53 protein-coding genes, 1 pseudogene and 1 riboswitch (1 of these 55 running past the window's edge) are annotated in these 57,671 nt (G+C 28.9%); of the genes and pseudogenes, 6 read left to right on the plus strand and 48 right to left on the minus strand.

What is annotated here, in order from left to right; genetic code table 11:
* Window positions 1–321 precede the first annotated feature (321 nt).
* The 22 genes from B2W91_RS16790 to B2W91_RS16895 form a co-directional block, all read right to left on the minus strand.
* Complete coding sequence (locus B2W91_RS16790) at window positions 322–1,419, minus strand: helix-turn-helix transcriptional regulator (protein ID WP_291583017.1); 1,098 nt, start codon at window positions 1,417–1,419, stop codon at window positions 322–324.
* A gap of 483 nt (window positions 1,420–1,902) precedes the next feature.
* On the minus strand, window positions 1,903–2,793 hold the full coding sequence (locus tag B2W91_RS16795) for an SPL family radical SAM protein (protein ID WP_291583019.1): 891 nt from the start codon (window positions 2,791–2,793) through the stop codon (window positions 1,903–1,905).
* Window positions 2,794–3,114: 321 nt separating this feature from the next.
* Complete coding sequence (locus B2W91_RS16800; protein WP_291583021.1) at window positions 3,115–3,969, minus strand: AraC family transcriptional regulator; 855 nt, start codon at window positions 3,967–3,969, stop codon at window positions 3,115–3,117.
* 184 nt (window positions 3,970–4,153) lie between these two features.
* Complete coding sequence (locus B2W91_RS16805; RefSeq protein WP_291583023.1) at window positions 4,154–4,819, minus strand: suppressor of fused domain protein; 666 nt, start codon at window positions 4,817–4,819, stop codon at window positions 4,154–4,156.
* An 82-nt stretch (window positions 4,820–4,901) separates the two neighbouring features.
* Window positions 4,902–5,525: an SMI1/KNR4 family protein gene (locus tag B2W91_RS16810; protein ID WP_291583026.1), complete on the minus strand. Its 624-nt coding sequence runs from the start codon at window positions 5,523–5,525 to the stop codon at window positions 4,902–4,904.
* 97 nt (window positions 5,526–5,622) lie between these two features.
* Window positions 5,623–6,009, minus strand: a complete 387-nt coding sequence (locus B2W91_RS16815) for a hypothetical protein (RefSeq protein ID WP_291583027.1) — start codon at window positions 6,007–6,009, stop codon at window positions 5,623–5,625.
* 219 nt (window positions 6,010–6,228) lie between these two features.
* The gene (locus tag B2W91_RS16820) at window positions 6,229–6,588 is read right to left on the minus strand and encodes a zinc-ribbon domain-containing protein (RefSeq protein WP_291583029.1); all 360 of its coding nucleotides are present in this window, start codon (window positions 6,586–6,588) and stop codon (window positions 6,229–6,231) included.
* 196 nt (window positions 6,589–6,784) lie between these two features.
* Window positions 6,785–7,858, minus strand: coding sequence for a tetratricopeptide repeat protein (locus tag B2W91_RS16825; RefSeq protein ID WP_291583031.1), 1,074 nt, complete (start codon window positions 7,856–7,858; stop codon window positions 6,785–6,787).
* A gap of 167 nt (window positions 7,859–8,025) precedes the next feature.
* On the minus strand, window positions 8,026–8,934 hold the full coding sequence (locus B2W91_RS16830) for a D-isomer specific 2-hydroxyacid dehydrogenase family protein (protein ID WP_291583033.1): 909 nt from the start codon (window positions 8,932–8,934) through the stop codon (window positions 8,026–8,028).
* Window positions 8,935–8,959: 25 nt separating this feature from the next.
* A complete protein-coding gene (locus B2W91_RS16835) occupies window positions 8,960–9,406 on the minus strand; it encodes an Lrp/AsnC family transcriptional regulator (RefSeq protein ID WP_291583035.1) in 447 nt (148 codons plus the stop codon).
* A 511-nt stretch (window positions 9,407–9,917) separates the two neighbouring features.
* Window positions 9,918–11,237, minus strand: a complete 1,320-nt coding sequence (locus tag B2W91_RS16840) for a serine hydrolase domain-containing protein (protein WP_291583037.1) — start codon at window positions 11,235–11,237, stop codon at window positions 9,918–9,920.
* Window positions 11,238–11,335: 98 nt separating this feature from the next.
* The gene (locus B2W91_RS16845; RefSeq protein WP_291583039.1) at window positions 11,336–11,953 is read right to left on the minus strand and encodes a hypothetical protein; all 618 of its coding nucleotides are present in this window, start codon (window positions 11,951–11,953) and stop codon (window positions 11,336–11,338) included.
* A 236-nt stretch (window positions 11,954–12,189) separates the two neighbouring features.
* Window positions 12,190–13,341: a hypothetical protein gene (locus B2W91_RS16850; protein ID WP_291583041.1), complete on the minus strand. Its 1,152-nt coding sequence runs from the start codon at window positions 13,339–13,341 to the stop codon at window positions 12,190–12,192.
* A gap of 204 nt (window positions 13,342–13,545) precedes the next feature.
* A complete protein-coding gene (locus B2W91_RS16855; protein ID WP_291583043.1) occupies window positions 13,546–14,748 on the minus strand; it encodes a hypothetical protein in 1,203 nt (400 codons plus the stop codon).
* 11 nt (window positions 14,749–14,759) lie between these two features.
* Window positions 14,760–15,341 (minus strand): hypothetical protein, encoded by a 582-nt coding sequence (locus B2W91_RS16860; protein ID WP_291583046.1) that lies wholly within the window; start codon window positions 15,339–15,341, stop codon window positions 14,760–14,762.
* An 83-nt stretch (window positions 15,342–15,424) separates the two neighbouring features.
* On the minus strand, window positions 15,425–16,282 hold the full coding sequence (locus tag B2W91_RS16865; protein WP_291583047.1) for an ABC transporter ATP-binding protein: 858 nt from the start codon (window positions 16,280–16,282) through the stop codon (window positions 15,425–15,427).
* Window positions 16,283–16,333: 51 nt separating this feature from the next.
* Window positions 16,334–16,822, minus strand: a complete 489-nt coding sequence (locus tag B2W91_RS16870) for a D-alanyl-D-alanine carboxypeptidase family protein (RefSeq protein WP_291583049.1) — start codon at window positions 16,820–16,822, stop codon at window positions 16,334–16,336.
* Between the two features lie 81 nt (window positions 16,823–16,903).
* On the minus strand, window positions 16,904–17,254 hold the full coding sequence (locus B2W91_RS16875) for a hypothetical protein (RefSeq protein WP_291583050.1): 351 nt from the start codon (window positions 17,252–17,254) through the stop codon (window positions 16,904–16,906).
* Window positions 17,255–17,374: 120 nt separating this feature from the next.
* Entirely contained in the window at window positions 17,375–18,529 is a 1,155-nt protein-coding gene (locus B2W91_RS16880) for a sensor histidine kinase (protein WP_414633133.1), read from the minus strand.
* Window positions 18,486–19,181, minus strand: a complete 696-nt coding sequence (gene vanR, locus B2W91_RS16885) for a VanR-ABDEGLN family response regulator transcription factor (protein ID WP_291583054.1) — start codon at window positions 19,179–19,181, stop codon at window positions 18,486–18,488. The genes B2W91_RS16880 and vanR overlap by 44 nt, the downstream gene beginning before the upstream one ends.
* A 267-nt stretch (window positions 19,182–19,448) precedes the next feature.
* A complete protein-coding gene (locus B2W91_RS16890; protein ID WP_291583056.1) occupies window positions 19,449–20,732 on the minus strand; it encodes a B12-binding domain-containing radical SAM protein in 1,284 nt (427 codons plus the stop codon).
* A gap of 233 nt (window positions 20,733–20,965) precedes the next feature.
* Entirely contained in the window at window positions 20,966–22,129 is a 1,164-nt protein-coding gene (locus tag B2W91_RS16895; RefSeq protein WP_291583058.1) for a MerR family transcriptional regulator, read from the minus strand.
* Window positions 22,130–22,420: 291 nt separating this feature from the next.
* On the opposite strand from B2W91_RS16895, the gene B2W91_RS16900 reads away from it, so the two are divergent.
* Window positions 22,421–23,020 carry a hypothetical protein gene (locus B2W91_RS16900; RefSeq protein ID WP_291583060.1) on the plus strand — a complete coding sequence of 200 codons (600 nt, stop codon included), beginning with the start codon at window positions 22,421–22,423 and terminating at the stop codon, window positions 23,018–23,020.
* Window positions 23,021–23,504: 484 nt separating this feature from the next.
* Here the strand turns inward: B2W91_RS16900 and B2W91_RS16905 are convergent, their stop codons facing one another.
* From B2W91_RS16905 to B2W91_RS16925, 5 genes are all read right to left on the minus strand, one after another.
* On the minus strand, window positions 23,505–25,589 hold the full coding sequence (locus B2W91_RS16905; protein WP_291583062.1) for an ABC transporter permease: 2,085 nt from the start codon (window positions 25,587–25,589) through the stop codon (window positions 23,505–23,507).
* Window positions 25,589–26,344: an ABC transporter ATP-binding protein gene (locus B2W91_RS16910; RefSeq protein WP_291583064.1), complete on the minus strand. Its 756-nt coding sequence runs from the start codon at window positions 26,342–26,344 to the stop codon at window positions 25,589–25,591. Before B2W91_RS16910 ends, B2W91_RS16905 begins: the two co-directional genes overlap by 1 nt.
* A 141-nt stretch (window positions 26,345–26,485) precedes the next feature.
* Window positions 26,486–27,502: a sensor histidine kinase gene (locus B2W91_RS16915; RefSeq protein ID WP_291583066.1), complete on the minus strand. Its 1,017-nt coding sequence runs from the start codon at window positions 27,500–27,502 to the stop codon at window positions 26,486–26,488.
* Window positions 27,477–28,175, minus strand: coding sequence for a response regulator transcription factor (locus B2W91_RS16920; protein ID WP_291583068.1), 699 nt, complete (start codon window positions 28,173–28,175; stop codon window positions 27,477–27,479). Before B2W91_RS16920 ends, B2W91_RS16915 begins: the two co-directional genes overlap by 26 nt.
* A gap of 486 nt (window positions 28,176–28,661) precedes the next feature.
* Window positions 28,662–30,128 (minus strand): methyl-accepting chemotaxis protein, encoded by a 1,467-nt coding sequence (locus B2W91_RS16925; RefSeq protein WP_291583070.1) that lies wholly within the window; start codon window positions 30,126–30,128, stop codon window positions 28,662–28,664.
* Between the two features lie 157 nt (window positions 30,129–30,285).
* On the opposite strand from B2W91_RS16925, the gene B2W91_RS16930 reads away from it, so the two are divergent.
* Window positions 30,286–31,284: a ketoacyl-ACP synthase III gene (locus B2W91_RS16930; protein ID WP_291583072.1), complete on the plus strand. Its 999-nt coding sequence runs from the start codon at window positions 30,286–30,288 to the stop codon at window positions 31,282–31,284.
* 114 nt (window positions 31,285–31,398) lie between these two features.
* Here B2W91_RS16930 and B2W91_RS16935 read toward each other — a convergent pair whose 3' ends face one another.
* From B2W91_RS16935 to B2W91_RS20950, 11 genes and pseudogenes are all read right to left on the minus strand, one after another.
* Window positions 31,399–32,676 carry a radical SAM/SPASM domain-containing protein gene (locus B2W91_RS16935; RefSeq protein ID WP_291583074.1) on the minus strand — a complete coding sequence of 426 codons (1,278 nt, stop codon included), beginning with the start codon at window positions 32,674–32,676 and terminating at the stop codon, window positions 31,399–31,401.
* Window positions 32,677–32,682: 6 nt separating this feature from the next.
* Window positions 32,683–33,546 carry a class I SAM-dependent methyltransferase gene (locus B2W91_RS16940; protein ID WP_291583077.1) on the minus strand — a complete coding sequence of 288 codons (864 nt, stop codon included), beginning with the start codon at window positions 33,544–33,546 and terminating at the stop codon, window positions 32,683–32,685.
* On the minus strand, window positions 33,543–34,118 hold the full coding sequence (locus B2W91_RS16945) for a class I SAM-dependent methyltransferase (RefSeq protein ID WP_291583078.1): 576 nt from the start codon (window positions 34,116–34,118) through the stop codon (window positions 33,543–33,545). The genes B2W91_RS16940 and B2W91_RS16945 overlap by 4 nt, the downstream gene beginning before the upstream one ends.
* Before the next feature lie 439 nt (window positions 34,119–34,557).
* The gene (locus tag B2W91_RS16950) at window positions 34,558–35,175 is read right to left on the minus strand and encodes an L-2-amino-thiazoline-4-carboxylic acid hydrolase (RefSeq protein WP_291583079.1); all 618 of its coding nucleotides are present in this window, start codon (window positions 35,173–35,175) and stop codon (window positions 34,558–34,560) included.
* A 162-nt stretch (window positions 35,176–35,337) separates the two neighbouring features.
* Window positions 35,338–36,330, minus strand: a complete 993-nt coding sequence (locus tag B2W91_RS16955; RefSeq protein ID WP_291583080.1) for a class I SAM-dependent methyltransferase — start codon at window positions 36,328–36,330, stop codon at window positions 35,338–35,340.
* A 229-nt stretch (window positions 36,331–36,559) separates the two neighbouring features.
* Window positions 36,560–37,063, minus strand: a complete 504-nt coding sequence (locus B2W91_RS16965) for a kinase (protein WP_291583083.1) — start codon at window positions 37,061–37,063, stop codon at window positions 36,560–36,562.
* Window positions 37,064–37,433: 370 nt separating this feature from the next.
* Window positions 37,434–38,705 carry a sensor histidine kinase gene (locus B2W91_RS16970; protein ID WP_291583085.1) on the minus strand — a complete coding sequence of 424 codons (1,272 nt, stop codon included), beginning with the start codon at window positions 38,703–38,705 and terminating at the stop codon, window positions 37,434–37,436.
* The gene (locus tag B2W91_RS16975; protein WP_291583087.1) at window positions 38,692–39,372 is read right to left on the minus strand and encodes a response regulator transcription factor; all 681 of its coding nucleotides are present in this window, start codon (window positions 39,370–39,372) and stop codon (window positions 38,692–38,694) included. Before B2W91_RS16975 ends, B2W91_RS16970 begins: the two co-directional genes overlap by 14 nt.
* Before the next feature lies 1 nt (window position 39,373).
* Window positions 39,374–40,135 carry an ABC transporter ATP-binding protein gene (locus B2W91_RS16980; protein ID WP_291583089.1) on the minus strand — a complete coding sequence of 254 codons (762 nt, stop codon included), beginning with the start codon at window positions 40,133–40,135 and terminating at the stop codon, window positions 39,374–39,376.
* Window positions 40,136–40,149: 14 nt separating this feature from the next.
* On the minus strand, window positions 40,150–42,522 hold the full coding sequence (locus tag B2W91_RS16985) for an ABC transporter permease (protein ID WP_291583091.1): 2,373 nt from the start codon (window positions 42,520–42,522) through the stop codon (window positions 40,150–40,152).
* 145 nt (window positions 42,523–42,667) lie between these two features.
* Window positions 42,668–42,861 (minus strand): annotated as a pseudogene (locus B2W91_RS20950) (23S rRNA (pseudouridine(1915)-N(3))-methyltransferase RlmH); the annotation flags it as partial.
* Window positions 42,862–43,293: 432 nt separating this feature from the next.
* Here B2W91_RS20950 and rsgA point away from each other — a divergent pair.
* The 3 genes from rsgA to B2W91_RS17000 all read left to right on the plus strand — a co-directional run bounded on the left by rsgA (window position 43,294) and on the right by B2W91_RS17000 (window position 46,541).
* The gene (gene rsgA, locus B2W91_RS16990) at window positions 43,294–44,373 is read left to right on the plus strand and encodes a ribosome small subunit-dependent GTPase A (RefSeq protein WP_291583093.1); all 1,080 of its coding nucleotides are present in this window, start codon (window positions 43,294–43,296) and stop codon (window positions 44,371–44,373) included.
* Window positions 44,374–44,378: 5 nt separating this feature from the next.
* On the plus strand, window positions 44,379–45,362 hold the full coding sequence (locus tag B2W91_RS16995; RefSeq protein WP_291583095.1) for a phosphotransferase enzyme family protein: 984 nt from the start codon (window positions 44,379–44,381) through the stop codon (window positions 45,360–45,362).
* A gap of 129 nt (window positions 45,363–45,491) precedes the next feature.
* The gene (locus B2W91_RS17000) at window positions 45,492–46,541 is read left to right on the plus strand and encodes a GNAT family N-acetyltransferase (protein ID WP_291583098.1); all 1,050 of its coding nucleotides are present in this window, start codon (window positions 45,492–45,494) and stop codon (window positions 46,539–46,541) included.
* A 290-nt stretch (window positions 46,542–46,831) separates the two neighbouring features.
* Here B2W91_RS17000 and B2W91_RS17005 read toward each other — a convergent pair whose 3' ends face one another.
* From B2W91_RS17005 to B2W91_RS17015, 3 genes are read right to left on the minus strand one after another with little or no spacing between them, the layout of a single operon-like run.
* Entirely contained in the window at window positions 46,832–47,611 is a 780-nt protein-coding gene (locus B2W91_RS17005) for an SDR family NAD(P)-dependent oxidoreductase (RefSeq protein WP_291583100.1), read from the minus strand.
* Between the two features lie 52 nt (window positions 47,612–47,663).
* Complete coding sequence (locus B2W91_RS17010) at window positions 47,664–49,025, minus strand: aldehyde dehydrogenase family protein (protein ID WP_291583102.1); 1,362 nt, start codon at window positions 49,023–49,025, stop codon at window positions 47,664–47,666.
* Window positions 49,025–50,158 (minus strand): acyl-protein synthetase, encoded by a 1,134-nt coding sequence (locus tag B2W91_RS17015; RefSeq protein ID WP_291583104.1) that lies wholly within the window; start codon window positions 50,156–50,158, stop codon window positions 49,025–49,027. The genes B2W91_RS17010 and B2W91_RS17015 overlap by 1 nt, the downstream gene beginning before the upstream one ends.
* A 338-nt stretch (window positions 50,159–50,496) precedes the next feature.
* On the opposite strand from B2W91_RS17015, the gene B2W91_RS17020 reads away from it, so the two are divergent.
* Window positions 50,497–50,919: a GNAT family N-acetyltransferase gene (locus B2W91_RS17020; RefSeq protein ID WP_291583106.1), complete on the plus strand. Its 423-nt coding sequence runs from the start codon at window positions 50,497–50,499 to the stop codon at window positions 50,917–50,919.
* Window positions 50,920–51,089: 170 nt separating this feature from the next.
* On the opposite strand, the gene B2W91_RS17025 is transcribed toward B2W91_RS17020, so the two are convergent.
* From B2W91_RS17025 to B2W91_RS17055, 7 genes are all read right to left on the minus strand, one after another.
* Window positions 51,090–51,293, minus strand: coding sequence for a DUF4177 domain-containing protein (locus B2W91_RS17025; RefSeq protein WP_291583108.1), 204 nt, complete (start codon window positions 51,291–51,293; stop codon window positions 51,090–51,092).
* A gap of 149 nt (window positions 51,294–51,442) precedes the next feature.
* Window positions 51,443–51,922: a 23S rRNA (pseudouridine(1915)-N(3))-methyltransferase RlmH gene (rlmH, locus tag B2W91_RS17030; protein WP_291583110.1), complete on the minus strand. Its 480-nt coding sequence runs from the start codon at window positions 51,920–51,922 to the stop codon at window positions 51,443–51,445.
* A gap of 311 nt (window positions 51,923–52,233) precedes the next feature.
* On the minus strand, window positions 52,234–54,759 hold the full coding sequence (locus B2W91_RS17035) for an HAD-IC family P-type ATPase (protein ID WP_291583112.1): 2,526 nt from the start codon (window positions 54,757–54,759) through the stop codon (window positions 52,234–52,236).
* 130 nt (window positions 54,760–54,889) lie between these two features.
* Window positions 54,890–54,981, minus strand: a riboswitch (NiCo riboswitch).
* Between the two features lie 216 nt (window positions 54,982–55,197).
* Complete coding sequence (locus B2W91_RS17040) at window positions 55,198–55,833, minus strand: hypothetical protein (RefSeq protein WP_291583114.1); 636 nt, start codon at window positions 55,831–55,833, stop codon at window positions 55,198–55,200.
* A gap of 228 nt (window positions 55,834–56,061) precedes the next feature.
* Window positions 56,062–56,337: a hypothetical protein gene (locus B2W91_RS17045; protein WP_291583116.1), complete on the minus strand. Its 276-nt coding sequence runs from the start codon at window positions 56,335–56,337 to the stop codon at window positions 56,062–56,064.
* Window positions 56,338–57,001: 664 nt separating this feature from the next.
* On the minus strand, window positions 57,002–57,499 hold the full coding sequence (locus B2W91_RS17050) for an SEC-C metal-binding domain-containing protein (RefSeq protein WP_291583118.1): 498 nt from the start codon (window positions 57,497–57,499) through the stop codon (window positions 57,002–57,004).
* A gap of 95 nt (window positions 57,500–57,594) precedes the next feature.
* Window positions 57,595–57,671, minus strand: partial view of a GerMN domain-containing protein gene (locus tag B2W91_RS17055; protein WP_291583120.1) — the 3' portion only. Its footprint extends 493 nt past the window's final position; the window shows 77 of its 570 coding nt (coding positions 494–570); the start codon falls outside the window, past its right edge; the stop codon is at window positions 57,595–57,597.

Genomic DNA, 57,671 nt, shown 5'->3' on the forward strand with positions numbered 1-57,671 from the left:
AGAATTTTTGTTATGGAAATTAAAATTATGTATAAGTTAAATTTTTATTGTGGAGCCATATACATTTACTAGATTATTTCAAAACAATAAAATAATAAAAATAGAATTTAATTATAGGGTTAAGCATAGATTTAGATCAATGAAATTTTATGCTTATCCCTATTTAAGTCTTTTACTAAACTAACAATAGTTTTATTTTAAGCTGATTTTTACATTGTAGGAGCGAACAGTGTTTGCCGGTTCTTTTTAATACGTCTTATAGCTTAACACTTATTTAATAATATATGGCGAACACTGTTCGCCGCTACGGTTTATCAATTCTCATATAGTCCTTTCCTTCTTTATTTCTTCAATCATCCACTGATATTGTAAATCTCCAAGTCCGTACTGCGAAAACAGTGTGAGTAGTTCTCTTACGAGATTTTCCTTATTAAGATTGTTTTTGATATAACGTATGATATCACTGTTTTCTTCTCGGTAGCCAAGATATAAATCCATTGCCTGATAAGTGACAGGCAGCATTTTTTTATCACATTTTTTTCTATCACAAAGTATGGTTTTATAGATATAGTTATAGCCCTCTGTATCAATTTCCACAGCATCAGGTAACATTTCATCGTTTTGCTCTTGTGCCATGCAAAAAAGTACATCACCATCAAAATGAATTTGCTCCAAATACGAAAGAATCGTAATAAAATTCATCTGGCAGAACATATCGTCACCAAACCATAAAACGATAATGTCGAACTGTTCGTCAAACAGTGGCTTTAACGGTTCTATTACAATTTTTCTATATTCTTCAGGTGTTGAACTTAAGGAATGTGCTCTTTTTTCAATAAATTCCGGCGAGAAAATTTTTTCGTCCGTTTCACCCCAGCACATAGCTTCATTAAATGGAATATAGACAGCGTTTTCATTCATCAAGTTATCTCTTTGAAAAGAATCAAGCATACACAAACCATTTAAAATATGCAATGTTTTTAAAGGATAGTCTCTTTCAATTTGACTTTGTACATTCTTAATAGTTTCATTTTTCATTGCTGCATTCTCCTTATTTTGAAATATTGGAGAACTATTTTTCTGATAAACAGCAAGTGGCAGTGGATTTTCGCGAAACCTTTTCGGCGGCATTCCAATCATAGCAGAAAATGCTCTTGAAAATGCCTCCTGCGACGAATAGCCATATTTTATTGCGATATCAATAATTCTGTTATTAGTGTTTTTAAGCTCACTTGCAGCACAAATCAAACGTCGCTTTTGCATATAGCTTTTCATGGTTTCACCAAAATACTGATGAAAAATAACAGAACAATAATAGGGTGAAAAATTGCACTGTCTTGCCAATTCACTTAGGGAAAAATCCTCTGCTAAATTTTTCTCGACAAAATCAAGTATTCTTTTCATATTGGTGTCTATCATCAAACATTCCTCCTTTTTAAAGATAGTAACACATATTGAATATTTTATTTTGATATTAATTGTGATAGTGAATATTTTATGGGCTCCATATCTAACAATAGAAAATTGGAAGCAATGATACCTTTATCTTTCAGTTTAATCTTACCTTTATAAATTTCATCATGATTTCATAAGTTTAACGGTCATATCACAAAAAATAGTGGATAAAAGCTTAAAAAACTATTCAATAAATGTGATAAAAAATAAAAAGATATTAGTAAAAAAGATAACGATAAAATAACCGATTAAGTCAATTGGTATTGGAAAACATAGGAACCCTTCTGGATTAAAATTAGAATTGTAATTTAAAATAAGAATTACCGTGGAAATGGTATAGGTTATACCACTTTAAAGATGTGAATTGATGAGATCTTCTTCCATATTAAGCCAAGTGACAGTCACTTGGCTTAGTGCAATGTATTTCTCTGCCTATAATATAAGAGATTATAAAAAAGATAACTGCTCATTAGTAGATTTATTTAATTTATCTTTCATTGGCTTTGAATAACTACCAGAAAGATTGTATTTATCTTTTAATTCATTAACCATAATGTATAGCTTATCCTTATACTCCTTGTTGGCACCACCTGTTTTATATAAGGTTTGTAATGGGTCATACAAATGACTAAAATCCTTTTTTATAAAATTAAAGAATACTGAACGAGTCTTTCCTCTTAGATAGAGTACTCCAGGTAGTACATAACTAACTCTACAATCAGCAGCATTAGAATATAGAGCATCAACATTATCTCTTCCATCTGTTATATATGGAATGATTGGCATAAAGTGAAGTCCTGTGGATGCCTTTGTCTTTGAGAACTCCTTTAACATAGCAAATCTTTTAAGGGATTCCACGCCATTTGGCTCTATTTTTCTACGAATATTTTCATCCATACAAGTAATGGTTGCTGCAACATTTACATAAGTAATAGAACTAAGTTCCTCAATTAAATCATAGTCTCGCAAAATCAAATCTGACTTTGTGGAAATGATGCAAGGGGTTTTATATTTTATCATTAACCTTAGAATATCTGGCATTATTTTGTACTGTGCTTCTGCTTGTTGATAGCTATCGGTTACGCCACCAATATTAACAACTTCCCTTTTCCAAGTAGGACTGCTAAGTTGTTCTTCCAATCGTTCAACAATATTAGTTTTAACATATATATCCTCAAAATATTGCTCAGAACCCATATATTGATGTGAGTACATAGCATAACAGTATTTACAGCCATGCTCGCACCCCCTATATATATTTAAATCCCAAGCAAATGGTATTTTTCTTTTTAATTTATTACATGCTGTAGTACAAGTTATCTCTTTGTAGCTTGCCATATAAATTCATCCACCCCAATATATTTATGTAATTGAGAATTGACGATTGACAATGGACAATTATGGATACTTCTCTTTTATAAGAGAAGTTTTCAATTGATTTCTTTTCATGTGACACAGTCACTTGTATTAAAAAGTCTGTTAAAAAGATCTATCATAATTCTCAATTGCCTATTCTCAATTCTCCATTAATTAAATTTGTAAATTAAAATATTTAAAGATAGCCAAATTTAGCTATATATTATTTTTTAAAGTAGTTTATCTATATTAAAATAAGTTTTAAATTTAATACTAATAATTCTTAGTTTCTTCTCTCAACTTTTATTGATTTTTTCTAATTGGTATCCAAACCTCGAACTTTGAATTAGCTGGATCTTGATTTAAGTATAACTCAATATCTGGTGCATCTGCATATTCATATCCTGACGTTGGTAACCACTCTGTAATTATTCTTTTTTCAACTTCTTGAATTGCTGTCGGCATAGCACCCTGTCCTGGAAAAACTGCCCAAGTGCCTGCGGGTATTACATATTCATACATACCCTCTGGTACTTCTTTATCAGTTTCCACAGCTATATAATACTCCCATTTCTCCAAGCTATCCATACAAGCACTAACCCCTAATACACCCTTAGAATCTTCATTCATAAGAGATACTATCTGATTAATTGTTCCATTTTGTGCTGATTCTTGCCATAACTTAGGTACAGATTTAAAATTTTTCTCAATATTCTTTTCTAATAGTGTCTTTACTCCCACCATTCTAATTTCTTCTTTTTTAACTATACTATACTCCATTTCTCCTACTCCTTTTATTGTTATTTTAAAACTAATAGGAGGATATGCTTTTAGGAAGGTTCCCTCTTTTTGCGCTACTGAAGGTGATACATGATGTATTTTTTGAAATGCCCTATTAAAAGCAGTTGGAGATTCATAACCATAGCGTAAGGCTACATCAATTACCTTATCTCCACTTTGTAAATCAAGTGCAGCTTTTGTTAATCTCCTATTTCTTATATACTCTGATAGTGGCACTCCTGCTATATATGAGAACATTCGTTGAAAATGATAAGTTGTACAACATGCTATCTTTGCTGCTTTTTCATACTCAATTTCTCCATCTAAGTTTGCTTCAATATATCCTAGTGCTTCATTTAATTTTTCTAACCATTCCATTAAGCTATCCCCTTACAAATAATAGTATAGTGAATCATAAATTTAAAAACCTCTCATCTAATGCACAAATATGAGAGGCTGCTATTTACTTATTAATTAACTTTTACTCTATATTCAAATTGTACCATATTTTGTTTATCTATTTAAACAATACATAATTATAATATAATATCTTAATTAGTAATTAAAACAAGCTCTCACGTGTATAGTCTGTATATTCTGAACCGAGTCTTTCAAATAATTTCTTAACCCTTAATTTCTTATCAATAATTGCTTTCAATTCTGCATCTGTTGCTCCAATAAGTTCTACAAACTGCACCTTTCCATTTGGAGTTTCAATTTCACCAAGCTTATCTAATTGAGTAATAAATCCTGTAATTAATGATTTTCCATTTGGATCCATACCAGTAGTTTGTCCTGTATATATGTATTCATCTGGTTGAAAAATCTCACCCTCATTATAAGTTAATTTGGCTATTGCTTGTAAAATTCCGCACATTCCCCTAATTCCCACTTCTTCATCTTCCAATCCGTCCTTTTTCAGCTTTACAGTTAGTTCAAATCCATATCCACTATATTCTTTATTTTCATTTTCTTTCTCATAAAGTTCTGATAAGCCAAATGTAACAAAGTGATAATATTCCCCGCCATCATAAATGCTAATGCCATCCAAAGGATCATTACCTCCAAGACTCCATGGAATAATTGTTCCATAATGTTTAGGATTGGTCTGTCCTGGATACATCTTTAAACATGCATCTTCAATGGCCTTCCAGCCATCAATTACTACTTGGTCATCCTTAGTATCTTTCTTTTCTATTTTTTTCTTTAATTTATCTAAGAACCCCATCTTTATCTTCCTTTCAAATCACTATTTATCTAGTATTTACAAGTTATGCTCTTAATTATTTCATCTCTCCTATTTAATACAACTATACAAGATATTCTATCTGCTTAGGTTTGCCCATACTTTCGATAATTGATTTTATTTTTTCTTCATCTCCACTTTGAAAAAGTTTTTTATATTCATCCTCTAAAAACCTTGCATGGGCCTGTATAGACTCATCATTAATATTATCTCCCCAATCTACTACAGATGTTCCTAGTTGAATAAATAAGAATTCATCAAAATCATTTGCCCAAAGGTCCATATCTCCTGTATCATGTCCGTATACAGTTACTTTTGGTTCTTGCTTGTTCTCTTCATACCAAAAACAATACAAATCTCCTGAACCCATTTGTGCAAAAGGAATAAACCTATATTTAGGATTAATTTTTACCTTTCCAAGTTTATAATCATCATCATACTCTAGCATTTCCTTAAAGTAATTTATTGTTTCTTGTATTTCTGAGAAAACAACTGGTTCACAATCACCTCCAACCCTATAAAAAAATGATTCTATATTCGTTTCAACTACCTTTCTATTTTCATTAAGCCAATCATATGAATGCTTTAACCATTCCATTGCCCCTGAACTATAAATTTCATGAAAAGTCCTTGGAAATTTTACATTAAGTATATTTTCTAATTCTTCTAGAGTAACAATAATATCCATGCATATCCCCCTTAATATTATTTTCTACTATTTTAATAACTGCTTAAAACCTACCATTTTAATATCAAATTCTTGTTTTCTAACTTTTTAGGTACTATTATTTATCTTTTTCATATATGTCTAATCTTGCAATATCGAAAAACATATATTCACCTATTAACTGTTCATCTCTTGAAAAGTACCCTAAATCAAATTCTGCAATACCACAATCAACTATAACAGGGTTAATTGATAATATTTCTCCATATGCAGAGTAAGACCATGTACTATTTGGTTTAACAATTAAATCCTTCACTTTATCTTTATTCTCACTAAACATAATTTCCCATTGAATATCTATCCCCTCTAAAAAATCAAACTCAACCCTATAAGAGGTTCCAACCTCAAAACTTACAGGAAATCCAAACGCTCGATATTCTTTATTATTAATTTCAAACGTTACAATTGCTTCATTCGCTTCTTTTGAAAGCCATTCCATCTTCACTATCTTTACTTCTATATCATCTTTTATTTTAATCACCTTCTAAAAGTATTTAACCTTTAATAGTCCTTACTCTCAATCCTATACTAAACTTTCACAGTCAAGTTATTATTCATGGTGGGCATATTACTAATATAAAAGTCCCTAACAAAAATGTTAAGGACTTTTATATTAATAATTATAATTCTATAATAACATCACTAAAATATAGGTAACTATTTTCTAGTTAGCCTCATCTTTATACTCCTCCATCTGTTTTAAATAGTTAATTTGAGTTTCTGTCTTTCCTCTATATTTTAAATCATCGCTAACAGAATCTTGATTAATATTATTAGATTGAGAGTTTATAGAAAGCTTCATTTCTTGAAATTCCTCTTCTGTAAGATCTCTGTAACTATAACATTTTGGACAAGTAATACAATATTGCTTTCTATATGGTATTACTGGAATGAAAAACAGAGTAAACCACGTTCTTACAACACATAAATTCCAAACTTCAGTACTATTACAGTAGCCACATGTACGCTCAAATACTGGGCCAACAATCTTTCTAGTCACTTTCCCCCATCCCCAAATTATCATTTTATCACCTCATATCAATAATCTTTCCTAATTGTACCATTTTCCAATATTTATCTCAATATACAACACAAATATCCATAGTTCTACATATAAATTATTTCATTACTTACAATAAGATTTTTCACACCATCAGACTTTATCTTTATAATTCATCTAATGACCTTAAAACAAAATAAATGTTCTAAATTTAAAATATTTACTCTACATAATGACGGGGACAATTTATGTAATAACATTTATAAAATATATCGTAATCTACTTCTACAAAAGGCTTAATGCCATTAATAACCTGTCTATAACATTCTTTAATGCTATTTAATCTAGCCTTTTCTCCATCAATATATTCTTTACAATCCTCTTCACTATCCCAATCTGCATAATTAGTTTCTTCTTCATAAATATTCTTCACTATTTCTTCTTCAATTTCATTCATCTTTTTCTCTGATGCGTCTATACCATATGACTCTTTTAGTGCATAAAAATACTGACCAATCCAACTTTCATCTTTATAAAGGTTATCTTCATCATATAATTCTATACATTTATGATAATCACCAAGTATATACATACATTCTGCTAATTCACTGGCTCCAACCTCTAAGCTTTCATAACTACGCTCTAATAATAATTGAATTATTTTTTTACCCTCTTCTAGTTCTCCATTCAATGCTAATTCTCTTCCAAGAAGTAAAGCAATTCTTCCATCTATCTCTTCATATTCATATGGGTATGTGTAAATTGATTTTAACTGAAGAATTCCTTCTTCCTTATCATCTGAAGCAATTAAACTAACAGCTTCATTATATTTATATACCTTGTGAGGAGAAATTTCAAAAGCCTTATTAAATAATTTTATTGCTTCCCTATAATTCTTTTCCTTAAAAAATAATTTTCCTAAGGCAAAATATGTATTATCATATTTTGATTCATATTCTATTGCTTTTGTAAGTAATTCAATTGATTTATCAACCTCTTCGTATTCTTCACTTAACAAATAGGCCATATTAGTGGCCCAAAAAGAATACTCGTCCTTTGACATATTATTTTTATTTTTGTTATAACAATCTTCTAAAATATCAGTTGAAATTTTTGTATCATTTCTCAGCTCCAAATTCATCATTGCCATAAGTGAAAACGCTTGAACATTAGACGGGTTCTTATTAACCTCTATTTCTAACCGCTCTTTACATTCATGAAAAACTTTAGCTCTTTCATCAAACTCCAAATTCATAACACTCTGCAATTCTTTTACCATTTTGCTTATATTCATTTATATCACTTCCTCAACACCTTGTACGTTAATTATATAAATACTCCATTTAGTTGTATATATTTTAAATAAAAAAAATAGCCTTAGCTAAGTTATACCAATAGCTAAGGCTAGGTCTCTCAATTATTTATGATACGGTTTGCCCTTTGTTGCCGAATACATGACTATTAAGCATGAGTTTCATTTAAAAATTCCTCAATATTTTGTAGAACTTTATTGGATAATCTTTGCCTTGCTTCTTTTGTCCAGCCCGCTACTTTTTTAGATGAAATTATATTAGGATATTTCTCAAACTCTTTTTTGTAACTTCCTACGCCATCTTCATCATATATTGCAAAGTTCCCTTTTCTTTGTATCCATTCCAAAAATGCAGGTACTTGAAATGGGGTACCTAAAGAAGTGTTAATCAATATTTTGCCATCACCAAACAATGAAAATTCATCTTTTCCAAGTATCATTGTATTTTTAGGCAAATGAATTGATACAATTTCTGTTCTTTTCAACAACTCATTAAGTTGAAGATATTCTATCCCTTCATTCTCGATATCCAATTTTCTATTTCTACTGAAATAATAAACTTTCATTCCGAAGGCAGATGCTATTTTTGCCAACATTCTCCCCGTTGTTCCCATTCCAATTATTCCAATTTTCCTTTGCATTAACTCTACAGGTTCATTTCTCCACTGATATTCTCCTAAACCTTTCAGTAATCTTATTAATTCACTAATGATGAATTCAACTACTCCTTCATCCCCGTAGTCTCTAACTCCTCGAACTTCAATATTATTTACTCTTGCAGTTTTAATATCAACATTTGCTGAATCTTCATTATAAAGGCTACAGCACATTCCAATATATTTGATCTGGCTACATCTTTCAATTACCTCTTTACTTATTTGTGTATTCCAAGACACAAGCACACAATCAGCACCTTTTATTCTTTGTATAATTTCACTATCATTTTGTGGATAATCATCAAATACCTCAATCGTTTTTTTAGAATACTTCTTTAATTCTTCAATTGCCCAAGGTTCCAATCCTGTCTTATCAATACATACTATTTTATTAAACTTCATCCATTCTCACCCTTTAATTCAATTATTATCTTATATCATCTTCTATTATTGTTGATAAAATAAATGTAGTGGATGTGTCTATAGTAGACTTCACTTTCCATACTTCGTCAATGAAATTTGTAATATCTGATGTAGACTTTGCCCTAACCTTAATTACTATACACCAATCACCATGAATCCTTTGACATTCTTCTATAAATACATTAGGTATATCGATATTAATATATTGTTGTATATCTTCTTTATAATCTAACATATTTACTTTTACATAAATATATGCTTTAGTACCTTCACCCAATTTAGTCCAATCAATGATACTTTTATAACCTTTTATTACTCCACTTTCTTCTAATTTTTTTATTCTTTGATGAATTGCTTGTCTTGAGATATGAAGAATTCTACTTATTTCTTCATGAGATACTCTTGCATTATTACTAATAATATTTATAATTTTAATATCCAAATCGTCCATATCCCAGCCCTCCCTACTATATGTACTGTATTTTATCATTTAAAAAACATTAAGTCATCATAAAGAGTGAATTAACTTCTAATAGTAATTTTAATTGCTTCACAAACAATTATTTTCATATTTTAGGCTTCTTTTTAAGTGAAATTTACTTAAAATAATTACTATATGAAATTATTTTAAAAATAATGATAAATTACAATAACAAATTGAACTATATTTTGTTTGTATATTTAAACAATAAAAAACCTCCCTTGTATATATCTTAAATAAAAAAACAACCTTAACCAAGTAATATCAATGGCTAAGGCTAGTCTCTTAACTTATCTATGATACTATTCTCCGAATCACCTTTAAGTGAGGTTTTTATAGTCTAGGTTAAACATTAAAAGACTGAAGATAAAAAAAGTTATACTAGAGCTCACTTGCATATTATAAGGCTCTCCTAAATAATCTAACTAAACTAAATTTTGCTTATAAGAACATATTCTACAAACCATAATTTCAACTATACTTACATAAGCTTCGTTGCATGGGTAACTTCCCCATATGGATTAATATGAGTTAATTTATATTGATGTTTACTTGTAATTTCTATTACCACTCTGTCCTCTATAAACTTAGATATAAATTCAATTTTCGAATCTTCTATATTGATAGGTAGCAATTCATACATATACAATACTCCATACCTTTTAGCTATTGTTATAAATACCTTATCTTTGTCATTTATTATATCGATTTTATTATCTTTACCATCTATTAAGTATGAACCTATATACTTATTTAAGGTTCTATTGTCTACCCTTATGACACTACAGCTTTGATTAATGATTATATCTTCTCCTAATATAATGGCTGCAATATCCTTTGATATTTGCTCTACAGGAGTAAGATTAAAATTACTTAATACTATTATTGTAAGGTCATCTTCAATGTATCTACAAAAATAATTTACATATCCATTCACATCCCCAAAGTGATAGAATTTATTTCTTTGTATATCATCTATTATATCTTTATCTAAGAACCAACCATATCCACAAACATTATTATACATATTAAACATTTTTCCAAGTTGATTTTTGCTTACTAATTTCTCAGTATTTAGAGCTTTACTCCATAGATGCAAATCTTTGATATTTGAGTACATATCATATGCACCCTTAGCGTTCGTCATATCCACAAACTCTGGATTAATGATTTCCTTCCATATGGTATATCCACTAGACAAATCCTTTATAATCTTCCGTCCATCATCAAATCCTGTGGATTCCATACCTAATGGTTTTAAGATATTATCTTCAATATATTTTTCATATGTCATTCCGGAAATTCTCTCTATAATATATGCTAAAATAGTATATTCTGTATTTGAATATCTAAACTCTGTTCCAGGATCAAAATTCAATGGTTTATCTTTAAATTCATTGATAGTATCTTCCAATGTTGTAAATAACCTCATTCGGGTCGGCCAATAGTTTATGTCACTAGCAAAATCTTGAATGCCGCTACTATGGCTAAGTAAATGATGTATAGTAATTTTATGTCCTTCTATCATATCTTCAATATAGCCGCCTAATGTTTCTTCTAAATTAATTAGCCCACTTTGTTCCAATTGTAGTATTGCCATTGCTATAAAAGCTTTTGTTAGCGAACCTATACGGAATTTAGTTTCCTCTGTGTTTTTGATATTTAGTTGATGATTCGCTATCCCATATCCCTTACAATGAATTATTTCATCCTGATAAGATACTAAAATAGCGCCATTAAAATATTCTCTCCTATTCAAGCTTTCTAAATAATCTTCTAGTAGTTGATTAATATTTTTCATAATATTATTTCCCCACCTTTTGCATATTGAATTTTTTGTAATTGCAAGTTATATATATCATTAATTTCTAATGTACTGATGGCTAAAGTTTCACCCTTTTATTCCCTCTCACCAAAAAAATCATCACAAAACTTATTCCACTTTATCTTATATTCTTCATGGGATATTAATTCAAGGTCATATGGCGAATAAATATTTCTTCTCCTTGCTTCTTCTACAAAATCCTCTAGATAGTCACCTGGTTCTGTAAAATATCCTTTTACTTTAGAATATCCCTTACTTACTGCATAATAAAGTCTAGTATGTCCATCCAAAGATACAAAAGAGTCCTTTATTTTTGCTAGAGAAATGACGATGTCTTCTTCACTTTTTATGAAAGATTCTATAGCTTTAACTTTGTCCATATCCACGAAAAACTGTGAAGGCTGAATATCCTTAATAGTTATATGAAATATATTAATAGGTGGAAAAGCTTTTATTAATTCCATATCTTCGTCATAGAAATTAATAATGTGCCCAGAATAGAATCTAAATTCATCTATCAATTGGAACACATCAACTTCCTTATCAAAAAGTACAATGGCAGAATCTTTATTTATTATTTTAAAACTACATTTATACTTTTCATCAGCAATAAAGGCACCATGCTGATTTAAAATATCTTTATCAAATCTATCATCCTCATAACTGTTAATTCTTTGTATTTTATGATTCATTTTCTCACTACCTATCTATGATTATATTAAGCATTTTATTTTTAAAATTTATAGACATGAATCCTAATTATGAAATTTCAATTTAAGAATTCACTAATGATATTTTTCACATTTATTTATGATACAGTTCTCCGTAACTATTCTAAATGAAGTTTTGCATTTTGTTTTTTGTATATATTCTACATAATTATGGCATGCTTTAATAGTCTAAAACTCAAACCAATCTATCTATTCGATTACTTTAACTTACTAGATAGCTTTATATTTGATATAACCATAGTGCAAACAGTAAATATTGTAAAAGCTAACAAAGATATCAAAATAACTAGTACATATGTAGGTATAATTTTACCTGATATATTGTAAATCTCAGGATGAATATAATAATTATTGAAATTGATCATGTGGTACGGTAAGAAGGTTTTAAAATAATGATTAATTTCAAAATTATTATTAGGCATCATAGTCATTATTGCACAAAAAAATGTTACAAATATTGCTCCTGATAAAATCTGATCTACTATCACTGTAAATAAAAGCGTTGCAGATACCATAACTAACATTGCCATAAATCCTATTGTTACATTTAATAAATACTGCTGTAAGTAAGTTATATTGTAAGGGCAAAACAAATAATTTATACTACTTTGAATAGGTAAACTAGCCCCCTTAAATCCAAGTATCGCTAATTTTGAAAGTGAAAATATTAATACAGCTGTAATATAAATCATACCACCTACTTCAAATCCTGTTATTATTTTAATTTTAGCTAAAGTTTTCTTGCCATGTTTAGTTGTAATGTACAGTTGTCTCATTTTTGTCTTTGGGTCTTTTGCAAATACAGGTAAAATAATAAATGGTATAATAAATATAATGATTGTAAGAAAATCTATCATATCATTATTTAAATTTTTCCACCCCTCTGCATATCCTAGCGGCAAAGGTGTATTAAGCTTTTCCCCCTCCGAGGCTAGCTTGTCTATATTTTCTACCATAGCTGCTCCACCTATATTTTTTTTAACATTTACTATTCTCTGATTGTAAAAGTTTTTTATATCATCATTGGTAAGTTCTTCTACTTTTTTTTCATAGTTTGAAGCAACCAATATAGCTAAATTTGAATTATATAAGTACTTACTTTTATCGTTGCTCTCTACAACATCTTTTATAGCCTTTTCATCTAATAGTCTCTTATGTTTATCTAGTTTTGATTCTTTTAAATTGTCTTTACTAGATATAATAATACTTCCTTGTGAATCATAGACATTGTAATTATTTAGAGACATTATACTACTAAATATAGAGAATATTAGAACAATTGCAGAGAGTATAAGAAAGTTTCTTAGGTTTAATATTCTTTTTCTTTCAACTCTTATAATTTCTTTCATTTAATTTAACCACCTAATTTTTATTTTAAATATGCCGTTACTATAGGGTTCCAAGCTGACTTTTAAATTTATCCATTTCAGAACTTGGATACCCAGAAGAGTGAGACATGCTCAGAAATTAGTTAAATTCAATAAGGATCTTTGAATAAAATCATTTTTGAAATTGATATATAAATTTAAATCTGAGCTTGTTTCCCTATATATCTAATTTAACTTATATTTCTTATATTGACTTACTGTTAAAATTCTAATTACTAACATGTAAATAAATGCTATTACTATAAATGCTAATGAATATGGTATCACTATATTTCCTATAAAATAATAAATATCAAGACTAAGATGTGTAGCAAAATAAGTAGGATTAAGTTGTAATTGTAGTGAATTAGTTGTATATCTTAATCTTATAAGTGTCCATATGCTAAGCAAAGATATAAGCGTTGTTAATTTTGAATATTTAACTTTTAATGATATTAACATAACTAAATTTGCAACTATTAATATTCCTAAGAGCCCCTGAAAAATCATAATTAGTATACCTGTACCTGTACTTATATTATATATGCAAGTGTACCACATAGTTTGTGCAGACGTACCCCATCCATTCAAAGAAGCTACAACTCCAATTTCTATTAAAAGTGTTCCTATAAATATAGCATAAACTACTGCTGCAAATATATTTCCAGCTATGATTCTTGCATTCATATTTTTCTTTCTTCCGAACTTAGAAGATAGTGTAAGCTCATCTATTCCATTATTGCTATTCTTTGAAAACAGTGAGCTTAAAGCAAATCCTATTACTATAAGAACAAGATAATATTGTGCTCCATATTGCCACACAAAATAAGTTAAGCCTTCATAATAATCTACCTTGAAAGGAGTTTTTAACTTATCTATTTTTTCATTTATCTTATTCATTTGATCATCTGTGTATTTAAACCAATTACTACGCTGATTTTTGTCTTTTATAGTATCACTTACAGATTTTTTATACTGATTATAAAACTCTTTTTCCGATTTTATAAAATCAAAGTCTAATCCCATCCTATTGCTAAGCATATCAGGACCATAGTTAGCAAAATTTATAATATGGTTTGGATACTCATATTTCGTAAGATAAAATCCAAGACGTTCTTCAAACTCTTGTTTTTCTTTACTTAAATTGAATTTTTCAACTAAATTATCTAAATACTCTTGATTCATTACTCCTTTTATATCTTTTGATTCATTTTTAATGGCTCTAAAAGATTTTGATCCATAAACTTCTTTACCTTCACTAGTAATAGCCTCAGAATTAAATAACACTATAAAGATATTTATTGTAGAGATTACAATAAGCAGCACTACAGCTACTATAGTGAGCTGAGTCCATATCTTCCTAAATTCATATTTTACTAATTCTTTCATAATCTTAACACCTACTCTTTATAACTGTTTCCATGATGTATTACTTCCCATGGGCTATCTTTTGACTCTCTTACTGAAATTAAATAACTATATACATCGTCTTTTTCTGTCTCATATTCTTCAATACGTATATTTTCATTATCATAGCCACTAGCTACTCCTTTATCTTCATCATCGTAAATTGCATTCATTCTTGGATCAATACATGATGTTGCATCGTGTCCATATACTGGTCTTTCAGGAATCTTTAATTCATTTTCAATATAACCACGTATAAAACGTATATATTCTACCTCTTTTTCGTAGCCTTCCTTGGTGAAATTAGGTATATTTTTACTTTGACCTGGTATATTAGCACCGTTCTCTGCTACTACGAACGTCCCTCCATCCATCTCTTTAACACTTTCTTTTCTTGCCGTTCTTATCCTTGCAAGCTCCTTATTTAGTTCATTATCTTTTTGATCTTCTGGGAGTCTATCTATAGCATCTCCATCTACACTATTTACACCGATACTTCGTGAACTACAGCCTACAGAAAATGTCAAACTCATTAGTATAGCTCCAATTATCATTAAACTTTTTCTTTTTTTCATCTTAATTCTCCTTCACTTTGTTAAATTTTTAACCAATATAGTTATTATAATGATTTAAAACATTTAAATTATTATAAGTCTATCTAAAGACATGTAGATACATAATAATCCTCTAAGCTCGGTTCTAATGATTTATTTGTAACACCTTCATATTCATCCCCTGCATATCTTACACGAATGCTTTGTTTCTCTTGTTTTCTATGAATCACTTTTCTTTCTTGGCTTATCTTATTAAATATATCTTGATCAACCACAGTTTCCCAAACTTTCCCTCTTACCTTTTCTACTAAGTTATCAATATTATCAGCTTCTACTAATTCCCCTTTTCTTATTATTATCAAATCATTTGCAATTGCTTCTATATCGGATAAAATATGTGTTGATAATATAACTATCTTATCTTTCGACATTGCACTTATTATATTTGAAAATCTTATCCTTTCTTTAGGATCAAGTCCTGCTGTTGGCTCATCAAATATTAATATCTTAGGGTCATTAAGTATTGCTTGTGCTATACCTACTCTTCTTTTCATACCACCTGAAAAAGACTTCACTTTTTTATCTGCTACATGATCTAAGTTTACAAATTCCAAAACCTCTGGAATCTTTTTATCTAACTCAGATTTTGGAATACCTTTTAATGCACCCATATATTCTAAAAAGTCTTTTGCCGTAAAACTTGGAAATACATTATAATCTTGTGGCATATACCCTATAATATTTCTGTACTTTTCATCTAGATTTATTATATCCTCCCCATCAAAGGTTACCTTTCCTTTAGTTTGAAAATCAACAGTGGTTAGAATTCTCATAAGAGTACTTTTACCTGCTCCATTTTCTCCAAGTAACCCATAAGTACCTGACTCCATTGTAATGTTTATATTTTTTAATGCTTCCTTATTTCTATATGCTTTATATAGATTTTCAATTTTTAATTCCATTTTTAACCTCCATTTTTAAAACTTTTCATATTATTTATAATGTGATTTTAATCATTGAATTTGGCTGAAAAAATTTAAAGAATCAATCCATCTACCGTTATCAGAACTTCCCATAACAACGCATATAAACCTTTTGCCATCAACCTCTATTGCAGAAACTAAACAACTTCCAGCTTTATCACTTTTACCAGTTTTTAATCCTATTACATTCTCATTATAATAAGGACTACCAGAATTAATTAGCTCATTAGTGTTATAGTAAGTTACCTCTTGTCCACTTAACCATGTATCGGAAATAATATAACTACTCATAATCTTCAAAAGCTCATTTTTAGCTAAGCAAGCCTTAGCAATATATGCGATATCCTGCGCTGTTGTGTACTGCCCTTTTGTATCATATCCATCAGGTGTCTTGAAGTTAGAATCTACAGCTCCAAGACTAACAGCTTTTTGATTCATATAATCAATAAATACTTGAATAGATTCTTTTATAGATACTGTTTCATTATCAGCAATTGTTCTAGCAGTATATACAGCCAATGCATATGCTGCATCATTACCTTATGGAAGTAAAAGTGCCACGAGTAATTGCTGAACTGTCAATTTTGCTCCTGGATATAATCAGGCTCTTGAAGAATCTTTTGCAATGACTTCTACTTCTTCCCCTACATTAACAACATCATTTAATTTACAATAATCCAAAACAGTAAGTGCAGTAAGAATCTTCGTAATACTAGCTGGAGCTATTTTTTCTTCAGCATTCTTTTCATATAAAATTAAATCTCTATTCACATCTAATAGATAAACATTTGATGTCTCAACATTTACTGATTTGGTTGCTTTACTTTTATCCTCAATTTTATCTTCGGTATTTATCCTAATTTCAAATGCCATGAAAATTATCGTACATATTATAGCCATAAATAATAAATAGCCTTTAATGCGCTTAATATATTCCCTAAAAATTCTCAAAAAATAATCTCCTCCTTTGATAAATCCATTTTATCAAAGGAGGAGATTCAATATTTTAATATAAAGTTGATTATTTATTGAGATTTTATGTAGAAATGATATAAATTATAATATTATATACTAGTTGTTAGGAATCATAACTGTAAAGATAGTATGATTTTGCTGACAAACTACAGTAATCGTTCCACCATGCAATGTCACAATATCTTTAGCAATAGCAAGACCTAATCCTGCACCACCTGTTGATGTTTGTCTAGCTGCATCAATTCTATGGAATTTATCAAATATGTAATCCAACTTATCTTGGGGTATAGCTCCTAGGCTTTTAAAACTTATAAAACTTTTGCTCTTTTTTGAATATCCACATATTTCAATTGTGCTATTAGAATCGCTATATGATATTGCATTTTTCAAAATATTATTAAAAACTCTTGCCATTTTTTCTGAATCTGCATATATTTTTAAATCCTCGAATATGTTCATAGATACCTTTTTATCCTTCTCTACAAGTTGAGGATATGCTTCATCTACAATTTGAACCATCATATAATACAGATCAATGCTTTGTTTATTTAATGGAACTGACTGTAAATTATATCTTGTAATTTCAAAAAACTCATCAATCAAATTTTCAAGGCGATATGCCTTTTCTAATGTTATATTTACATATTTACTTTTTTGTTCTATAGGCATATTTGGTGTTTCATCTAATAGATTTAAATAACCTATTACAGATGTCAATGGTGTCTTGATATCATGAGCCAAATAAATAATTAGATCATTTTTTCTTTTTTCCAGCTCTCTTTCTGCTTCTGCACTTCTTTCCAATTCTAATCTAATTTGATTGAGTTTCTCTTCCATAAATCCAAGTTCCGATGACATGGAGATTTTTTCTTCTCTATTAACAAGCCCATTAATCCCTGCAATCATTTCATCAAAATATTTGGTAAACCATGATAAAAGTGCTCTATAAAACAACGAAAACATCAAGATAATCGTACCAATTATAATAAAATCAAAATACTTTCTTACATTATAAAAATATAAATACCTTGCTATCTCCCAATCTACTCCTGCTGATCTACTAATTATTTCAGTAATAAAGTTTCCAATTTTTCCTTGACCTGCAGAGCGAATAAAAAAAACTATACTAATAGCAATAATCATTAGACCAAGTGTTTGAAAGAATATTTTATTAATGAGCTTTTTATATGGTTTTTTATTAAATTTATCACTTTTCAATTTTATAACCGACTCCCCATACCGTTTTAATATATTTAGGCTTCTCTACAGAATCACCTATTTTTTCACGCAGATGTCTAATATGGGTTGTAATAGTATTGTTGCTTTTATCAAAATACTCATCACCCCAAATTTTATGAAAAAGCTGTTCTGAGCTAACAACGTTTCCTTTTTCTTCACATAAAATCTTCAAAATCAAAAATTCCGTTGGAGTGAGTGAAAGTATATTTCCATCCAATCTACACTCATGACTATTAATATCAATTGTTAATCCCCTATGAATTAACACATTATCAGGCTGTGTATAATCAAAATTATACTTTTTATATCTTCTAAGCTGAGCTTTTACTCTGGCTATTACTTCTAATGGTCTAAATGGCTTTGTCATATAATCATCTGCTCCAAAAGTTAAGCCACTAATTTTATCATGCTCCTCACCTTTTGCTGTTAGCATTATAATAGGAAATAAATGTTTTTCTCTTATCTCTTTACACATTAATAACCCATCACCATCTGGCAGCATTACGTCAAGAATTGCAAGATCAATTTTATATTCATTAATACATTCCATTACATTTATAGCCGAATAGAACTTAAAAACTGTATAATTTTCATTTGTTAGATATATTTCAAGTAAATCAGCTATTTCTTTTTCATCTTCTACAATCAATATGTTTGTACTCACTACATAACCTCCAAAAAATAATTTAATATCCTCATATAATAATTCTATAAGCTTTTCAATTATCTTATATGATTTAAATCTTAAAACTTTATTGAGAATTTATTAAGATTTAATATATACCTTAAACTTAAAACTAAATTACCTTGTAAATTATAAATCATAATTAATTCTTATATCAAGTTTATCCGTTGCATCCCTAAAGGATAGTGTTTTCAATCTATATTCCAAGCTTCTTTAGCTTATCATACCTTATTGTACTTACATTAGTTATACTGTTTTTCCTATTGAAATCTTGTATCCTAGGTTAATTATTAAATTATATAAAATGTTGACTTTTGATTTTCTTAATCGAGTAGTTATTGATTTTAGTGAATAAAAATTTCTTCTAAACCACATATATCCATCAAATAATTCTCCTGCACTCATATTTTTAGGTTTAAATGCTACTCTAGTTTTTCCATTATAATATGACCAATCATCAGTTAATAATCGTCCTTCTTCCTTTAACTGATAATACAATGGTGTTTTTGGTAGTGGCGTTAGTATACTAACTGTAACTCCATCAATGCCTAAGTAATTGCACATATCTAGAGTTGTTTTAAATACTTTCTTTGTATCAGTATCAAATCCAAATATTATTCCTGCTTGTACACAAATTCCATATTTATGAACAGAATCTATTAACTCCTTATATTTATCTACATTATTTACTCCCTTGTTTACACTCTGTAAAGTTTCTTTTGAAAAAGATTCTAATCCAACAAAGAAATAAATACATCCTGATTTTCGTGCTAAACTCAGCAATTCTTCATCTTTACATCTTTCTAAAGTAACCTGTGCTGCCCACTTTTTATTTAATTTGCTAAGTTCTTTTAATAATTCTTTTGCATATTCAATATCTCCAAAAAAATTATCATCCCAAAAAACAAAAAACTTACTTTTGCTATTTTTAATATCCTCTATTACTTCATTTATTGGCCTTTTCCTAAAGGAATCTTTATATATCTGCTTTAGATTACAATAAGCACAACTATAAGGGCATCCCCTCGTTGCAAATACTGCACCTTTAGTAAACCATCTTCTTTTTATTAAATCCCTCCTTGGTATTGGAATTCCCTCTAACGTTGGAGTATTTAAACATCTATATTCATTGTGATAATTTCCATAATAAAACTCTTCTAAAAATCTTGGCCAACTGTCCTCAGCTTCCCCCATAATTACTACATCACAGTGTTCTCTTACTTCCTCTGGCAAAAGAGTTGCATGAGGGCCTCCAAAAACAACTTTACTACCTTTACTTCTAAATGTTTTTGAAAGATTATAGCAATGAGGTGCATTTGCAGTATTAACTGTAATTACAACTAAGTCATAATACTTTTCAAAAGGTATTTTTTGATTATATTCATCTATTAATGTGATTTCATATTTATTTTCATCAATAAATGCTGCTAAATACGGCATTGTTATTTGTATAAAGTTATTTATCTGCCTTTTTCTAAATCTATTAATCTCCTTATTTTCAGGAGTTATCATTAATATGCTCTTTCTCATATACCCTCCAAATAATACTTTATTACCTATGTATTTTTATAAAGTCACTTTTTTAGTCTACTCATAACATCACATATCTTATGATAACACTTTTAATATAACCATTAGTATCATTAAGAAAAATCCCATAATTTCTTTCTTAAAATTACGGGATTTTTCATTTCTAACTATTTAATTGCAGTTGATTTATGACTTTAGTTTCCCGCGTCAAATAACTCATAGTTTTTAATTCACTACTTATTATTTTCAGCATAAAATTTAAAAGCTTCTCCAATAAATTTAGATGCACCATGGCCATATTTCTTATCAATTGCTTCTATAAAGCTAGGATTTGATAGATAGAGTTCTGCCATATATCCCAAATAATTATTTCCCTCATCTGCTTTGTAAAATTCATGACTTTTTTTAGTTTCATATGATATTTCTTCAACAACTTGTTGAATTTCCTTTGAAGTGGGATCTTTACTTAGGTCTGCCGCAAGCTTTTCATATAATTCTTCTAATTTAGGCTGCTTATTTCCCAAGTAATTTTTTAGAGCTTCTCCTATAAAATTAGACGCACCATGACCATACTTTTTATCAACTGCTTCTATCCATTCAGGGTGCACCAAATAAATTTTCACCATATAGTACCAATGATCATCCCCATTTTCCATTTTGAAAATTTCATAATCTTTCTTTGCTGTATTTGTTATTTCTCCAGCAATTTGTTGAATCTCCTTTGAAGAAGGATCTTTATTTAGGTCAGATACAAGCTTTTTATATAGTTCTTTCAATTTAGGATGCTTATCTTCTAAACAATCTTTTTTGAACTTATCATATTGTTCTGCCATAGTAATTAACATATCATTATTAAGACTTTTCTTTATAGCTTTAGCATATCTTTCAATACTTCCATATTGTTTTATAGCCCCTTTAGCAATTTTATATTCCTTAGATTTAATTTTTTCAATTAAATCATTATATTTATCTACACTACCGTAAATTTTAATTACCTTATCCTCATGTTCTGTTTTAAATTCTTCTAATACATTAAAATACTCACTCATATCAAATTCTTTAAAATTCATCATGCTTTCTCCTTTTAATGTTTTATTTATAAGCTCTATTAAACCATTCAATCTTTTGCGTTTTAATATAAGCAGCTTTTTCTGATTTTTTAGAGCTTGCATTTTATCAAAATATGGACTCATCATTATATCTTTAATTTCTTTTAAAGGTATATCAAGTTCTTTAAAAAATAAAATTTGCTGCAAAGTTTTAAGGGCTTCATCATCATAAAGCCTATAGCCTGCCTCTGTAATTTCACTTGGTTTTAACAGTCCTATTTCATCATAATAATGTAGTGCGCGCACACTTATTCCTGTCAAATCTGAAACTTGTTTCACTGTTCTCATTGCTACACCTCTAAATTTAATTTTAAAGCTATTAATACTATCTAACACTCCGTCGACTATGAGTTTCTGTTAATATATTCGAGCTCATTTTTATATTACACTATGACGTTGTGTTAGAGTCAACACCATTTTATATTAGCTGCCTATATCTATAATAAAAAATAAGAAGCTTTCCTACCATTAGATCATTCTCCTTGTTATTGTTAATATTTAATTCTATTTTTGCATATGGTATAATTTATTTATTATTTCAATTACTAGCAAATAAATCATATAAGGATGTGTTAATCTATGGGAGGTATTATAGTTTTAGTTATAATTTCTTTATTCTTATGCTTTGGTATACATGAATCGAGAAAGATTCGTACGCAAAAAAATAATATGTATAAAGTATTGGGTATTAACAAACGTGATGTTAAATGTAATCATAAATTTTTAGTTGCATATGGTATAAATAGCGACATAAATACAAAATGCACTTTAATACTTCATACAGATTATGTATTTATTATTTTACCAACAATCAATTATAGAATTTCAAAAGAACAATTAATAGGTGCTTCTTTATTTACTAATGATGAACTTGTACAAAGGAAAAATACTGAATCATCATTGGAGCATCGGATAGGTGTCTCTACTTATGGAAGACAAACAGAGGCAATTCTCGATGCACTTCGTCCAGCTACTAAGACGGTTAAAATTAAAATGAACTATATGCTTATTAGCTTTAATTCAAATGAAGGCCAAGAAGAGTCAATTATTTTAGCTCCAGAAACCGATAGTGATAATAATTTTATTAGACTAACCGTTGGAGCATTTAATGCAGTTTATAAAACAAAGCCAAAACCTATAAACTCGGAAGCTATCAGTTCAGAAACTGTTGATTTATAAGGCAAAAACCCTTGACATACGTCGAGGGTTTTAATGGTTGAGGGGAAACGTGACTTTTCAAATACTTCAACTACCCTTTGATACTTTAACAATTTTATTTATGCGGATCCTAGCTACCAACTGTATCTCAAAGTTTTTAAAACCTTCTGAAAATAGATCAGGTGTTGGTATTCGGTCATATAAGTTAATAGCATTATTAATATTTATAGCCTTACTTATAGAAAAAAGCTCAAAAAATAGCAGCCCCATCTCGCAATTGGAAAGCTACTATTTTTATAAACTAAAACTTAGTGATACCATCTGCCTAATCAACTACAATTGTAAAAAAGTAGAGTGCCCTAGCACTCTACTTTTTTATTTTTCTGTGTACCATTTTACTTAAATGAAAAACATAAAAATATAAAGACAAGATTCTTTGATTATTTCTATGGGGCACTGTGGTCAATAAGCTATAGAACTATAACTTTATGTATTGTTTTTTAATTTATCTGCATGTAACTTCTCTTATATATTTTCTTCTACTAATTAAATATAATACTATTTGAATTACAGTCCCTATTAAAAGTACTATTACAGATTTCCTAATTAGTAATTCTGTCATTCCAGAGTTAGATACTATTACGTATAAAAAATACATGCCTAGACTTCCCCCAACAATTATTGGTGCAAAGAAAGTTATAGATAATTCTTTACTGATTATTGTTCTTACTTCACTTTGTAAAATTCCTATTCTATCTAATGATATAATTCTTTCCTTTTCATCCTTTATATCATTAAATACTTTATAATATAATACTACTCCATTAGCAATAACAAAAAGTAGACCTATAAATATCATAGTAAATAACGTTATACCATTATTGTCGAATTGCATTTTAATAAGTTCTTCTCTATAAATTGGTCTATATGCTTCTATTGTTCCTCTTTCGTCATCTGTTATTTTTCCTCCAAATAAATTACCTTCATTCCAGTATGAGTTGTCTAAATTATTAACTTTCTTTAGATACCCTATTAGTTCATTAAATGCTACATCCTTATTTTTAACGTTCATTAAATGTAATTTTTTAACTGATTTTTCTGCAAAATTATTTTTTAATACTTCATAATCTTTATCATCAATAATTAATGCAGTCCCTGAGCTATATTCTCCTCCATGTCTATAATTTGTAAACTTAACGTTTTTCTCTTCTTTAATATTACTTTCTTTTATTTCCCAAGAAAAAGCTTCTCCAATGATACTATCCAGTACTTCTCTACTTAAGGTATAATTATGATCTTCCGATGCTCTAACCTCATCTCGTTTTTCTTCTGTAAGATTAGTTAAAATTGCCGTAGGATGTTCATATTCTAACCTTTCATTAAATACTGTTATATATAAAGCCTCATTAGTCTTAATATCTAAATTACTCTCCATATGCTTGTTGTAGTTTGATTCACTAATTACAGCTTCTGCACCATTCCAGAAGCTTAATACATCACCTTTTTCCCCAAATACAGGTACTTCCATATATTCTAATACATCGTAATTTTCTATTTCTCCATTAGCTTTATTTATTGCTTCTTCAAGATTTTCTTTATCTACTTTATTATACTTATCGCTTTCTACAAACATAATTTCAAATGGATTATCATTAGTTACATATTCCCTAGTTGATGCATAAATTGAATAGCTATATCCAACAAAGAACATGGCCCCAGCTACTAGTAATGAAAGTATATATAAAATGTTTTTGTATCCTAAAAATCTATGAGATAAATTTGATAATACTAATAAATTTTTATTATATATCTTAGGAAACTTACTAAACACTTCCTTAACTATAGCAATAAATGAACCCATTATTAAATATGGACAACTCATTATTATTACTACAAAAACTCCAATCATAAAAGGCTGCTCTTTAAATATTTCTTTTAATAATGTTTTAGGTAAACAATATAACGCTATTATTAATAATACTAATGATATTGCTCCAAGCAATACATTTGATTTACCAACTTCTTTTTTCTTATCTGCCTTTATAGCATCAATAATTGATACTTTTCTTATATAAATTGCATTAAAAATAAAATTGCATATAAATATTAATACAAATATTCCTCCACTTAATAAAAAACTTTTATAATTTAATTCATAAGGAATACTTATATCTGTTAATATTTCATTTAATCCCATGTAAAATAATCTACCAAATAAAGCTCCACTTAAAATACCTGTAACTAAAGAAGCTACCATTATACCTAAATTCTCAACAAATATTAACTTAGTTAAATCCTTTGTAGTCATTCCTAAAGTTAAATACACACCAAATTCTTTCCCTCTATTCTTAAGAAAAGATGTATTAGTATATGTAATAAATACTATTGAAAATATTATTACTCCTAATAAAGCTATATTAACTGTATCATGCAAAGAAGTCTTTCCTATATCCTCTAATATTGCTGGATTAAATATTAAACTACCATACATAAAAAGCATGGCAATAATTAGAGAGTTTACAAAATAAAATGATATATACTTATTAAAATTATGAGTAAAATTCTTGCGTACTATAGAAGAAAAAGTCATTAGTTTTCCCCTCCTATAACACTTTGAACTTCAAGTATTTTATCAAAAAATTTCTTTCTATCTCCATCTGATGTTATTTCCATTTTTATTTTACCATCTTTAATAAATATAATTCTTTTACAGAAAGAAGCTGCAAAAGGGTCGTGTGTTACCATTAGTACAGTACTATTTATTTCATTATTCATTTTACTTATTGTACTCATTATGCCATTTGCTGATTTTGAATCTAAATTTCCGGTTGGTTCATCGGCAAAAATAATATCTGGCTCATTAACTAATGCTCTAGCTGCTGCTACTCTTTGCTTTTGACCTCCTGAAATATGATAAGGATACTTTTTCTTTAAATCTAAAATGCTAAAAAAACTCATTAAGTTATTTACACTCTTTTCAATTTCTTTAGGATTTTTTTTATCTAAAATCAATGGTAAAGAAATGTTTTCTTCAAGCGTTAAGCTATCTAAAAGATTAAAGTCTTGAAATATATATCCTATATTTTTTCTTCTAAATAAAGCTAATTCATCCTTTTTCATCCTAATAATATCTTTATTACTTATAATAACCTGACCTGATGTGCTTTTATCTACTCCAGAAAGAATATTAAGTAAAGTAGTCTTGCCACTTCCACTAGGTCCCATTATTCCAACAAACTCACCTCTATTAATAATTAAATTTACTCCACCTAAAGCTGTAACTTCCTTTGATCCCTTGAAAGAATTATATACCTTAGTTAAATTTTCAACTTTTAAAGCTTCCATCTGCTTCTACCTCGCTTATATTATTATAGTGTGTTTATCTCCTACACATCTTATAATATAAGTATAAAGGAGAATCCAAGTTTCTTTAATGGATTCTCCTTACATAACCTTACACTTTTGAAAGGTTTCTATTTTGCTACATTAATAACCAACATTATCGTTTCTAAATATTATCTTAAACTCTGTTCCTATTCCTACTTGTGAATCTAAACTAATACCATGTCCTAATTTTTTAGATATTATCTTAACCATATAAAGTCCTATACCTGTTGAGCTTCTTTCTTTTCTCCCATTATTTCCTGTAAAAAATGGTTCAAATACTCTTAGTAAATCTTCTTTAGCAATGCCAATTCCCTCATCCTTAATTAAAAGCTCAATTTCTTCATTATTTTCAACTGCTGATATTTTTATTTTATTATCTCTTTTACTTTGAGAATATTTTATAGCATTGGATATTATCTGTTCTAGCATATATATACACCATTTTCTATCAGTATAGACATTTATACCATCATCTATATTCACAGTTGGAAATACCCCTTTATATATAAAATCTCTCTTTTTTGAGTTAACTACACTATTTATTATTTCCTTTAAATTACACGATGTAGTTATATAATCTCTTGAAAAATCATCTAATCTCAATACATTTAAGCACTCTTCTAAATTTTTTTTAAGAGTATTATTTTCTTCTTTTATATCTTGAATATACTTGTTACTTCCATTAACTAATTCATCTTGCTCACAAGCTAAATCTATTACAGTTATAGATGTTTTCATATTATGAATCCATTGAGAAAATAACTGCTCTCTTTCATTTATTTCCTGGCTTAATATATCACTTCTATTTAAATATTCTTTATGAATATTGCTAATTATATTTAAAATCTCCTCTTCATTAGAGCTTAAATTAGCATTATGATAATTAGGACTAACCTCACTATCTCTTAATTTTTCTTGAAAAACCTTATACTTAACAACCTCACCAATAAAATAAATAATGATTATAAAGGCACTTAGCATTAATGGGTATATACTTTCACTGTTTTCAAATAATAGATAATAAAACGTGATTATTATTAAAGTATTTATTATGAGTGTAATTAATTCTCTACTCTTAATCTTGACTACTTTAATTATCAATTCCATTAAATACATAACCCACTCCTCTTTTAGTTGCAATTACATTTTGAATGCCTAAATCATTTAATTTTTTCTTAACTCTAGTCATGTTTACAGTTAATGTATTATCATCTACAAAAATTGTATCATCCCATAACGCTTCAAGCATCTCTTCTCTCATTACTATTTTACCAGTATTACTTAACAGAATATTAAGTATTCTATATTCATTTTTGGTAAGCTCAATAATTTTGTCTTTATATTTTAATTTCATGCTTTCATGAATTAAATTTAGAGCACATTTATCTTTACTATTACCTTGCTGATTACTATCATATATATCTACATACTCATTCGTTCTTCGTAATAATGCATTTATCTTTGCAAGCAATATTCCAATTACAAAAGGTTTTGTTACATAATCATCTGCTCCTAGTTCCATTCCTCTTATTTGTTCTCCTTCATCACTTCTTGCAGATAATATAATCACTGGTGTTTTATATTTTTTTCTGATAACTCTTAAATAATAGAATCCATCAAACTTTGGTAGATTTATATCTAATATTATTAGGTTAGGATTAACTTCCTCAACTGTATTCATCACATTATTAAAATCCTCTATTATTGTGACCTTAAAATCATAAGCCTCTAAATATTGACTAATATACTCTTTTAATTTTATATCATCTTCAATTAATAAAATCTTCATATGTACCTCTCTATTCCACTTTATTGCCCTATTAATAATACTATATATAATTCTATTTTGGCTAAAGTATTTCATAAATCATCTAAATAAAAATTCCTCAACCACATTAAAGCTTATGATTGAGGAACTTTATACTCTACACATTATCTCTTATTTAATTATCCAAATTTAGTAAAAACCTTATTTATTTATGGCACGCTAAATCTGCACCAGTAAATCCATCTTTGATATCTACAAGCCATTTTATAGTACTTTCTGATAACTTCATACTAATATTGATCTTGGCATTCCATTACCCCCTATTATTGATTATAACTATAAATTAATTCATTTCCTCATTTGTATTATGCTAAATTATTAGTTTTCCTTTTCATTTTATTGTATCATTTTGTAACTTTTCCTAGAATTAAATTTATTAATAACTATGCTATACCAAAAAGATGGTCACTGCTAATTTGCAATAACCATCTTTTTATATTATCTACTTTATTCACTTATAGAATTTAATTCATTACATATACCATCTATTTCGTCATAACTACTTGTTATATCTATTATGCTATTATTAAGCTCGTCAATAGCTGCAAAAATTTCTTCCATAGCACTTGCAGTCGATTCTACAGCTTCACTAATATTATTTACTGAACTTAATGTATTTTTCATTGTACTTTCAAGCAATGCAGATTGTGATCCAACATTTCCTGAATAACTTAATACATTAGAGGTATTCCTATTAACATCTTTAAATAATTCTTTAACATCATTTGTATGCTCATTACATAACTCAATTGACTTTTCTTCTCTTAATATTTCTTCTGCAACTGTCTTTGTTTTATTAGATATATTATTCAATATTAATTCTATTTTATGTGTAGATATTTTTGAATCCTCAGCAAGTTTTCTTACTTCTTCTGCAACCACAGCAAAACCTCTTCCATGCTCTCCAGCTCTAGCTGCTTCTATTGATGCATTAAGAGCTAATAGATTCGTTTGCTCTGATACTTTTGTAATGCTATTGATAATATTAACTATTTCTTTATTTTCATCACTTAATTCATTTATCATGGACACTACACTTAGAATATTTGTATTTACCTTATTCATTTCTGAAGATAATATATCTACTTTGCTATTACCTTCTAATACAACATTTTCAGTTGACTTAGATAATTCCTCCATAGTTTTAATAGCATTCGTAACTTCTTCTACTTTTTCTACTCCACCCTCTATTGAAGATTTCATTCCAATCATTATATCCACTTCTTTGGCTGCACTATTAGCAACGTCGCTTGTAGAACTAGTTATTTCTTCTGCTATTTGTCCTGCCACAGAAATTCCACTTTTTATTTTCTCATTAGTTGATGTTAAAACTTTTATAGCACTATATATTTTTTCTAGCAACAACTCTGCTCTAGATTTAGCTTCTTCAGTAGCCTTATGAGTTTCTTCTAAGTCTCTATAAATACTTTTAGTGGTAATTGCATTAATTGATAATATAGCTGATCCTGCTATTATGTACCCTATATAAAATACTAATTCATAGTATTCTACGGAAGCAAACAGGGTTGTCTTATAGCCTGTGAAGAAATACACTACAAGTGCTACAGACAAAATTGCTTCAATAATTAATATCCTTAAATCTTGATATACACTCATTAATATAACGCCATAATATATCAAAATAAAATTAGCCCAATTTGGGTCTGATATAAACATTATACATATAACAACAGTGTACATCATTACCGTATAATACATCGTTTGAATAATGCATTTCTTTTTTATTAATATAAAATCGATTACAGCTAAAGGTATGGAAATCCCAACTAATATTAATATGGCATTCCTATCTACCTTTAAAATTATGTTAAAAATTGCTCTCAATACTACGGATGCTATAAATGCCGCCAACATTATTTTATTCTTCAATTCCGCATTTTTTTTATAATCCATCACTAATCCCCCCTATTTAATATTATATTATTATTCGTAATATTTCTATATAGCTTTATCATATTCTACATTTTTTGCACAATTTTCTTAATTTATTGAAATATTCTTCGATAATTATAAGTGGACAATTTAACAATATAAGTAAGGTGGCGATAAAATGAGTATAAAAGTTAAAAACATCAAGTATTACCATCCTAAAACAAGCTATTCTAATGAATATTTTTTGAAGCATTTTTCGGAGCAGAACGTAGATATTTCCGGGTTATTGAATGTTACTGGAAGAGAACAGAGATATATTTCTGAAGATCTTCATGAAAATTCTTTAACTATGGCTATAGAGGCTTGTAAAAAAGTAATAAGTACTGCAAATATAGATGTACAAGATATAAATTTAGTTGTATTTGTATCTTCTACACCAGAATATCTATCTCCTACAAATGCTGTTAAAATTCATGATGCTTTAGGTTTATCTAAGAATGCAAATGCATATGATATGAATGGTAATTGTTCAGGAATGATCATTGCAATGGATCAAGTCTGTAGAACAATGAAAAGTAATAACAGGATTAAATATAGCTTACTTGTAGGTTCAGATTTATCATTTAGATATTCAAGAAGATCAGAACCTATTACTTATGCTAATTTTGGAGAATCTGCATGTGCTGTTTTACTAGAAAACACTGAAGATAACATATCAGATTTCATAGATAGTTCATCTTACGTAGATAGTTCATTAAACTGCTATATAAAATTTCCTTATGATGGCCTTTCTAAGATATTACCAATAGATGGAGATGCACCAAAAGATAATAGACTAATAGAATGGCTAAATTTTAATACAGATGATGCATTCGCAAGTTCTGTTGATTCAATAAATGAAATACTAGGACGAAATAATCTAACTAAAAATGATGTTAAATTATATTGCTTATCTCAATTTGCAAAGAAAAATATTGATATGATAAGAGAGACTTTAGAAGAGCCAGAACACAAATTTCCATTTGTAGGTGACAGATTTGGATATACAAGTGTTACAAGCCCATTTATGGCCTTAGCGGATTCTGTTTCAAATGGTAATCTTAAACGTGGAGATTATGTTATTTTATGGACAGTTGGAGCTGGTGTAGTTGCTTCATGTATACTACTTAGATATTAATATTAGATTACAAAGTCAGATGTAAACTTTTTGATTTAAATTGAGTACTAGCCTTCTATAGGCTAAAAAAGCTGTAGTTTTATCTACAGCTTTTTAACAATTTGTATTTAAATGCTATTTATGCAAATCCCTATAGTATTTTGGATATTTATCACTTTTATTTTTATCACAAATGCTTATTGCCTTTTCCTTATTAAGTGGCAGCATACCCTCTGATTGCTTAAATACTTCTCTATTCACCTTCTGAGCAAAGCACCCTATTTTAGGTTTACCAATATAATTTTTCATTTCAATCCAAAGGCTTTTTATAGATTCTTCTTTTACATTTCCAAATTTCATAGGTACAAAATCACAAGGATACAACTCTCCTGAAGCACTTATATAGGAATGTTGATTTCCTGCACCGCAACCAAATTTCCCTTCACTTTCTGTATACGCAAAACTTGTTATCTTAGGTAAATCACTTCTTTTATTTGCCTTATGCTGTATTTTTATAAGCTTTTCTCTATCGCTTTCATCATAAAACACATTGTTTAATTGCTTTTCAGTTAAAAGATTTCCGCTTAATATAGGCTCTAGTATTTTTACTTCATGGGCACCATTATCTTTTGCAAGCTTAAATAGCCTAAACAGTTTTTCTTCATCAATGTTCTCCTTTAGTATAACTGTTTGTGCCATAGTATATAGCCCTGCCTTATTTGCATTTCTAAGTGCCTCAAGTGCATAATCAAAAGCATTTTCACTGTTTCTATTCTTATTATGCTTCTCTTTATCATAGGAATCTAAGCTTATTCCTATACCAAATAGCCCACTATCCTTTAATTTTTTTGCTTTTTCATAGCTTAAATTAAAGCCGCTAGTAAACAAAATTGATGTGCTTCTACTATCTATAGCCCTTATAATATCAAATATATCCTCACGTACTAAGGGTTCTCCTCCTGTTATTCCAATAATAGGCACATTCATATCTTGAAGCTCACTTATAACCCTAACCCATTCTTCCTTTGTTAATTCCTTTTCCGCTGCCCTATTTTTTGCACTGCAATAAAGACAATTATTAGGGCATTTATTTGTTACACATAAGTACATAGATATAGGTGCAGTTCTTTTAGCATACATTTGCTTTGTAAATATATTTATAGGTTCATCTACTGCTAAGATATTTTGTATAAATGATTTAGTTGGAAAAGGTGGAAAAAAGGTGCTCAATATGTATTTATCCTCATGCTTTACTATCTTTTCTCCCTCTAGAATACCCTTCATCATTTTTATGTATTTTAATAGAGTGAAATTCTCATCTTCTTTTAAAATATTATAAATTTCTAATATGCCCTTTAGAACATTTTTATCTATAGCCATCTTTGTCATGATTTTTAAATTATTAATACTCATTTATTTCTATTCCTTCCTAAAGATACCATATGCAAATTTATGATTTATCTCATACATTCCATTTTTATATTTTTCTTTTTTTATTTTTTCAATTATTAAAGGTTTAACTTCATTGTAGTTGTTAAAAATTTTTCTAGTTCCTGCTGCTGCCCCAGTTATATTCAGCCACTGTAAAAGCTCCTCTGGCTCTTTAAAATTAAAGAAAACCTCGCCTTCTTCTACCTCCAAAGCTTTAAATCCGTATTGGCTGCACCATTTAACTAATCCGTTCTTTCCTTTAGGTAAATTCAATTTTATATCCATAGGCTTAATTACTTCCTTTTGTTTCTCATTCATAACCTTTAAAAAAATACTTTCTATTTTATCCAAGGTTCCTTCAACATTTGTGATTATTGCTAATATGCCTCCTGGTTTTAAAACTCTATTAAAAAGTTCTAATAGCTCATTATGTTCAAAATAAGAAAGTGCCCAACCAAAAAATATAACATCATATTTTTCATTAGTAGTTTTTAAAAATTCAATACCATCACTCTGAATAGCTGTCACTCTAGAATCATTGATATTCAAAAGCTTTTCAAGCATTTTATTTGACTGGTCTACAGAAGTAATTTTATATTTTACAGATTTATTTAATAAACTTTTTGTTATGTAGCCTGTCCCACAAGCGAAATCGAGTATTTTTAATTCACTATCTGTTTCTATGTACTTTGAATGTATAATATTGTCTGTATATCTACTCATTTCTTTAAGCCAAAAATGATATGTCTCTGAAACTTTATCATACTCTTCTTTATAGTCATCCTTGTTTACAACTTCTTTTTTTATAAGCTTATATCCAAGCTTGGAGTAGAACCATATTTTATTTATCATCTTTTCTCTCCTACAAATATAAAATAATACCCCTTATCATAAACCTTTTGTATGTAAAAACATTCCTTTAATAAACTCCTAACTTCATCTCTAGTTCTAAAAAATAATCGTCCAAATAGAGTAAATTCAAATGCTCTCAGTAATTTTGTTTTTATGTGCTTTCTATGAAAGTCCATCATAACTATCTTCCCACCATGCTTTAATATTCTATTTACTTCAACTATAAGGTCTTTTTGTTCTTTAATATGATGGAAAACATCACTTAATATTACTATATCAATAGAATTGTCCTCAAATGGAGCTTTCAGAGCATTTCCCCTTATGCACACCAAATTTTCCCCTTGATTTACCATTGAAAGCATCTTCTCACTTTCATCAAGTACATATACAGTCTTACAACTATTACAAATATACTTAGCTAACTTTCCAGTTCCCCCACCTATATCTACAATTACATCATGTTTATTAATATTTGCAGCAGACTTTATTTCTTCATGTTTATATAAATTAAACATAGCCATAAATTTATCATAATGCTTGTAAACCTTATCAAAATCTTTTATGTCTTTCATAAGCACCCCTCCCTCAGCAGTTAACATTGTAAGCCATTATCAGTAGCTCCTTTAGCTTTATATCCTGTACCTACATTTTAAGTAAATTATGCAAATACTTTATCACTTTATTATACCGCAGTTATATGTATATATAGTATATTTAAAATATTTTTTAAAAGAGCTTATATTTTAGATAGTTATTGCAACATTTAATGTTCTAATCACTAGAAGAGGCTGCCGATTTCATCATTAAAAACTACTAAATTAAAGCTACTATCTCTGACCTTTTGTATTCAAGTTTTAACTATATTTTTATATAAATATAGCTAGTAAAACTTAATTAATTTTACTAGCTACTTTTGTAATATAGTATTTGTCCAATTAGGCATTTATACATTGAAATTATGTAATAAACTAATAATACTTTTAATATCGTCACTTTAATTCAGAATTTCCCTTATAGTAAATATCTAAAATCACAATATCTACTCCCATTTGCAATAGTACCAGTTCGTGATAATTTAATTCCCATTATTTCCGCTGTTAAATAATCGAATTTGCACAAATACTTAGCTAAACTTTCTACATTTTCATCTTTACATAATTTACATATACCACATTCTAAATAATCAACACCATAATCATATTCCTTACATTTTGGATATACCTTTGCCACCCAAGTATTTTTATATTTGAGTACGTCTATATTTTCAGACCATAATAAACGTTTTTCATACATACTCTCGCTTAAGTATCTTTTAGCACTTGGATTTAATGCTTTGAAAATTTTTGATTTTCTAAGTCCATCTTCCATTAAAGAATAGCATTCATCAGCACTTGCATATGATTCCATAGATCTACATAACGCAATAAAATATGCACATGTAATATATGGCGACTTCATTCTATCTTTCGGACCTAATTCACCTGCTCTAGCAATAATACTTTTATATTCATCATATACTTTTTTTAATAATATTTGACCTTTTTCCATTCCTGCCATGCTTAAAACTTTCTTTTTACAAACCTGTATAAATAATTTTCCTTCAAGTATACACATTATATCAAATTTCATATATCCCCCTATTTTTTTACACTTTAAAACTTCTATTAGTCTAGTGTACTTTACTAATATTTCCCAAATTAGTTACAGAATAAGCCAATAATACTTTAATCCCATTTGCTTACTTTCTATCTCTTAAGCATCGCTCTTTATTTTGATTTTCAATAAATATGCTTATTTTCTTCCGTATGTAATAAGCAACCCTTGTACTTTTAAAAATGATTTTCTACTTTCAGTATTTCTAAAATATTCCGCTATTTTAGATTGCATTTTAATGTAGGCTTCTGCCTCAGCCCTATCAATTCCTCGATTCATAAATAATTCAATAGTGCTTTCCCGACTAGACATGCTAAAGGATTCGTCCCATCCATTGATTTCAATAAAGTCCTGTACCTTCTCCTCATAATCCTGTGTATCAGGGTTTACATACATCACTCTGTCATTCATACGAATATCAATATCCTTTAAGCCCAACTGTTGCATATAAAATGGTAACCGCATTCCGATTGCGTAATCTCTACCTTCACATTCCAATTCTTTCTTCCACACCTTATGAAAATCGAAGGCTGTGCAAAGATAATCATAACTAATGTCATCAAAATATAATCCATTATTTTCAAACTCTCGATTGACATCTACACAAGCAACAATGCCATCTTTCTTAACGGAAGCCACCATTTTTTTTAATACTTCCATCGGTTTGTTCATATGTCGCAAGCCGGCCTGACAAATAGCTATATCATATTTTTTATCTATTTCAAGAGAATATATATCTGATACGATGAAATTTGCATTAACCTCCATATCATTAAAACTTAATTTAGCTCTATTGATAAAATATTCATTATCAACCCCTGTATAGGTACTTCCATTAGGTAAAAACTCAAGCAACTGCTTTCCTAAGTAACCTTCTCCACACCTAAATTCAATAACATCAATTGGCGATTCTACATGCCAAACATTTTTTACAAGAAATCTTAGATAGTCATCGTTCCAAAAATATTTTCTATTTTTATAAAGCTTATCCGTCTTTCCATTCCAACTATCACGATTATCTGAATTCCTTGGTATGTATGCCTGATGTTGCAGTGGTTTTAGCCCTAATAATTCATCTACAGAAACATTAAAATACTCAGCTATACTTGGCAATAGGGTAATATCAGGCATCGTCGTGCCAGTCTCTCATTTGCTAACTGATTGAAATGATACACTTAATACATCTGCCAAATCTTGCTGCCCTATCCCTTTAGATTTCCTCAATTCTGCAATTTTAAGTTTAACTGTTGTCATATAATGACCTCCTTAAATTTAATAACTTAATGCTAACATAGGCATTCAGTCAAACCTATAACGCAACCTGCGAATCAACTCGCATATTAGTTGAAAAAATAATTTTTCACTTTATTACATCCTGATAAATCATATCCACTATTTCATTTAAGCTTAATTCTTTATTTAGACATACCTCTGGAATGATACCTAACAAATCTTTTTCATTCCACCATCTTCTCATTTCATTTTCTCCAAATTCATGTGCATTAGGTTTTTGTTTATGTCGATTTAAGGTTTCTTCAAAAGGTATATCGAAGTAATATGCAAAAATTTGATCACCAAATTCGTCAAGTAAATTTTCAAATAGCTTTCTATACCACTCTGAATTTAAAATTCCTTCTAAAATTACAATATTACAATGTTTTTTCCCATATAGTGCAAGTTCATTTAATAATTTGCTTGCTTCTGTATCAGGTCCATCTTTCACAAATAGCATTTCTCTTCTAACAACATCTTGTGAAATCAGCATTGTACCATGTCCAAATTTCTTTTGTAATGCCTTACCTGTTGTAGTTTTACCGCTTCCTGAATTGCCCCTTAGTATTATTAACTTTATTAACTTATCCATCTACTATATATTTCCTTTCAAATTGATTAAATCATATTTCATCCTATATTTAAAAGGCATATTAGCACCGCCTCATCTACCATTAACTGTAACACTTTTTGTAAATATTGTATATTAAAATCATTTTATTACTTATGACACGGTATTTCTACTTATATGAATAGCTTTAGGCAAGTTATATCGACCCCTAAGTCTATTTTCTACTTTTATTTATAGCAGCGTTCTTCCTATCACCTCTAAGTTTTTCTTTACTTTATTCTCCTATATATTTTCTACATAATTAGATATCATTCTAAAGTATTATTAGGAATTCTCAATTCAAAATCTAAACCATTAGAATAATCCTCATTAAACTTATACTATAAATTGTCTATCTTAATACTAATGTAAAACTCATGCCTTCCTTTTCACATTCTGAAAAAATTTCTCCATCCATCTTTTTCATTATATATTTGCATATGTAAAGTCCTAAACCATTTCCTTGTTTGTCTTTTGCATTGCTAGCCCTATAGAAGCTATCAAAAATATGATTGAATTCATTTGGACTTATTGTTTCTCCACTATTGAATATTTTAATAAGCTGGCAGTAATCTTCTTCATAAAAAGATATTTTTATTTTCTTACCATCACCATACTTAAATGCATTTTCTATTATATTTCCTATAACTTCAAACGATCTATCTAAATCACCTTTAACTAATTTATTATTGTAATCTCCCACGATAAAATCTATCATTTTCAAAATACATTTTTCTTTATAAGTTACTATTACTTTATCTATTAAATCCTTTAGATAAAACTCACTATTATTAACTTCAATTTCAATGATATCTTCACTTGATGTTTTTATTATTTCTTTTATAAAGTTTTCTATTTCTAATGATTTTTCTTGTATTTGTTTTGCTGCTAATATTTTCTTCTCATTAGTATCATAGATTTCATCTTCTATAGCCTTTGCATAAAGCTTTATTGTGTTTAATGGTGTTTTTATATCATGTGAAATTGAAAGTAATAAAAGCTTCTTTTCCTTTTCAAGCTTAAGTTCTTTTATTTTATGATAATCTAGATTTTCTCTAAGTACATTAATTCCCCAAACAAACTTACCAAAATATCTATTTTTATTTTCTTTAAGCCCCTCCTTAAGATTACCTTTTGATAACTCGTAAGGCATTTCACTTAGAATATTAAAAGGCTTAAGAATTGAATTTCTAACATACAATAAAACTGATATTATTATTGCTTCAAATATAAATAACATAATTTCTACTTTGAATAAAATACTATTGTCAAGATTCCTACTTACATAATTAAATCTTAAATAACCTAATAATTTATCTCCATCATACCAAGGTTTAATTTCATATTGTAATCCATTTCTACTTTTATAAAATTCATCAATATCACCTTTGCTCGCCTGTGCAGACTGAGGTAAAAATGATACTGATTTTACAAATTCATAAGAAATTAAGTCAGGCTCAGCAAAGGATACCCCCTCTACTAAGCCTAAATATATTTTGTTTATTTCTACCTTATATTCGCTACTTGATTTGTTATTTATGCCTCTAAGTAATGCAAGTAGTCCCAGTGAAATTACTAAATAAATCAAAACAGTACTAGCGATTACTTTATCAAATTTCTTCATACTTATACCCTACTCCCCAAAGAGTTACAATTCTTTTGGGCCTCTTTGGATTTTCTTCAATCTTATCCCTAAGCATCTTTATATGGACAGTTAGTGTTTGATTTTCACTAAAACTCTCTAATCCCCAAATCTTATTAAATAGGTAATCCTTACTTAATGTTTTACCAGGATTCTCTACAAGTATAAGTAATAGTTCAAACTCCTTTGATGTCATGCTTAATAATTTCCCATTAATATACACTTCATTTGCTTCTTTATTAATTGAAATAGCACCTGAATCTATAATTGTGCGTTTTGCTTTAAGCTCATAGTTTCTTTTCATTAATGCTGAAACCTTGGCCCCTAAAATATCAATGTCTACTGGCTTTTCAATATAATCATCTGCACCAAGTGTAAAGCCGTTAATCTTGTCCTCTTTATCAACCCTTGCACTTATTATTATAATTGGTATATTATGATTTTTTCTAATGCTAGAGCATACTGTAAAACCATCTATACCAGGAAGCATTATATCTAAAAGCACAATCTTAGCAACATCCTTTTCAAGAAATTCTAATGCCCTTTCTCCACTTTCTACATTTATAATGCTAAATCCATCTTTTTTTAAGAAAGCACAAATCAAACCTGCAAGTTCTAAATTATCTTCTACTAGAAGTAGATCTACCATATTACCATCCCATCTCCATTAGCCAATTATTGACCTTTCTTTCTCTAACCTTAAAAGCATTTTCCTCAATAAATTTTCCCAAATTAATTTCACCTTTTATTGATCCATCTTCAATATACATTATTTTATCGCACTTAGCTGCAACCCTCATATCATGGGTAACAAGCATAATAGTTGTACCTTCTTGATTAATTCTATTAAGTTCATTCATAACTTCCCTAGAATTTTGCTGATTTAAAGCACCTGTAGGTTCATCAGCAAAAATCATCTTTGGAGAATTTATTAAACTTCTACAAATACAAGCTCTTTGAAGCTCACCACCTGAAACTTCATTTGTATCATTTTCTGCAATTTCACTTATTCCAAGCTTATGCATTAACTCTCTTGCCCTATTATTGATTTCATTTCTATCTTTTCCTTTTTTTGACTGATAAGCTGGTAGTATAATATTATCATATATTGAAAGATTTTTTAACATATGCATTTGTTGAAAAATAAATCCCATTTCATCAAGTCTTAAATCACTTATTTCATTTGCAGTAAAAGTACTAATTTCCTTTCCAAAGTAATCTACCTTTCCTGCAGTTAAATTATCCATTCCGCTAACTACATAAAGAAGAGTTGATTTACCTGAGCCACTAGGTCCCATAATAGCAACCATTTCACCTTCATTAATTTCAAAGTTTACATTTCTTAAAACATTATTCTGTATCTTATTTATAATATAAGTCTTACATAAATCTATAACTTTTAATGAACTCATCTCAAAACCCCACCTTATTCCATATTATTAATTTCTTTTAAATCTACTTTTTTAACAGCCCCAGCACTTAAGTAAGCAATAGCTGTAGTTACTACAAGTAGTATAATGGGATAAACTATATATACTTCTAATGCCTCTACCTTAAATACAATGTTATGAACACCCATTATTGCAAATACTTGCCCTGATGTTAAAGGTCCAAGGAACTTAGATAATATAATTCCTAAAATAATTGCAGCTACAAGAATTATACTTATTCTAGCTGATTGCCAAAATCTAATTGAGCTATTTCTAAAGCCAATACTTTTTAGCATTGCTATTTCTCCTTTTTCTTTAGCAATAAAAGTTTTCATCATTAAAATTGTAATTAAAGCATTAATACACACTACTATTAATACAATTAAATTCTTCATAGTATCAAGTTGATCTAAGGTGCTTCCTATATACCTTGAAACATATTCCTGTGAATTTTTAAATGAATAGCTTGGATACTTATCCTTTAATTTATCTATTAATACTTGTGGCTCTATATTCCCCTCAAAATTACCTTGAAAAGGGAATATGATTGCTAAATATTTAAAATCTATATCAATTTTAGGACTTAATCTTACTGACTCACCCATATTAGTCATACTTTCATACAAACCAGTCACTATTAATTCTTTCTTTTCCTTACCTACTTGTGCATAAATTGTATCACCAATAGAAACATTTAATTTTTTAGCTACAGTTTCAGTTATTGCTACTTCATTTTTTAATTCAGGCATCTTACCTTTTAAAATATTGTAATTATTACTATCACTTTCTTGAGATTGGAATGCCATTAATGGAATAACATTATCCTTGTCATCAGCATAAAATTTAAGTCTATACAGTACTTCTCCATAAATTTTTATATCTACTCCACTATCTTTAAATGATTCTCTAAGGTTTTCCATATCTTTTAAATATTCCTCTTTGTTAGCTCTATTTATATATTTGTCCATTTCATCAGTTTCAATTAATACATCACTATAATCCAGTCCAAATGTTTTAATAATATTTCCATCTTTTAAGGTATTTATTGTGTTTAAAGGAATAATAATTAAAATTGTTCCAATGCAGAAGGTTAAAGTTAAAACTACAAATCTCTTAAGATTACATAAAATATCATTTAGTGCAATAAACATTGGTACTCCAATATTTTTATAATTCTTAAGTTTTAATCTTGATTTACCTTTAAAATTCTCGCCTGTACTTCCATTTCTAATTGCATCTATTGCTGAAAACTTATTTAACTTTCTTGTACATGTGTAGCAGAATAAAAGAACTATTAAAACTACTGAAATAGAACATGCTATATTAACAAAGATATTTCCAGTGGAGGATTTCATTAAAATATTTCCTGAAGATTGCTTTAATAATATTTCACCAAATTGAAAGCTTGCTACAAATCCAATTAACACACCTATGATTGTTATTACAATATATTTTATTAAATAAATCTTTTTAATATCAAACTCTTTAAGACCAATGGCCTTCATAACTCCTATCTCTTTAAAATCATCTTGTAGAGTAAAAATTATTGTAAATCTTAAAATTAAAAATGAAATTAATATAAGGCAAATACTTACTATAATTAAAACTGCAGATGGTATCATATCCAAAATAAAGCTGGTGTTAATAAATGACTTATCAAGATTAATTATTGTATTACAATCTATCCCTCTAAATTCTTTTTCTAATGCAGTTGTATCATCTGACATTATATAATAATTATTTATAAAGCCTACTTCTTTACATGATTTGAAAACCTCATAATCTTCATCACTTATAAGAAGCCTTTTCATCTCATTCATGCTTGATCCAAAAATAGCATCCTTAGTAAACATCTTTATCGAAAATTCTTTTTTAATATCTCCTATAGTAATAACGACTTTATTTCCAACTTCTAAATTATTTTTACTTTTATCAGCTAGTGAAAAAGCAATTTCCCCTGATTTTAAAATAATTTCTTCTCCATTATCATCGAGTAATTTCCCATACTTCTTTGGTTGTGCTTGAAGTAAAGTTTCTCCAAAAGGTTGAAAATCTTGAAGTTCCTTATCTTTTTTTATTTTAATATTTTCTTTAGAAAGCATTATACTTCTATCAATATCATAAGAATTTATAAGCTTAGAATTATTAATCCAATTATCAAACTCTTTATTTTCTTCCCTATCATAAGATGCAATAATATAATCTGGCGCCTTAGCCTTATCCATAAAATAATCAACAGATTCTGATACTGCAATTAAGTTATTTACACTACTTGCTGAAAATGTTGTTGCTAATATGATAAATATTAAAAGAATAATATTCATTGATTTCTTTCGCTTTAAATCTTTTTTTAATATTCTAAAAAACATAAATTTTACCCCTCTTATAAATTATTTACTAACCATAAATTTATTATAAATTACTAATTATTAAATAATCCTTAAATAAAATAACAATATACTTACATTTATGGGTTGTAATTGTATTGTTATTTTATAATGTTAAATTTTCACCTCATTTATTTATGATACGGTTCTTCATTATCTTAAATCCTCTATAAATTTGCTCTAGCAGCATCATTTTGAACAGTTGGTTGGAGAAACATAGTTTAAAACATCTTGTGATAACGCTAGGGGCCCGCCAATTATAAAGGCTATGTCGCTTTTGCCTACGGTTCCTAGATCTCGTATGTAGTTTGATATTTCTTTTCAGTTTAATAGTAAAATTAAGTATTGTATTCCTAATAGTAACATGGTATATTATGGTTAAAGCTTAATAATTAATTTTAGGCGAAAGGAGTGAATTTTTTTTATGCAAAAGTTATATGAGGTGATTTTAAAATAATTGCATATGGGTTCAAAAGGATTTTTTATGAGTACTTAGTATACTCTTTATTTGTTGTGCCTTTTGAACAACTTTGATTTAACCTTTCAGCCTTAATAATTAGTATTAGAATTCACGGTACAGGTTAGCGTGTATTTTTTATGCCCAAATATTAGGTATACCACAGTAGGTTAATCTTGCTGTGGTATTTTTATATACTTTTTTATATAAAACTTCATATAACTTTGTCTCAAACTCAAATTAAGCTTTAAAATTTAAGTAAGCTAAATTTAGCTTACTACAGAAAGGGAGACTTTATGAGTTTAGAAAAGTTAGGATGGAACACATATTTTCAAAACAATTTTGAGCCTTATTTAAATGGCGAATTTTTACCTGCAAGAGTTATAACTCAGCATAAAAATAACTATATAGTACGCTCAGAAGAAGGAGATTTCAGTAGTAAACTAAGCGGTAAGTTTATATATAAAGCAGACGTTAAAAAGGATTACCCAGCAGTTGGAGATTGGGTTGCAATTAAAACCACTAATGATGCTGAAGCTATTATATATGCAATATTACCAAGAAAAAGCTACTTTGCTCGTAAACTTGCTATATCAGGCGGAAGAAAAATGAAAAACGGTATACTGATTGGTGGAAATATAGAAGAGCAAATTATAGGTTCAAATATAGATATTGCATTTATTGTAAGTGGACTTGATGATAATTTTAATATAGGTCGTATTGAAAGATATATTACCTTAGTTCTTAGTAGTGGAGCTACACCTGTTATACTGTTAAATAAATGTGACCTTTGCAATACCATACCCGATTATATAGAAAAAATAAATACTATTGCAAAAGGGATAGCTGTACATTCCATAAGTGTTTTAAATAATATCAATATGAATATCTTTAATAAATATTTATGCTGTGGTAAGACCGTAGTATTTCTTGGTTCTTCTGGTGTAGGCAAATCTACAATTATTAATTACATTTTTGGTGATGAAATACAAAAAACAAATGCTATAAGCAGTTCTAATGGCAAAGGCACGCATACTACCACAAGTAGCCAGCTTTTACAGCATAGTTCAGGCTGCACAGTTATTGATACTCCAGGTGTTAGGGAACTGCAGTTATGGGCTGATGAAGATATACTTTCAGAAAGCTTTCAAGATATCTACTCTTTGGTAGACCAATGTAAATATAGAGATTGTAAACACGCTAAAGAAGCTGGTTGTGCAATTAAAGAAGCTATTGAGGATGGAAGATTAAGTATTGAAAGATTTAATAGCTATAAAAGTCAATTGGAAGAACTTAAAACTCTAAAGGATAATAAAAAATCCTATTATAATAACAGAGTAAATAAATTTAATAAAAGAAATACGAAACGAGGTTAAGTTGAATGTTAAAATTAAAATATTTGTTTGATAATAAAGACTTAGCTCATATGATACTTAAAAATTGGGAGTATGATTGTGATGATCCTGATCCTTTAAAATATTATAGAATTTCTGCAAATGCAATTTACTTGTGTAAGAATCAAGGTAATACTTTTTTTCTTAGATTTACACCTGCTGAGGAAAAAAACAAGGAAAAGATACTTGCTGAGCTTGAATTCCTGAGTTATTTGAGAAGTAATGGCTATCCTGCAGTAGAAACTATACTCTCTAAATCCGGCAACGAACTTGAAATAGTAGAAACACCTTGGGGAACATTCTATGCTGTTGCGTTTAAAAAGGCATCTGGTAAACAAATAGGAGAACTGTCCTTAGAGGAAGATATAATCTTCGGTTTAGGAAAAGCTTTAGGAAAATTGCATAAACTAAGCAGTGAATTTAGTCCAGTAAATAATAAACGTAATGACTGGAAAAAAACAGCATGCTGGATGGAGAATGTATTATCAACTTTTCCAGATGAAACTGCTGCTAAAAGTGAGCTAGCTTTACTTAGAGCCTATTTTTCACAACTACCAGCTACAAAAGAAAACTTTGGACTTATCCATTATGACTTTGAATTTGACAACGTATTTTATAATGAAATCACAAAAACTTATACTCCTATAGATTTTGATGATGCAATGTATCATTGGTATGCAATGGATATAGAACAATCATTAGATAGCATAAAAGAAGATATGCCAGAAGAACAAGTAGAATCTTCAGTAGATGAGTTTATTAAGGGTTACCGCTCAGAGTATGTTATTTCTGATGAAATGCTTAAATTATTACCTATTTTCAGAAGATATGCTAATTTATATGGATATGTCCGTATACTTCACTCTATAGAAGAAAAGTGGAACAACGAACCTGATTGGATGATAGACCTTAGAATTAAATTAGAGAATTTATTAAATGAGAGAAAAGATACATTTATAATGCCAATTTAAATTATTATAGAAGGAGTGTATATAGGATTCTTATGCATTAACCTACTACACTCTCTTCTTTCTGAAAATTCTAAAATATAATAGAAAATCCTATTACAATAATAGAAATAAGAGAAGGGGCTAAATTGAATGTTAAAATTAAAAGAGAACAATTATCATATCATAAAAAACTTAATTAAAAATTCATCCCAAGATTTATCTATATTTTCTGTACTTAATGGAATTATGCCAGGTGAAATTTTTGTAGATTGCGATGATAATCCAACATCAGCATTAATACAAACTTCTGAATGCAATCTTCTTGCAGGAAGCCCCAATAATGACAAGTTTAATTCTGAGGTAAAAGAAGAATTAGATTTTTGGGATGGCTTGATTTTAGATACTGATGAATGGGAAACTAGACTTTCTGAAGTTCACCAAAACAAGTTTATTAGAAAGTATAAAAGACGTCATTATGTTTTAAATAATCTAAAATATCGTGATTACAAGCTGAATGTAAAAGAAGGATTCTCCTTAGAAAAAGTGGATCCAAACTATATAAATAAATGTAATCTCAAGAACTCAGAAAAAGTAATGGATTGGGTTAATAATTGGGGAAGTATTGATAATTTCAGCAAATACGGTGTAGGTTTTATGGTAAGAAACGAGGATACTATAGTCAGCTGGTCATTAACTGATTGTGCATATGACAAAAAAGCTGCAATAGGGATTCATTGTGATTCTAATTATCGCAAGAATGGTTTCGGAGCAATTACTGCAGCTGCAACCGCAGATTATTGTCTTTGTAATGGAATAACGGAAATAGATTGGTTATGTGTTGATACCAATGTTGGATCAATTGCAATAGCTGAAAAACTTGGATTTGTAAGAAAAAATGATTATTATGCTTTTACTCCATATCCACCAATAGAAAATGAAAGCGATTTAACTTTAGAGCAGTGGGCAGAATGGGCCCTATTCTATGAAAAAGCACTGGAAGAAGAACCACGTTTATTTTGGGATTGCGCTCTATGCTGGATGAAAGCAAATAATGTTGATTCAGTAATCAAACTACTAAACAAGGAAGTTGAAAAAGGATGGAAATGGACAGTTGATGAATTATCAAAATTTTTCCCACACTTTCAAAACAATCCTAAATGGATAGAATATCTAAACCATTTGAAGACCATATGGGAATAACTAAAACTATTGAATTTAAGAAATAGTATCTAAAATGATGCTTTTATAAATTCCATTAACTTATTTAAAAAGGAGTGAATATGCTTTTTATAGCCTATTACACTCCTATTCTTTTTACAAATTTCAAGCTAAAAAGTCTACATACCTCAACATATTATATTCTAAAAGTACGCCGTTACTTATGATACGGCTTACCATATTATATTCTAAATCTATTTATCCTTTAACTTTCTTTAATTGTTAATGTATCCAAAATGCTTTAGTGTTCCAAATGAAACGTCCCCGTGGCATTACATGCTACTATTTTGAGTTTGTACCCACTTAATAAACTTATTTCTTTGCACCTTCACATATATTGAAGTCATAAAAGGAAATACCCTAGTAAAACCTCTTGAGATTGCGAAGTATTTAGATGGATAGATAAACCTCTTTTCATTCTTGATTCCTGTTATTACACTACGCGCCACCTTTTCTGGTCCTTGGACTGGCCATGGTATTGGTGCTTTATCAGCAGCATTTTTGAAAAAGTTTGTATTTGTAGCTATAGGATAAACTAATGAAATTATCTCATTATCTCTTACTTCATTCATGAATACCCTCCCAAAGCCATTAATTGCATACTTTGTAGAGCAGTATAATGAATATCCCGGTAGAGGGATTTCACTAACAGCTGAGCAGGTTATAACTACTGAATATTTTCTATTTCCATTAAGAACCCTCATTTTCTCTACAGAATATATTGGAGAAAAAACATTTGTACTAAATATTTGCTCTATACGCTCCCAATTTGCCTCTTCAATATTTTCGCAAAAGGCAAAACCTGCATTTGCTATAAAAATATCTATTCCTCCCAGTGTCTTTACTGCAAAATCAAATAGCTTATCTACCTCTTCTTTTTTTGATACATCACATGCAAAAGGAATTATCTTATCTTTTATTTCAGGTATTTTAGAAATATTTCTTCCAACTGCTATTACCTTTACATCATATAGCTGCAGCTGCTTTAAAATTTCTTTTCCTATTCCTGATGACGCCCCTGTTAATATTATTTTCTTGTTATTTAAATCCATGACCAATTTTCTCCTTATCACTATTTATATTTTGATTTATAATGAAATAGGTTTAGTAATTTAACTGATTACTAACTATAGAAGTCATTTCTTTTAAATTGTGAATTCCATCATGAGAAGTTCCAGGATAATGTAGTGGCATTTCACCTGGTCTAGTTACTATGCTAACGCCTAACATAGTCATCTTCTCAATGAATTGCTCATCCGTTCCTTTATACCCCATAGTTTGCAAGTATTGTTTAAGATTTTTTTCAACATATTCATATACTTCTTTGCTATTACTATAGGGACAAACAAATATAAATCTATTGAAACACCTGTCTATATCATTCTTATCAGGCATTGTACTATTCAAAATAACAGTGTAATCCGCATTGTACGATGAATATACTTCTATATCTTGCTTTTTATTAATTCCATACTTTAACAAACAATATTGTCTATCTTGCAGTGTCTTAATAGAACTCCAGGGATTTAAATATGCTTTTGGAAAGCTTAATGAGAGTTTTTTCAAGCTTTCCGCAACACTTCTAGCAAATAAATTAGTATCTATTTTATTGTTTATAAATATCAATCTAGGCGATAAGCATGCTTTTTGCTCCCAGCATATAACATCTTTTGCTACAGCTTCAGCAATCATATTAATATCTTCCGCCTCATCTATAACTTCAAAACTGATTTTTGCTCCATGCATTATTAAGTGACTATTATACTTAGCACAAAGTTCTGCCATTATTCTACCTGAATATTCACCGCCCCAATGTATTACACAATCTACTTTTTTAACTATAGCTTCATATATATCCGAGCACTCACTATTAAAATATACTACTGCCAATCTTTCACTTATGTCCGGATCGATCTCACATAAGCTTTCATAAAACGCATTGGCAAAATATGGCTCATCACCGGATACCTTTACTAAATTGCAGTTCTTTGATAACAATCCCATTGAGATACTCATAGGAATTACTACAAATGCATTTCCCGAAATATTATGGAACATAACCCCTCTTGGTTGTCTGTGAACTTCTCCATAACTTGTCTTAATCCACTTATCCAGCACGTCTACATTCCCAAGTTCTTCCGTGATCGTTCTTTCTAAGTTTTCTCTTAAAAGCATATGCATAGAACTTTCAAGTTCATATGTTATAAGTTCTTCACTTTGGCTTAATATATGAGCTAAGATTTCTATATGCTTTTTAGAATATTCCCTATTTAACCATAACTTTGCACACTTATCTAAGATTTCTATAGTCTCTTGCACAGGAATATCATGTACTTTGTTTTTATTTGCAGTAAGTCTATCTATTTCGCAAAGAATCTGATTCTCGTCTGAAGAAATAAGCTCAAGATTTATATCATTAACATTTTTGGATAATACAGTATTTCCACATGTATATTCAATTTTCATTATTTTTCCTCCCTTACGTTAAGTGTAGCTCCGCATCCTTTTGCTTCTGAGCCTTTTACTCTACCGATAAGTCTTATTGTCATAAGCTTCTCTTTGCAATCAGGACACTCATCTATTGAAACTATTTCACCAATATCATCTACTAATATCGATGCTCCGGCAAAAGAAAGGGTTCCATATGCATTTAACATTTGTATAAACCCTCTATCTCCAGGATTATGCAGTGGTTCTAAAGTTTTAATATCCCTTATTATAACCTTACCCCATTTTGGAACATGAAAAAGATAATCTTTATATTCTTTTGAATAATGCCCGATAATAAAGAAAGTGTTTTCTGTAAAGGAATAAGAATCAATGAAGTTTTCTTCTGGTACTCCAAGAAAATCAGCAACTGTTTCAACAAATTCGTGCTTTCTTATAGCTGTACCATTACTTATAGTTCCTTTTTTTCCATCCCAGCCACCACCTCCAGTTTGAACTAATACATTTTTCCCAAGGTTGAATGGTGGCATTGTTTCTTTCAGTAGATTTATTGTGTTAAAAAGTGAAAGTGCAGATCCTCTTATAGAAAGATGTTTATTCAATTTGTCATTACTAATTAAAAACTTTTTAAATGCATCTACATCAACAATTAAATTATCTCCTTCTGGCTTTATAATGAAAACTGTATTTTCTTTAAAGCCAAACATATCCAAAAGATTCCCCATATATGACTCTGTCCTCTTGCCGTATATTACTTCACTCTTATATTTTTTCATAGTATCAGGATCCGGAAAAAAGACGCATTCCTGCTCAGTATTAGGTCTTAAAGATTTATTTTGAAGTTCGTTAAATTCCCTTATCTGCATCATGTCGCACATACGTCTTCCTACTACACTTGGATCGCCACTTGTGCTACTTGATACTGTCCACTTATCAATTGTATTTATAGGTACTTTAAGTAAATTAGTAAATATTCCAGCTGACTTTTTAAATAGTGTAGTTGTTATAAACGGAACTCTTTCCACGTCTTTTTCAGAGTTTAAATTTATAGTAGGATTAAACCCTTGGCTATCACATAATAATTTGTAGGCCGGGCATTGAAAATACTGCTCAACTAAGCTGACTTTTAAGTCTTGATAAAATTTCTCCATAATTATATCTCCTTGTATAATCTCTCTATTTAAACTGACCAGTCAGTTTAGTTATACTCTTAGTTGGTAATTTTTTCAAAATCCATATATCTCCGCAAATAGTTATATAAGTAATTTTATTAATATTTTTTTACTCTTTCCTTTGTTTTACTTAATTTACCATATATGTCTATATGTTGCAATAAAATTACTTTTAGACTTTACATTGTCTTCCATAGTTCAAGCAGTACTTTAAATAAATAATACGTTTTTCAATAACTGGATGATTTTATCAAGGAACATTAGATATTGAAAAGTTTAATTCTGAGGTAAAAGAAGAATTAGATTTTTGGGATGACTTGATTTTAGATACTGATGAATGGGAAACTAAACTTTCTGAAGTTCACCAAAACAAGTTTATTAGAAAGTATAAAAGGCGTCATTATGTTTTAAATAATCTAAAATATCGCGATTATAAGTTGAATGTGAAAGAAGGATTTTCCTTAGAAAACGTGGTTCCAAACTATATAAGCAAATGTAATCTCAAGAACTCAGAAAAAGTAATGGATTGGGTTAATAATTGGGGAACTATTGATAATTTCAGCAAATATGATGTAGGTTTTATGATAAGAAATGAGGATACTGTCGTTTACAATTCCACTTTGTGTGCGATAAACTATTACTATTTATTTTGGATGGCCTCCTTTTGTTTTTTAGATTTGGCTGGCGAAACCATTTCTATTTTAACAAAAGGATGTCTTTTTTGTCATACTCATCACTAAAGCTTTTCAGAACTCACCCAGGTAGCAGGCGGTTTTCAATATACAATAAAAACTCTTACCTGTATCTCTAAATACAAGTAAAAGTTTTTTTCTTTTCTAAATTAATAATATGTAATTGATTTACCTCTTATATACATCAATTAATATTCCTGTAAAACTGGAATTTATAATTATAATTTTTCAAACACTAATGTTGCTTGAATTCTATCTCCGCCAAGCATACCTTTACTTCCTGATGCCGCTGTAGTAATTGTATGTAATCTATATCCTTTTGCTGCTTGATCATTTATGACCTTTTCTAATTCCGTTAAATTTCCTGACCCTGTTCCAAGCCATTTTTCTTTTAAAACTACTTGTATCACTATATAATTCATAAAAGTTCCTCCTTTGAAATTTAAATTTATCCTTATGTTAATTTATGCCTTTATTATACATGCTTTATATATAATTAGTCTATAATTACCTCAAAACTCATTATAACTTAATTTAAGCATACTCTATCCAATTTTAGTAAAAATCTAATTTACTTATGATACGGTTCACCCTTCATTATCCTAAATCCTCTATAAACTTGCTCTAACAGCATCATTCTAAATAGTTGGTGAGGGAAGGTCATCTTGGAAAAACATAGTTTGTAGTTTGCTCTGTTTAGAACATCTTGTGATAGGCCTAGAGATCCTCCAATTATGAAAGTTATATCACTTTTACCCATGGTTCCTAGGTCTTGTATGTAATTTGAGAATTCTTCTGAGGTTAGATTTTTACCTTTTAAATCTAGAGCTATTACGTACATATTATCTTTTATTGATTTTAGGATAGCTTCTCCTTCTTTGTTTTTTATTTGTAGTTCTTCTTTTTGTGAAGCATTGTCTGGTGTTTTTTCATCTTGTAGTTCTATTATTGAAAGCTTGCAGTATCTTTGAAGCCTTTTTGAGTATTCATCTATTCCATCTTTTAAATATTTTTCTTTTATTTTTCCTACGGTTATCAGTGTTATGTTCATGAGTTTTCTCCTTATAGTAAAAATATTTCACACAATATTATAGCATAACTTATTTTGTGTTTATTACACCATATTAGTTTTAACTATTAACCCTATCTTTAAAAATAATTTTAATTATTTTTCATAGATATAAAGAAATGTTGTTCATAGTAGATAAATAAACACTTGCTAAGGTGTATTCTTATTAATATATAATCTAAGTTTTCTAATCCTAATTACTCCTATTTATAAATGACAAAAAGCTAAAAGAAGCATAACTTAATCTAAAGTTATACTTCTTTCTCTAATTTTAAAATAATACTTCCATTATTTTATTTAACAATCTTTTTATTTTTAATAAACTTAACTACTTCATACCACATTATAGAAGCTAGTGATATGGCCAATACTATACTAACTTGACTAAAGCTTAAAGCTGCTAAGTTTAATATCCCTGCTAATGGTGTGTATAAAATTACTCCAAGTCCTAAGATAGTTCCTATCATAACTACCCACATAACCTTATCTTTGTAAAGATTCATAAAAGATTTATATGCATATTCCTTGTTGGAACTATTTACTTGAACTAAAAGTAAATTAGAAATCATTATTATAGCAAGACCCATTGAACGTGCTACTGCTACCCCATCAGCATGACTATTTAAATATATATAGTAGATTCCAAAAGATGCTACAAATAGTACTATTCCTTGGGCAATACTTTTAGCTAACATACTAGAAGTTAGAATATTCTCTTGCGGATTACGAGGCTTACGATCCATAATGTCATCTTCTGCTGGCTGCCTCTCTAACACTATAGAGCAAGTTGGATCTATAATAATTTCTAAAAGTACTACATGAACTGGTAATAACAATAAAGCTGATGAGCCAATACCTAAGAAAGGTGCCAAAAGTGATGCAAATGCTATTGGAATATGAATAGTAAATACATACCCTATTGCTTTTCTTATATTATCATATATTCTTCTGCCATCTTTCACTGTATCAACTATAGTTGAAAAGTTATCATCTAAAAGTATTAAATCAGCTGCTTCCCTGGATACTTCTGATCCTCTTTTACCCATTGCTATTCCAATATCAGCATATTTAAGCGCCGGAGCATCGTTAACTCCATCTCCTGTCATGGCAACAACTTCTCCATTTTCTTTAAATGCCTTAACTATTCTCATCTTATGCTCTGGTACTACTCTTGAGAATATGCTAACATCCTTAATTCTTTCTTTAAGTTCTTCATCACTCATATCATTAAGCATATCTCCAGTAATAATTTCATCACTATGAGGAATGCCAACTTGTTTTGCAATGGCACTTGCAGTTATACCATTGTCCCCAGTAATCATTACAACCCTAATACCAGCTTTTATACAGCTTGATATATCATTTTTTACTGATTCTCTTGGCGGATCTTGAAGTCCTATAAGTCCTAAAAAATCTAGATTACAATCTTCTAATTCATTTGGTATATTATCCTCACTATCCACTACCATCTTTCCTACTGCTATAACTCTTAACCCATTTGAAGACATTTCAAAAATCCTATTTTCAATTTTCTTCCTATCATTATCATTTAAATTACAAAGTGTCATAATTTTTTCAGGAGAACCTTTTGAAGTAACCAAAATTCCCTCTTCTCTCTCCCATACATGACCCATCATTTTTCTTTCATTTGTAAAAGAATACTCTGTTAAAAGTTTTCCATTGAAGATTTCCTCTTTATTAATATTATTATCTTCACAGTATTTAATCATGGCTTGCTCCATAGGATCATAAGCATCTGTTTCACAAGCCATTCCCATAACTCTACTTAAATCATCTATATCATTATTAATTGACCATGCATCAGTAACAGTCATCTTATTCATCGTAATAGTACCTGTCTTATCTACACATAGTACTGATATTGCACCAAGTGTTTCTACAGAAGGTAACTTTCTTACTAAAGATTTTTTCTTAGCCAATCTCCATGCTCCCATTGACAAGAATACTGTTAAAATAACAGGAAACTCCTCAGGTATCATAGCCATTGCTAGAGTAATCCCTGATAATATGCTTTCTACTATTCTATCTTTAAATGCAAACCCTGATAAATTCATATAAGTTATTAAGCAAACTAGTATAAATAAGCCTCCAGCAATATATGCACAAACCTTAACTAACTTTTCAGTTTGTTTTTGCATTGGAGTAGGATTTTCCGGTGCTTCTGCAATATTCATTCCAATCTTCCCATACTCAGTTTCAACACCAATTTTCTCTACTTTAATAATGCCAATCCCTTGAGTAACTAAAGTTCCTGCATAACAATAATCCTTCTTCCAATAATCTTTATTTTCAGAGTCATCAACGGACTTCCAAACACCTTCTGCCTCGCCTGTTAAAGATGACTCATCTACACAAAGATCGTTAGCACTTATAACTTTCCCATCAGCTGGAATCTTAACTCCTTCAGTGATAATCATCAAATCACCTGGAACTAAGTCCTCGCTATTAATAGTACTTTCTATTCCATCTCTAATTACAGTAATATGAGGTGCTGATAAATTTTTAAGTGCCTTTAAAGTCTTATCTGTTTTCCACTCTTGAATTACATCAATGCTAATAATTCCAACTACAAATACCAACATTATTGTTCCATCACGTGGTTCTCCTAGAATAAAATAAATTGTTGCTGCTATAAGCAAAAGTAAAAACATGGGTTCCTTCAGTACTTCTAAAATCTTTGCAAAAAAGCTCTCCGTTTTTTTAGGAATCAGTTGATTTTTCCCGTATCTTTCTTGTGCCTTTTTTGCTTCTTCATTTGTCAATCCTACAAATTCCTTTAATTTTTTTGATTCTGTCATAAAAGTTACCTCCATTTTTGTTCTTAGATTTTCTAAGAATTTCTGTTTGATAGCTCTATGGCAATGCATCAAAGATCTTATTTTCAGTTATTGTTCTTAAGATAAATAAAAAAATACCTGTAGAACAATATACTGTCCCACAGGTATATAATATCCTGTTGCCAAAATTATGGCCCAGCTCCATGAATAAAATAATTCATCGGCTTGATCAGTTTGTACTGTAGATTTATATGCAGTGCAAATAGATTATATATTATAATACTCTTTTCGCATCTAATATTCCACTACTTAACAAAGATTTTACAAGCTCATCTATATATTTTTATTAGAAATCATCTGATTAGATAATTTTATAATCAAAATTAATCCCTAGGTTTTTGGTAAAAACGCTAGGGACTAATTTTGATTTTTTATTTTTATTATATATTAAAAACTTAATTAATTTCCACTATTTTTTTCACAACTATATCGGAACTCAGGTTGTGTTTGAATATAATAGCCATTTCTTACATGACTTATCCAATTCTGAAAAATTTCTTTCCAATCATTTCTTCTAAAGAAATCCCCAATTGGCTCATTAGAATTCCATTCTAAAAGTAGGAATGGTCCTATTCCAAAAGCCCAAATACCATTTTGCTCTACATCTACTTCCCTAATGAGAAGAAGTGGAAGTCCAAATTGATAAGCCATAGCTGGCTCAATCTGAGCAAATGGACTACCTTCCCATATAGTCTGGTCTTGAGGCTGACCAAGGTTATTTTCTATAACATTAACTTTTCTTTGCTTCAAATTAAGCGCCACTAGTCCATAACTAGATAAAATCATTCGGCGTATATTAGTTAGCGGTGTTTCAGTATATTGTTCACTAATTGGTAATGTCCTTGGAAATAATAAAGCCGTTCTAATTTCTCTAATTAAAATATTTACAAATTGTTGTTGAGCACTATTAAGTCGACTTGGATGACTTAGAAATACTGGAATTCTATATAAAAGATTTGCTGATTCTCTCATCAGTTCACTTGGTTGTTGATATTCAATATTACTTTCGCTTTCAATTTTATTATCTTGTGTCATTTATTAATCTCCTCCTCTTTATTAACTTATGAAAAGGAGATAAAAATGTCTACTTCGTTTTAATTTTAAAATGTATTAATCATTTAATGTAGATGTCTGTTATAGGGATACAATGTGAAAACTTAATATATACTCTGGAAAATAAATTTTCTATAAAAACAGCTTAAATCCTTAGAAATTANNATTAAAATCATGTATAAATTAATTTTTCATTGTTGAACCCTATAATCATGGTTCCTCATTAAAATTTTTAAGATTTTCTAAATAACATAATTTATCTAGTTTTTGTAGGATGTCTTTATATTTTTTATTTATTAGATCATTATCATATAAATCCCTATACTGAATATTTTCTATATCAACTTCTATGATTTTATCTACATTTTCGCCATATAGTTTTATAAGTATATTGTAATAATCTTTTTCTATTTGTTTTAGTATATTTTTGTCATAAAAATTACTTCTAAGTACATCATGGTTTACCTTTTCTATTATTCCATACAACTGATATATATAACTTATATCATTTAAATTATATTTTTCTATCAAACAAGAAATAATATTAGGATAATTTTTGTTTATAGGTATTATATGATTATAAGCATCCTTTCCATCTTTTATATCTTTAATAGTTCTAATGCTTTGAAATATTGCAGTAGCTATGTCTAATCTTATGTTATTTACATATTTACAAATNNTTTACAAATTTCTTGAGTGTTAATTTCTTCTTGATATTTTCGACTTTGTTCTCTAAGCTTATACTGCTCCTTAATAGTTCTTTCTGTGATCTTCTTATTTATAATCCAATTTAATAAAGCTCCTATTAATGTTCCTGTAAGTACAGATGCTGATGATATTAATGGGATTATTAAATTATCTTGTATAACAAATAAATATTCCACTTTCTCCACTCCTATCATTTAACACCTATAGTTTTTATGAATTTCACATTATTTATTCAGCTATCAATTTATTTCTAAAAAATAAATAGCCATGACAAAGTCACGACTATTAAAAATATATTATTTTTTAGCTTATACTAAAATAATTTTACATAAAACAAAAAATCCCCATAAAAATTTCTTTATTTACAGGGACTATTAATCTTTCACTGAATTTTATAATTTAAATATCAACAAAATATTTCCATTAAGAAATTAGATTTAAATTATTTTCCACAGCATTTTTTGTACTTTTTACCGCTTCCACAAGTACATGGATCATTTCTACCAATCTTTTCTTCTTTAACTATTACTTTAGAGCTTCTCCACTCTTTAGTTATTTCTTTTCTCTTTTCTTCTGAGAATATTCTATCCCACTGTGGTAAGCTATATAAGTAGTCAGCTTTTGATTCTAGCATGTTGAAATATAACTTATCAAAGTTAATTTGAATTTCAATTTGTGAATCAGCTTCTATGCTTTCTAAATCTAACTCTTTTTCTAAGCTTTCATTTATTCCATCTAAAAATCCCATGAAATGAACATCTGTTACTTCATGTTCTTTTGCTAAATCACTAACCTTTCCACTTACTTTTCCTTCAAGATTAGTTAGAACCTTACTATATATAAGAGTTTCTATTTTAGCATATTCTTTCCAGAATGCTGGTTCACCATTATTTCTTACGAACTCTACTACGTAATTAGTCCAAGCATTATATAAACTCATGTTCTTATCTCCTTTATGCATAAAAATATTATACCTTTGTTGATTATACTTAATTATAATAAATATTTAGATTTCTTTCAATATTTATTATAATTTTATCGCTTAAGCATTCCATCTATTTCTTGTTTAGAAAATGGCTTAGATATATTATAATTTCCGCCTAAACTTTCTA

Origin of the sequence: Clostridium sp. UBA6640 (genome assembly GCF_002455975.1) — a bacterium.
Taxonomy (GTDB): Bacteria; Bacillota; Clostridia; order Clostridiales; family Clostridiaceae; genus Clostridium_J.

Excerpts from the sequence above, each read along its gene's own strand:
- B2W91_RS16790 (WP_291583017.1), bottom strand. The coding sequence starts at position 1,419 with ATGATAGACACCAATATGAAAAGAATACTTGATTTTGTCGAGAAAAAT.
- B2W91_RS16795 (WP_291583019.1), bottom strand. The coding sequence starts at position 2,793 with ATGGCAAGCTACAAAGAGATAACTTGTACTACAGCATGTAATAAATTA.
- B2W91_RS16800 (WP_291583021.1), bottom strand. The coding sequence starts at position 3,969 with ATGGAATGGTTAGAAAAATTAAATGAAGCACTAGGATATATTGAAGCA.
- B2W91_RS16805 (WP_291583023.1), bottom strand. The coding sequence starts at position 4,819 with ATGGGGTTCTTAGATAAATTAAAGAAAAAAATAGAAAAGAAAGATACT.
- B2W91_RS16810 (WP_291583026.1), bottom strand. The coding sequence starts at position 5,525 with ATGGATATTATTGTTACTCTAGAAGAATTAGAAAATATACTTAATGTA.
- B2W91_RS16820 (WP_291583029.1), bottom strand. The coding sequence starts at position 6,588 with ATGATAATTTGGGGATGGGGGAAAGTGACTAGAAAGATTGTTGGCCCA.
- B2W91_RS16825 (WP_291583031.1), bottom strand. The coding sequence starts at position 7,858 with ATGAATATAAGCAAAATGGTAAAAGAATTGCAGAGTGTTATGAATTTG.
- B2W91_RS16830 (WP_291583033.1), bottom strand. The coding sequence starts at position 8,934 with ATGAAGTTTAATAAAATAGTATGTATTGATAAGACAGGATTGGAACCT.
- B2W91_RS16835 (WP_291583035.1), bottom strand. The coding sequence starts at position 9,406 with ATGGACGATTTGGATATTAAAATTATAAATATTATTAGTAATAATGCA.
- B2W91_RS16840 (WP_291583037.1), bottom strand. The coding sequence starts at position 11,237 with ATGAAAAATATTAATCAACTACTAGAAGATTATTTAGAAAGCTTGAAT.
- B2W91_RS16845 (WP_291583039.1), bottom strand. The coding sequence starts at position 11,953 with ATGAATCATAAAATACAAAGAATTAACAGTTATGAGGATGATAGATTT.
- B2W91_RS16850 (WP_291583041.1), bottom strand. The coding sequence starts at position 13,341 with ATGAAAGAAATTATAAGAGTTGAAAGAAAAAGAATATTAAACCTAAGA.
- B2W91_RS16855 (WP_291583043.1), bottom strand. The coding sequence starts at position 14,748 with ATGAAAGAATTAGTAAAATATGAATTTAGGAAGATATGGACTCAGCTC.
- B2W91_RS16860 (WP_291583046.1), bottom strand. The coding sequence starts at position 15,341 with ATGAAAAAAAGAAAAAGTTTAATGATAATTGGAGCTATACTAATGAGT.
- B2W91_RS16865 (WP_291583047.1), bottom strand. The coding sequence starts at position 16,282 with ATGGAATTAAAAATTGAAAATCTATATAAAGCATATAGAAATAAGGAA.
- B2W91_RS16890 (WP_291583056.1), bottom strand. The coding sequence starts at position 20,732 with ATGAGAAAGAGCATATTAATGATAACTCCTGAAAATAAGGAGATTAAT.
- B2W91_RS16895 (WP_291583058.1), bottom strand. The coding sequence starts at position 22,129 with ATGAGAACAGTGAAACAAGTTTCAGATTTGACAGGAATAAGTGTGCGC.
- B2W91_RS16900 (WP_291583060.1), top strand. The coding sequence starts at position 22,421 with ATGGGAGGTATTATAGTTTTAGTTATAATTTCTTTATTCTTATGCTTT.
- B2W91_RS16905 (WP_291583062.1), bottom strand. The coding sequence starts at position 25,589 with ATGACTTTTTCTTCTATAGTACGCAAGAATTTTACTCATAATTTTAAT.
- B2W91_RS16910 (WP_291583064.1), bottom strand. The coding sequence starts at position 26,344 with ATGGAAGCTTTAAAAGTTGAAAATTTAACTAAGGTATATAATTCTTTC.
- B2W91_RS16915 (WP_291583066.1), bottom strand. The coding sequence starts at position 27,502 with ATGTATTTAATGGAATTGATAATTAAAGTAGTCAAGATTAAGAGTAGA.
- B2W91_RS16920 (WP_291583068.1), bottom strand. The coding sequence starts at position 28,175 with ATGAAGATTTTATTAATTGAAGATGATATAAAATTAAAAGAGTATATT.
- B2W91_RS16925 (WP_291583070.1), bottom strand. The coding sequence starts at position 30,128 with ATGGATTATAAAAAAAATGCGGAATTGAAGAATAAAATAATGTTGGCG.
- B2W91_RS16930 (WP_291583072.1), top strand. The coding sequence starts at position 30,286 with ATGAGTATAAAAGTTAAAAACATCAAGTATTACCATCCTAAAACAAGC.
- B2W91_RS16935 (WP_291583074.1), bottom strand. The coding sequence starts at position 32,676 with ATGAGTATTAATAATTTAAAAATCATGACAAAGATGGCTATAGATAAA.
- B2W91_RS16940 (WP_291583077.1), bottom strand. The coding sequence starts at position 33,546 with ATGATAAATAAAATATGGTTCTACTCCAAGCTTGGATATAAGCTTATA.
- B2W91_RS16945 (WP_291583078.1), bottom strand. The coding sequence starts at position 34,118 with ATGAAAGACATAAAAGATTTTGATAAGGTTTACAAGCATTATGATAAA.
- B2W91_RS16950 (WP_291583079.1), bottom strand. The coding sequence starts at position 35,175 with ATGAAATTTGATATAATGTGTATACTTGAAGGAAAATTATTTATACAG.
- B2W91_RS16955 (WP_291583080.1), bottom strand. The coding sequence starts at position 36,330 with ATGCCTGATATTACCCTATTGCCAAGTATAGCTGAGTATTTTAATGTT.
- B2W91_RS16965 (WP_291583083.1), bottom strand. The coding sequence starts at position 37,063 with ATGGATAAGTTAATAAAGTTAATAATACTAAGGGGCAATTCAGGAAGC.
- B2W91_RS16970 (WP_291583085.1), bottom strand. The coding sequence starts at position 38,705 with ATGAAGAAATTTGATAAAGTAATCGCTAGTACTGTTTTGATTTATTTA.
- B2W91_RS16975 (WP_291583087.1), bottom strand. The coding sequence starts at position 39,372 with ATGGTAGATCTACTTCTAGTAGAAGATAATTTAGAACTTGCAGGTTTG.
- B2W91_RS16980 (WP_291583089.1), bottom strand. The coding sequence starts at position 40,135 with ATGAGTTCATTAAAAGTTATAGATTTATGTAAGACTTATATTATAAAT.
- B2W91_RS16985 (WP_291583091.1), bottom strand. The coding sequence starts at position 42,522 with ATGTTTTTTAGAATATTAAAAAAAGATTTAAAGCGAAAGAAATCAATG.
- rsgA (WP_291583093.1), top strand. The coding sequence starts at position 43,294 with ATGAGTTTAGAAAAGTTAGGATGGAACACATATTTTCAAAACAATTTT.
- B2W91_RS16995 (WP_291583095.1), top strand. The coding sequence starts at position 44,379 with ATGTTAAAATTAAAATATTTGTTTGATAATAAAGACTTAGCTCATATG.
- B2W91_RS17000 (WP_291583098.1), top strand. The coding sequence starts at position 45,492 with ATGTTAAAATTAAAAGAGAACAATTATCATATCATAAAAAACTTAATT.
- B2W91_RS17005 (WP_291583100.1), bottom strand. The coding sequence starts at position 47,611 with ATGGATTTAAATAACAAGAAAATAATATTAACAGGGGCGTCATCAGGA.
- B2W91_RS17010 (WP_291583102.1), bottom strand. The coding sequence starts at position 49,025 with ATGAAAATTGAATATACATGTGGAAATACTGTATTATCCAAAAATGTT.
- B2W91_RS17015 (WP_291583104.1), bottom strand. The coding sequence starts at position 50,158 with ATGGAGAAATTTTATCAAGACTTAAAAGTCAGCTTAGTTGAGCAGTAT.
- B2W91_RS17025 (WP_291583108.1), bottom strand. The coding sequence starts at position 51,293 with ATGAATTATATAGTGATACAAGTAGTTTTAAAAGAAAAATGGCTTGGA.
- rlmH (WP_291583110.1), bottom strand. The coding sequence starts at position 51,922 with ATGAACATAACACTGATAACCGTAGGAAAAATAAAAGAAAAATATTTA.
- B2W91_RS17035 (WP_291583112.1), bottom strand. The coding sequence starts at position 54,759 with ATGACAGAATCAAAAAAATTAAAGGAATTTGTAGGATTGACAAATGAA.
- B2W91_RS17040 (WP_291583114.1), bottom strand. The coding sequence starts at position 55,833 with ATGACACAAGATAATAAAATTGAAAGCGAAAGTAATATTGAATATCAA.
- B2W91_RS17050 (WP_291583118.1), bottom strand. The coding sequence starts at position 57,499 with ATGAGTTTATATAATGCTTGGACTAATTACGTAGTAGAGTTCGTAAGA.